Below are 57,272 nucleotides of genomic sequence, written 5' to 3' on the forward strand. Positions count from 1 at the left end.
AGCAGCTTGACGTACTTGTCGGTGAACTCGTTGGTGACGAAGTCCGCGAAGCCTGGACCGCCGGCCACCACCCGCACCACCGTCGGCGTCAGCCACTCGGTCCGCACCACGTGCAAGGTAGTGATGCGCCGCGCTCGAGACGCCGATCGACCGTTCTGTGCCATATGCGCCAGGCTACCCGCCCACCGCACCCGCACTCCTAAATGATCATGTGAAGTGGTTTTCTCGTGCCCTACCATGTCTGCAGACCTGTTGCGGCACGAGAAAACCCACTTCACATGATCATTTAGGGCTCGGTCTCGGAGAGGGTGAGGCGGAGGATGCGGTCGTCGCCCTCGCGGGGGTCTGTGCGGCCGTCGGTGTTGTTCGTCAGCACCCACAGCGTGCCGTCCGGTGCGACGGCGGCGTGGCGCAGCCGGCCGTAATCGTCCAGGTGCTCGGTCGGTTCGCCGGCTTCGCCACCGGGAATCGGAATCCGCCACAGCCGCTGCCCGCGCAGTGCCGCCATGAACAGGGTCTGCTCCACATACGCCAACCCGCTCGGCGACGCCTCCTCCACGGACCATTCGTGAACCGGGTCGATGTACTCGTCGCTGCCGCCGTCGTCGGGGATTCCCTCCACCTCCGGCCAACCGTAGTTGCCGCCCGCTTCGATCAGGTTCAGCTCGTCGGCGGTGGAGTCGCCGAACTCGCTCGCCCACAGCCGTCCCTCGTCGTCGAACGCGAGCCCTTCCACGTTCCGGTGCCCGTAGGAATAGACCGGCGAACCATCGAACGGGTTGTCGTCCGGGGCGTCGCCGTCGGGGGTGATGCGCAGGATCTTCCCGCCCAACGAGTCGCGGTCCTGCGAGTTCGACCCCTCGCCGGCGTCTCCGGTCGCGACGTAGAGCATGCCGTCCGGCCCGAACTCGATCCGTCCGCCGTCGTGCCGAGGGGAGGCCGGAATCCCGTCCAGGACCGTCTCGAACTCACCCAACTCGCCGTTCTCATACGACGTCCGCATCACCTGGTTCTCGTTCCCGGTGGTGGCGTAGACGTACAAGGTGTTCTCGGCGTTCGGATCGAGTGCGATGCCCAGCAGACCGCCTTCGGCCTCGCCTTCGACGCCTGGCACCTCGCCGACCTCGGTCACGTCGCCGGAATCGTCGACGCGCACGATCGTCTCCTCGTCCCGCTGCGACACCAGGGCCTCGCCGTCGGACAGGAACGCGATGTCCCACGGCGCATCCAGGCCGGTGACGATCTCCTCGACGTCGGTCGGCTCCACCGGTCCGGCTGTACCCTCTGTCGGCGTCTGTGGCGGTGATCCGGTTGTGCCGTTCTCGTCATCCGGTGGTTGCCCGCCGGTTGGAGAGCTGTCGGCTGGGGTGCCATCGGGGGAGGTCTCGGTGGGTGCCGGCGCGGGTGCGGAGTCGTCGTCATCTCCGCAGCCGGCGGCGATGAGCGCCACCGCGATCGCCGGTCCGAGCAGACGTGTCGCGTTCACCCCTCCCATCGTGCCACGCGGCCGCCGGATCTCGCTGGCGCCGAACGACGACGCGTGGCCGACCTGGCCATCCGGCGACCGGGCGACGTTGATCGATCCGGCATCGATAGGTTGGGACGGTGCGCACCGTCCTGATCCCGCCGCTGGCCGAGAACATGCCGTTGCCCGATGGCTTTGAGACCCACGTGTGGGACAGCGGGGATGAACTCCCGGCACCCGACGTGCTGGCCCGGGTCGACTGCTATGTGATGCCGTACGCGTTCGCGCCCGATACCGGGGACATCATCGGCCGGATGCCGAACCTGCAGGTGGTGCAGACGCTCACGGCCGGCTTCGAGCACGTCAAGCCCTACCTTCCGGACGGGATCACCCTGTGCAACGCACGTGGCGTGCACGACGCGAGCACGGCCGAGCTGGCGGTGGCGCTCACGTTGGCCTCGCTGCGCGGCATCCCCACGTTCGTCGAGGCGCGTTCGCGCGGCGAGTGGGCGTTCGGCTTCTATGAGGCGCTGGCCGACAAGACGGTGCTCATCGTCGGCTACGGTGCTATCGGCCAAGCGATCGAACGGCGGCTGCTGCCGTTCGAGTGCGACGTGCTCCGGGTCGCCCGTACCGCCCGCGACGGGGTCGCCGGGTTCGACGCGTTGCCCGAACTGCTGGGCCGCTGCGACGTGGTCATTCTCATCTGCCCGCTGACCGATGAGACCGCAGGCATGGTGGACGCCGCGTTCCTGGCCGCGATGCCCGACGGCGCGCTGCTGGTGAACGTCGCTCGTGGCGGCGTCGTGGACACCGACGCGCTGGTCGCCGAGCTGTCCAGCGGTCGTATCCGGGCGGCACTGGACGTGACCGATCCCGAGCCCCCGCCACCCGGGCATCCACTCTGGACCGTCCCGGGCCTGTTGCTCTCTCCGCACGTCGGCGGCTCGTCGTCGGCGTTCGAACCGCGTGCTCGCCGGCTCATCCACGCCCAGTTGCAGCGGTACGCCGCGGGCGAACCGCTGGCGAACGTGGTTGTCGGACCCGCCCGCTGACGGATGCGACGCTCCGGCCCGGGTCAGGTGTGCACGCGACCGAGAAAGTCACGGCAGAGGGCGACGACCTCGTCCAAGTTGGTCTCCAGCGCCCAGTGGCCGCCATTGAGCAGGCGAAGTTCGGCTTGGGGGAGGTCTCGGAGATAGGCGCGGGCGGACCCTTCGGGCATGTAACCATCGTGAGGCCCCCAGACGATCAGCGTCGGCGGCTGGTACTCGCGTAGGTAGGCCTGGTAAGACGGGAACCATTCAACGTTCTCCCGCAGACCCTCCATCAGCCCGACCATGACCTCTCGCCGGACCGGCGTGTCGAGCTGGGACCATGCCAGCTTCCACAAGTCCGGCGTGATGCGTTCGGCCAGGTGGTCGTCGACGTCGTTGAGGAACTCGTCCCGGAAACCCTCTTCGCTGACCGCCGCTTCGAGCGTCGCCCGACCGGAGGGTGAGGGCGTTGCCCAATACTCCTTCAGGCCGTCGTATTTCGGGCCGAGCTCGTCTTCGTAGATGTCGCCGTTCTGGATGATCAACGCGGCCACGTTCTCGGGTTGGCGCATGGCCAGGCGCAGGCCGATCTGTGACCCGTAATCGTGCAGATAGATCGCGTACCGGGACACTCCGAACTCGGCTAGCAGGCGCTGCAGAAAGTCCGCGTAACCGTCGAACGAGTAAGAGAACTCGGCCTGGTCCGGGGTGCCGCTGTAGCCGAAGCCGGGGAAGTCCGGGGCGATCAGCTGCCAGCGATCCGCGAGCATGGGAATGAGATTGCGGATTGGAACGATGAGCATGGGTAGCCGTGCGGCAGCAGCACCACCGGGGCGTACGCAGGTCCGGCGTGGCGATAGAAGACACGGGTGCCGTTCAAGTCGAGGTGGCGGTGCCGAACCATGAACCGTTCGGCCGTAGCTGGGTGGGGCATGTCGACTCTCCTGGGATTCCGGGACGCTATCGTGCGACTACCCAAAGGCGGACGGACGAAGTCATGTCGGCCCCGCTGGCACTCCTCGTGCCGGCGAGACGATGCGCGCGGCATACCTTCCGATGTGAGCTGGGCCACAGTACGATGCCTAGTCTGAGAGGGGCTTCGCGGCACGTCGCGGTCCTGAGGGGCAGCCGGGCGGCCGGCGTGGGGGTGGGACCACCACGTCAGCGGACGAGGATCGTTGCTCGAAGGTTCGCGATGATTCTCCGGTTCTGCGCTGGTCGATACAGACAGGACCAGGTCCGCGTGGGACAGCTGACGAGAGGAGTGGCGTGATGGCCAAGGGCGACGTCGTGGTGGCCGTGGGAACCCGCAAGGGACTGTGGCTGCTGCGTAGCGCGGATCGGCAGAGTTGGAGCGTGCACGGCCCGCACCTGCTGATGAAGTCGGTGGCCGCATGTGCCATTGACACCCGGGGTGGCCATACCCGGGTGCTGGCCGGTGCGAGCTACGACCACTGGGGACCCGCCGTCTCGTGGTCGGACGACCTCGGAGAGACGTGGCATGAGGCGCCTGACGGCAGCGGCGTGCGGTTCCCGTCGGACCTGGGCGCCTCGGTGGAGACGGTCTGGCAGATCCGCCCGGACACGGTCGATCGACCGGGTGTGGTCTGGGCCGGCACCGAGCCGACCGCGCTGTGGCGGTCGGAGGATGGCGGGGAGACCTTCTCACTCTGCGAAGGGCTCTGGAACCATCCGCACCGTCCGACCTGGGAGCCGGGTGGCGGTGGTCAGGCGCTGCACACGATCCTGCCGCATCCGACCGACGACAGCCGGATCATGGTCGCGATGTCCACCGGTGGCGTGTACGTCAGCGACGACGGCGGAGACACCTGGAACCCGTCGAACGGCGGCATCACGGCCGACTTCCTGCCGGGTGAACCTCCTGAATACGGGCAGTGTGTGCATAAGATCGCGCGCGACGCCGAGGAGCCCGAGCGGCTGTTCCTGCAGAACCACCCCGGCGTCTATCGCTCCGACGACGGCGGTGCGAGTTGGGTGCCGATCGCCGATGGGCTGCCGTCGAACTTCGGGTTCCCGGTCGTCGCGCATCCACATCGCGCGGACACGGCCTGGGTGGTGCCGCTGGTGGCCGACATGGAACGGCTGCCGCCGGAACGCACGCTCCAGGTCTGGCGGACCGACGATGCCGGGGGTACCTGGAAGAAGTCGGCGGTCAGCATGCCCGGCATGTTCTACGCCTCGGTGCTGCGCGACGCCTTCTGCTCCGACGACGTGCCGCCCGACGACGGCCTGGCCGGTCTGTATCTCGGCACTCGCGACGGCTCGGTGTTCGCCAGCGCCGATGAGGGCGCGACCTGGTCCGAGGTGTTGTCGCACCTGCCGGACGTGCTGTGCGTGCGCGCCGCCGTCTTGCCGAACTAGCGCCGCCCAATCTCCCATGATCATGAACAGTAACCGTTCGAATAGCACGGTTACTGTTCATGATCATGGGATGGCGGGCAGGATGGGGAGATGGCTGAGATGACGCTGGAGTCCATCGGCACCCACCAGCTGGACGCGGCCAAGAACTCGCCGAACGGCCGGGCGTCCAGAACGCTGCACAGCGGCGCCCGGCTGCGTCAGACGTTGATGGCGCTCACCGCCGGGACGCGCTGCGACGAGCACCAGAGCGAGGGCGACGCCACGGTGCAGTGTCTTCGCGGACGGGTGCGGCTCAACGCAGGCGAACGGAGCATCCTCGTCGAGGAGGGCACGCTGGTCGACGTGCCGCCGTGGCGCCACGACCTGGTCGCGGACGAGGACTCCCTGGTGATCCTGACCGTCGGCCTCGGCTGAGCCCCATGATCATGAACACTAACCGTGCTATGTGAACGGTTAGTGTTCATGATCAACGGCGCTGGGGGTGGGGTCGGGCGGCGCGTTCCCATGCGTCGAGCAGCCGATCCGCGGAGCCGCCGACCGGGCCGATCGCGTCGTACCGGACATCCTCGCCGGGCAGCTCGGCCGTGCCGACCGCGCCGACCGCGAGCGCGGCGTCGTCGATGGTGGACGAGCAGACGTCCAGCAGGTAGTCAGGGACGGTGAGGGCCGGGTCGACGCAGCCCACGACGGGCACACCGGCGGCGACGATCAGCGGGAAGACCGTTCCCGGGATCCCGATGGCCGCCTCAGCGCGCCCGGCGGCCTGCACGGAGGGGACGTCGCTGATCTCGTACCGGTCCCACAACGACGGATCCTCCCGCGGATGCATCCCGACGACGACGTGCGCGCCTGCCGCGGCCAGACGCTCGGCACAGGCCAGCAACAGCTCGGTGCCCGGAGCCGCGCCGCCGGTCTCGTCCGGGTAGGTGACGCTGGTCAGCACCAACACGGTATCCGGTTCGGGACGGTGTACCGGCAGGTGATCCGTCTGCGGCGAGCCGACGACGCGGACTCTGCGGTGCGAGCCCAGGTAGGAGGAGAACGCTCGGGCCTCGGCGGGCGACGACGAGGTGATCACCCGAAGCCGGCTCCTGAGCTCATGCGCTCGGGGTGCCTGTTGCGGATTCAGGTAGGCGAGTGAGCTCGCGGCGACGGGCAGTCGGCTCAGCCGCGCGGCGCAGTCCGCCGGCCAGTCCGCGGCACCGGTCACCACCAGCAGGTTCGCCGGAGGTGCGTCGTCGGGCGTGGCGGTCTCCACCGTATCGTCGGGATCGATCACCGAGGTGTCCGGCACGAGCTGGACGATCCGGATGCCGCGCCGCGCCGCCGCGTCCACAAGCGGCCGGACATGGTACGTGCCCCAAGGCTCGTTCGTCGCGATGAGGACGGTCGGTGAACCGGGCCTCGATCGGTGGCCGTGCGGGTGGGTGGCCCCGGGTGCGCTCGTCATCGGGGCATCCTGACGTGCGGTTCGCTGCGCAGCTCTCGCTGCTTGTGCGCCGTCCGGTCCGACGCCGGCCAGCCCGGCGCCGATCAGGCCGGCCCCGGCGAGCGTGCCGGTGAGCAGCGTCCGTCTGGAAACCATGTGGTGCTCCTTCTTTGTCGTCCGGCTCGGCACCCTAGCCGGGGGCGACGGCGACGCGGTGAACAGCACATGAACTCGTTGCCGGGACGAAGGGCACGGATCGCAGGCGGGCGCCTGCTCGGCCTCGATCGTGGCCGCAGTTCCTGCGTCCGGATCCCGGACCTGGCGTCTCGTGATGTATGCCGCGGGTTTAGCGTTGGGTCATGACCGTGACACCGTCGACGTCGACACCGAACAGTTCCTCCTCCGCGAGCGGCTCCGGAGCACCGGACATCAAGCCGCGTTCGCGTACGGTCACCGACGGAATGGAGCGCGCGGCCGCACGCGGCATGCTGCGCGCCGTCGGCATGACCGACGACGACTGGGAGAAGCCGCAGATCGGCGTAGGGTCGTCCTGGAACGAGATCACCCCCTGCAACCTGTCGCTCGACCGGCTGGCCAAGGCCGCCAAGGACGGGGTGCACGCGGCGAAGGGCTACCCGCTGGAGTTCGGCACCATCTCGGTCTCCGACGGCATCTCCATGGGGCACGAGGGCATGCACTACTCCCTCGTGTCGCGCGAGGTGATCGCCGACTCGGTGGAGACCGTCTTCGGTGCCGAGCGCCTGGACGGCGCGGTGCTGCTCGCCGGGTGCGACAAGTCCGAACCGGCGATGCTGATGGCCGCCGCCCGGCTCGACATCGCCGCCGTGTTCCTGTATGCGGGGTCGATCCTGCCGGGCAAGGTGGGCGACCGCGAGGTGACCATCATCGACGCGTTCGAGGCGGTCGGCGCCTGTGCCCGCGGGCTGATCACCCGCGAGGAGGTCGACGAGATCGAGCGGGCGATCTGCCCGGGCGAAGGCGCCTGCGGCGGCATGTTCACCGCGAACACCATGGCCAGCGCCGCCGAGGCGATGGGAATGTCGCTGCCCGGCAGCGCTGCTCCACCCGCGGTCGACCGCCGCCGGGACGGGCTGGCGCGCAAGTCCGGTGAAGCCGTCGTCGAACTGCTCCGGCGCGGCATCACCACCCGGGACATCATCACCTCCGAGTCGCTGGAGAACGCGATCGCTGTGGTCATGGCGCTCGGCGGCTCCACCAACGCGGTCTTGCACCTGATGGCGATCGCGCACGAGGCCAACGTCAAGCTGGAGCTGGACGATTTCAACCGGATCGGAGAGAAGGTGCCGCACCTGGCCGACGTCAAGCCGTTCGGCCGGTACGTGATGACCGACGTCGACCGGATCGGCGGCGTGCCGGTCGTCATGCGCGCTCTGCTGGACGCCGGGCTATTGCACGGAGATTGCCTGACCGTGACCGGCAAGACGGTGGCCGAGAATCTCGCTGAGATCTCGCCGCCGGACCCGGACGGGAAGATCATCCACGCCATGTCCGACCCGATCCACAAGAACGGTGGGTTGACCATCCTGCGCGGCTCGCTGGCGCCGGAGGGTGCGGTGGTGAAGTCCGCCGGCTTCGATGCGGATGTCTTCGACGGCACGGCGCGCGTCTTCGACGGCGAGCAGGCCGCGATGGACGCCGTGGAAGAGGGCGCCCTGCAGAAGAACGACGTGGTCATCATCCGCTACGAGGGGCCGAAGGGCGGCCCCGGCATGCGCGAGATGCTGGCCGTCACCGGCGCCATCAAGGGAGCCGGGCTGGGTAAGGACGTGCTGCTCATCACCGACGGCCGGTTCTCCGGCGGTACCACAGGGTTGTGCATCGGTCACGTCGCTCCGGAGGCGGTGGACGGCGGCCCGATCGCGTTCCTGCAGGACGGGGATCGTATCCGGGTGGACATCGCCAACCGCAGCATCGATGTGCTCGTCGACGAGGACGAGCTGGCCCGTCGCCGCGAAGGATGGCAGCCGCCGGCGCCCAAGCACGAGCGCGGGGTGCTGGCGAAATACGCCAAGCTGGTCGGTTCGGCCGCCAACGGCGCCGTCTGCGACTGACGACGCACGGCGAGAAGGCCACTGCCGATACTGATAAGGCGGCTGCCGACGGCGAGTTGACGACGCACGGCGAGAAGGCGACCGCCGAAGAACAAGCGACGGACGACGACACCGGGTCCGCATCAGCGCCGCTGCGACCTTCCGTAGGACGGCAAGGAGGTGCGTGCGTGGGCAAGGTGCACGACGGGATCAGTGGACGGCTGCGAGAGTTCATCGAGGCACAGAAGGTCTTCTTCGTGGCGACGGCGCCGTCCGGCTCAGACGGGCACGTGAACGTCTCGCCCAAGGGGATCAGCGGCTCGTTCGTCGTGCTCGACGAACACACGGTCGCCTACCTCGACTACACGGCCAGTGGCGCGGAGACGATCGCACACCTGCGGGACAATGGGCGGATCACCCTGATGTTCTGTGCGTTCTCCGGCCCGCCGAACGTGGTGCGGCTGCACGGAACCGGTCGCTTCGTCACCCTGTACGACGACGAGTTCGCCGGCTACATCGACATGTTTCCGGAGAAGCGAGGTGCGCGGGCCGTGATCGTGGTGGACGTGTACCGGATCTCCGACTCCTGCGGTTTCGGTGTACCGCTGATGGACTACGTGGGTGAACGCGACATGTTGCCGGCGCACATGGAGCGCAAGGGCGCCGACGGACAGGTCACCTACCGGGTGAAGAAGAACCGGGTCAGCCTGGACGGCCTGCCCGCTTTCGACTACGACCCCGTCTCAGAGCCTGAGCCCGATCCCATGTGAGCCGACCTCGCGGGTCTCGATGACCCCAGCCGTGACCGCCGCCCGGATCTGGATAATCCGGTCGTCGTACCTCGTGGAGGCTTGGTGTTGCTCGGGCGACTCCGTGGAGGCTTGGTGTCGCCGAGGTGAGGAGGCGGCGGCTGTCGGCGATTCGTCACCTCAGCGTGAGACGGTCTCGTCGACGGTTCTGACCAGCCGCTGCAGCGCAGGGACGGCCTGATTGCGCAGGTCGGTCTCAAGATCGGCGCTTCCGACGACGGATGCCCACACGGCACGTCCGGCCAAGAAGCCCGACGCGCCCGCGCGGCAAGCCAGCGCGACCGTCTCCGGGAACCGCTCGGCCGGCACACCCGAAGACAGGACGACCCAGTGCCCGTCGATCGCCTCGTCGAGCTCCTTGCACCTGGTGAAGATCTCGTCGTCGGTGCCGGCTCCGTGCGTCGGGACCTCTGACTTGTAGACGTCGGCGCCGAGACCGCCGAGTTCTCGGGCCGCGGCCACGATGCCGGCGTCGGCATCGAACGGGCCGCCGTCCGTCGGCTTGCGTGACACCGGCTCGACGATGCTGGCCAGGCCGTGCGCGCGGCATCGGTCGACGAAATCCGAGACCAGGGCGCGACGTGCATCGGGATCCCCGTCCGGCCTCCAGATCACCAGCAGTTTCAGGGCCGCCGCGCCCTGATCGCGGACGACGGCGGGGTCTATCGCCTCATCGATGACGGACTCGGCGATGAACTCGTCGGTTCCGGGCACGAAATGGTCAGCGGCCGCGATGAGCGCGCAGCCGGGGGAGACGGCGTTCTCCTGGATGATCGCGTCCCAGCCGAACTGTTTCTCGACGAGCAGAGCCGACGCGTGTGGAGTCAGGGCCCGAGCCGCGGCGACCTTGAATGCGGTGAGGTCGGCATCGGAGACGTCGTGGCCGGTCCGCTCGCGCATCATGACACGGAGCGCCTCACGCTGATCGAGTGCGAGCATCGTGAAGCCGCCCGATGGGCGGAGCAGGCGGTCGACGGGGTTTGCGGTCACGTTGCGTGTCCTCCGGTGAGTGAGTCGCGACAACAAAAGATGTTAGAAAGTTACCATCTTCTGGCGTATTTGCATACCGCAGGTAAGGTGAACCACGTGCAGGACGGCCCCGACCAGGCGCATTCCGCCGCAGCTTTGCGCTACGACGCCGCACCGCGCCGGCGCGCCGCGATCCTGAACCGGCTGCGTCGGGCCGGACACGTTTCCGTCTCCGATATCAGCAGGCAGCTGCAGGTTTCGGAGATGACCGTCCGGCGCGACCTGCGCCGCCTGGCCGACGAGGGCGACGCCGTCCTGGTCCACGGCGGTGCGAGTCTGCCGCCCGGCACCCGGGCGCATCCGGCCTTCCTGGCCCGCGCGCAGATCAAGGCCGATGCCAAGCGCCGGATCGGCAAGGTGGCGGCGGACCTCGTCTCGCCGGCGGACACGGTGGGGATCGACGCCGGAACGACCGCGCTCGAGGTGGCCAATGCGTTGCCGGGCGATTTCGCGGGATGCGTGGTCACGCACTCGGTGCCGGTGCTCACGGCGATGCTGACCAGGCCGTCGATCCGTTCGATCGTGGTCGGTGGGGAGCTGTCTCCGGAGAATCAGGCGCTGATCGGTCCGAGTGCCGCGCAGTTCGTGGCCAATCTGCGCCTAGATGTCCTGATGGTCGGAGCGACCTCGGTGGACGAGCGCGGTATCTACGTGTTGTCGGAGCTTGAACTCGGGGCGAAACGAGCGTTGGTCGACGCGGCGGATCACGTCGTCCTGGTGTGCGACACGTCGAAGGAGGCGGCACCCGGTCCGGTCCGCGTGTGCGGACTGGATCTGATCGACACGGTCGTCACCGACGGTGCGTTCGGCGAGCGTATGACGCAGCGGCTGCGTCAGAACGGCACGCGCGTCATCGTCGCCTGAGTTCCGGCCGGGCGACCGGGAAGACACGCGGGTCTTGACATCCGAGCCTTCGTCGCCAACACTGCATGCAATGTTTGTAAGCGAACAAACTCTCTCGCCCGTCTTCGACGACGGCCGCGACCACGGGACCGCCCACCTGCCGGACGGCCCGGAGCCGGCCATCGGCATCGATCTGGATCTGCCGGCCGAGACGGAGGAGAGACCTTGACCACCGCATCCGGAGGCCGTTGATGCGCCTGCTGCTTGCTCAGACCGGTGCCCCGACCGCGGTGGTGAATCGCAGCGTGGCCGGTTTCCTCCGGGGTGCGCACGACCACGACGTGTTGCTCGCGCGCGGTGGTCCGGACGCGTTGGTGGCTGGCAGATTCCACCGCCTGACCGGCGCCGGTCTCCCTGCCGGCGCCGAGGCCGCCGGCGGCTCGTGGCTGGGCGGCGGGCGCCGGACGACGACGCCGGCCGACGTCGACGCGATCGTCACCGCTCTCGCCGCGCAGGCCGTCGACGGCATCGCCGTGATCGGGGGCAACGGCACGATGGCGCTGCTCGCCGCGGTCGCCGACCGGGCGGGTGAGCGGGGCGTCCCGCTCCGGGTGGCCGGCATCCCCAAGACCATCGACAACGACCTCGACGGCGTCGACCACGCTCCCGGGTTCGCCTCGGCCGCGCATTTCCTGACCACGGTGCTGCCCGACATCGCCCGCGATCACCGCGCCATGACGTCGGTGGAACCTGTCCGCATCGTGGAGACGATGGGCCGTGGCACGGGCTGGCTGGCGCTCGCGGCGACGCTTCCGGTCGACCCCGAGCACCCTGTACACCGGGTCTATCCGCCGGAGCTGGCGTTCCACCGCGACACGTTCGTCACTGACGTCCGCGATCTGGTGGACCGGCACGGGCGGGCGCTGATCGTCGTCAGCGAGGGATTCGCGCCCGAGCTGACCGCCGCGCCGATCCACGCGGCCAACCACACCACGTTGATCGCGGGAGGCGTCGCACGGGTGCTCGCCCGGCTGGTCAGTGCCGAACTCGGCCTGCCCGCCCGGGGTGAGGTCCTCGGCGTCGCGCAGCGCTGCGTGTCGGCGCTCGTCAGCCCGGTCGACGCTGCCGAGGCCGAACGCGTCGGGTACGAGGCCGCACGCGCGCTCGCCATGTCACCGCCGATGACGACGGACGCCGCGACGGCGGGGTCCAGTGCCGCAGCGGCGGTGATGGTCGGCATCGAGCGGCATCCCGGTGCCGAGTACGCCGTCTCCTATCCGCTCGTCCCGTTGCGCGAGGTGGCCGGTCGCACCCGGATGGTGCCGGGCCATTGGCAGACGTCCGAGCCGCTCGATCTGGGCTCGTTCCATACCTGGCTGGCGCCGCTGGTGCGTTCAGCCCAACCTCTTCAGGCCGCGCCTCCGCGGCCTTTGGGGCTCCACACTCACCGTTCCAACGAAGGAAAGGTCGTAGATCATGAGTCCTCGCACTAAGGTCATCGCCGGTGCCGTCATGGCGGGCACGCTTGCCCTGCCGGCGTGCGGAAACCCGTCGGATGCCACCTCGGGTGGCGGCGAGTCGATCACCGTCGTGATGTCCAACCACCCGTTCCAGCGCGGCATCGAACCGCTGATCCCCGACTTCGAAGAGGAGACCGGCATCGAGGTGAACGTCGAGACGTTCGCCGAGCAGCAGGCGCGTGACAAGATCCAGCTCAACCTGCAGTCGAAGAGCGCCGCCATGGACGTCTACATGACATTGCCATCCCGCGAAGGCCCGCTGTTCGCCGACGCCGGCTACTACGAGCCGCTGGATGACTACCTCGCCGACGCCTCGGAGGACTACCGGCCCGATGATTTCAGCCGCGGCGCCATCGACGGCATGAAGGTCGACGAGGCTACCTACGCGGTGCCGATCAACGTCGAAGGACCGGTCCTGTACTACCGGACCGACCTGTTCGAGGAGTGGGGGCTGACCCCGCCGGCGACCGTGGAGGAGCTCATCGACACCGCCGCGGCGATCGCCGCCGAGGACCCGGGGATCACGCCGATCACCCTGCGGGGACAGGCGCCGGCGCTGCCGTTCACCTTCGGCCCGTTCGTGCACGGCAACGGTGTCGAATGGACCGACGACGAGGGCCGCCCGAACTTCGACGAGCCCGGCGCCGTCGAAGCGATCGAGGCGTACGCGACGCTGGCTCGCGAGTACGGGCCGCCAGGGGTGATCAACTACTCCTTCACCGAGTCCTCGACGCTGTTCGCCCAGGGCGAGGCGGCCATGATGCTGGAATCCAGCAACGAGCTGAACAGTGTGGTCGACCAGGCCAGCTCGACCGTCGGCGAGACCGTCGGTGTCGCGCCGGTGCCCGGCGGTTCGGCCGGGGCCGCACCCACCGTTCTCTCCTGGGGCCTGGCGATGTCGCCGCATTCGCAGAACAAGGACGACGCCTGGCGCTTCCTGGAATGGGCGTCCAGCCCGGAGACCCAGCTGGCGCTGACCGAGGCCGAGATCGCCCCGCCGCGGGCGTCCGTCGCGCAGGATTCGGAGTACACCGACGCGCTCGACACCCCCACGTTGCAGGCCTGGCATGACGCCGTGGTCGACCTGCAGGAGAACGGCCACGTCGAGGTGGGCCCGGTCGGTACCGAGGCGCCGACGATGCGGCAGGTGATCGGCGACGCCGTCGGCAAGGCGATCCTGGGCGACGCCACCGCCGAGGAGGCCGCCGCGGAGATCCAGGCCGGCCTCGAACCTCTGCTCGCTGAACGATGAGCACGTGAGAAGTCGGGCGCGACCGGAAAGATGAGCGGAGACGATGGCGACGATGACGGAAACCAGGCGCCGGAAGCACGACCGCGGCGCACCCCCGGGGCGGCGGCGCGGCGTCTCGAGGCGCGACTCGACGGGGGCGACGCCGGTCTCCCGAGGTGTGTGGCCGCTCATGCTCCCGGCGATCATCGTCACCGGTGCGCTGGTGCTCATGCCGGTGCTGTACACCGGGTGGCTGGCGCTGTCCGACCGCCGGCCGAACGGGGAGAACGCCGGGTTCGTCGGAACGTCGAACTTCTCCCAGATGTTCGACGACCCGCTGTTCTGGAATTCGGTACGCGTGACGTTGTTCCTGCTGGTGGTCTGCCTCACGGTGGAGACGCTGCTGGGACTGGCGCTGGGCTACCTGCTCAGCATCGACGTGCCCGGACGCCGGATCTTTCAGGGCCTGATGCTGATCCCGGCGATCACCGCCTCGGTGGCCGTCGCGCTGGTGTGGCTGCTGATCTACGATCCGACGCTGGGCGCGGCGAACCAGATCCTCGATGCTGTCGGAATCGACCCCGTCGTGTGGCTGGGAGATCCGGACATCGCCCCGTGGTCGATCGCGATCGTCGACATCTGGCAGTGGACGCCGCTGATGGCGCTGATCATCGCGGCCGGGATCCGCGCGTTGCCGAGCGAACCGTTCGAGGCGGCCGGGATCGACGGCGCGTCGAACTGGAAGAAGGCTCGGCACGTCGCGCTGCCGCTGCTCATGCCGGTGATCTCGGTAGCGGTCCTGTTGCGCACCGTGGACTTGGTGCGCTTCTTCGACACGGTCTACATCATGACCCAGGGCGGGCCGGTGAACTCGACGAACACCCTGAACGTGTACGGCTACCGCAGCGCCTTCATCGACCAGGAGGCCAGTTACGCGGCCGCGCTGCAGCTGAGTCTGCTGCTCTTGGTGGTGGCGATCGCTGGGGTGTTCACGTGGTGGCGGAGGAGGCAGATCGTTGAGTACTGACACCCCGAGCGCCCGCGTCACGAACCGGGCCGGCGATACGGGAGCGGCCCGCGGCGCGAGGCGTTCCAGGAGCTCGAGGCCCGCCGGAGCCTCCCTGGGCACGCGAAGGCGCGCGCCCGTCTATGCGGGCTATCTGGCGGCGGCGCTGGTCTTCTTCGGGCCGGTTCTGTTCATGGTGTGGTCCGCGTTCCGCCGCAACGTCGACATCACCGGGTCGATCTTCAACCTGACGTCGCCGTTGACCCTGGACAACTTCACCAACCTGTTCGAGCGGTTCGCGTTCTTCTACTACATCCGCAACAGCTTCATCATCGCGGGTCGATCGACACTGCTCGGCCTGCTGCTCGGTGTGCCCGCCGCGTACGTCATCGTCCGGCGACGGCTCGCGGCGGTGGGATTCATGACTCTGCTGGCCCGGATGGCGCCCGGCGTGATGTTCGTACTGCCGCTGTTCGTGCTGTCGGTGAACATCGGCGCGCCGTCGAACAACGGGTTGAACTTCCTGCTGCTGATCGCGGCGCACCTGATCATCACGCTGCCGCTGTGCGTATGGCTGCTGATCCCGTTCTTCGAGGACATCCCGGTGACGTTGGAGGAGGCGGCCATGCTGGACGGCTGCACCGTGGGGCAGCGGTTCCGGAACGTGGTGCTGCCGCTGGCCCTTCCCGGGCTGTCGGTCGCGGTCACGCTGAGTTTCATCTTCTCCTGGAACTTCTTCCTGTTCGCTCTGGCGCTGGCGAACTCTGACACGTTGCCGCTGCCGGTGATCGCGTTCAACTTCATCGGCCAGGGCTCCAGCGACTACGGCGGCCTGATGGCCGCCAGCACGCTGATCTCGATGCCCGCCTTCCTGCTGACCATCCTGGCGCAGCGCTGGCTGGTGCGCGGCCTGACCGGAGGAGCGGTGAAATGACGACGGGTGATGAGGAGAAGAGCGCCATGGCGACCGGTGACGTGGCGGCCGACAACACTGTGGCTCGGTTCTCCGGAAACGGCGTGATCGCGTTCGACAAGGTCGACTTGGGGCCCGTGCCACCCGGCGAGGTCCGCCTACGGGTGGAGGTCTGTGCGCTGTGCGGATCGGACAAGCGGCTGCTAGCCGCCGGCTCCCCGGTGGTGCCGGGCCACGAGATCGCCGGCGTCGTCGTGGACGTCGGCGACGCGGGAGGCCCCGCCGACGCCGCCGGGCATGCCGTGCGCGTGGGTACCCGCGGCATCGTCTATATCCCGGTGTACTGCGGTAGTTGTGCTCAATGCGCGAAGGGGCGGACGAATCGTTGCCTGCGTCTCGGGGAACTGATCGGTTGGCAGCGCGACGGCGGCTTCGCCGACTACGTCGATGTGCCGGCCCGGTGCGTCATCCCCGTGCCCGACGACATCGGGCTGGACGTGGCCGTACTGGGTCTGGACACCGTCGGCACGGCCGCGCACGGGCTGCGTATGGCGCTGGCCACGCAGCCCGATCCGCCGCAACGGCTGCTGGTCGTCGGGTGTGGCCCGCTCGGGCTGGGCGTCGTCGCGGTGGCGCAGCAGCTCGGCGTGCCGGAGGTGCACGCGTTCGATCCGAACGACGCCCGGCTCGCGCTCGCCCGGGCCGGCGGGGCCCGGCAGGCCACCGACGTGGACAGCGAGAACCAGTACGACATCGCTGTCGAGGTGAGTGGCGCCGAACCGGCCCGCGAACTCGCCCAGCGGGTGATCGTGCCCGGCGGTGCCGTGCTGGCACTCGGCGAGTCGAACTCGCCGTACACCATGCCTGCGACGCCGCGCTGGCGGCGGACCGACTGCTTCACCGTCCGCTCGTTCTACTTCCCGCTCGACGAGGTGGCGGACAATTGGGAGCTGCTCCGCCGCTGCGGGCCGACGCTGCGCGACCGGCTCGCGACCCCGCTGACGCTTCCCGACCTGCCGGAGGCGTTCGAGTCATTCGCTGCCGGTGATCAGCTCAAGCCGTTCATCGTCCACACGGCACACTGATGAATCGGCTCGAACCCGTCGTGGTGGCCGTCGGCCGGCGTCCGCCGGTGTGCCCGGTGGCCACCGGATCGTCGTGGCTGGACCAGGAGGTGGGCTTCAGGTGAATGAGGCGGTGAGTGAGCCGGTGCTGGACCCTGGGGTGCGGGTCGGGGAACGCGTGTATCGCGCGTTGCGGCACCGCATCGTCATGGGCGAGCTGGAACCGGGGGAGCGGTTGTCGGTGCCGGCGCTGGCCCGGGCGCTCGGGGTCAGCCGAAGCCCGGTGCGCGATGCCGTGCTTCAGCTCGTCCGCGAGGGACTAGCGGCGGAGACGCTGAACCGTGGTGCGATCGTCGCCAGCATCAGCCGCAACGACTTGGTGAGCCTGTACGAGGCTCGGGAGGCGCTGGAGGGGATGGCCGCCCGGCTCGCGACCCCGAACTTCACTCACGAGCTGCGCCGTCGGCTGCTGACGATCCTGACCGAGCACGACGAGGCGGTGGCCGGCGGGGACTTCGACCGCCACATCGAGGTCGATGCCGCGTTTCATTTCCAGATCCGCGCGGCGGCGGGTAGCCCGGTCATCGCCCGCATGCTCGACGAGATCCAGGGCAAGGTCATGATCGCCATGCGCTCGACCAGCGTCAGCGGCGGCATGGACCGCGCCGTGCAGGATCACCGGCGCATCTTCGAGGCGATCGCGGCCGGCGATCCCGACGCGAGCGAGGCCGCCGCACGCCGGCACATCGCGCGGCTCACCGAGCTGCTGAGAACCGATGGCTGAGCGGCGAGCCGGCCGGGCGGCGCAGACGACCGTGCGGTCACTGCGCTTCCGCGCGCCGGGCGGATTCGAGGTCGTGGACGAAACTGCCGCACGCCTGGGTCCCACGGATGTCCGGATCGCGCCGCTGGCGGTCGGTGTCTGCGGCACCGACGCCCATATCGTCGCCGGTGCGTTCGCCGCGGAGGACGGCGTGGTGCTCGGGCACGAGATCTGCGGCCGGGTGGTGCAGCGCGGCGCCGAGGTGACGAGCGTCGGCGTCGGCGATCTGGTCACGGTCGAGCCGCACCGGTACTGCACGGCCTGCCACTACTGCCGCGCCGGCCGGGAACACCTGTGCGGGGAGAAACGGGGCTACGGTGTTCGGCTGGACGGCGGCATGACCGAGCGCATGGTGCTGCCTGCCCGGATCGCGTACGGGCTGCCGGCAGGCACGCTGCCGTGGATCGGCGCCCTGTGCGAGCCGGTCGCGTGCTGTGTGCACGGTCTGGATCGGCTCGGGATCACCTCCGGTGAGGCGCTCCTGGTGCACGGGTGCGGGCCCGCGGGCGCGATCATGGTGGCGCTGGGCAGCCTGCTGGGTGCGGCCCCGATCGTGGTGATGGACCCTCGGGCGGAGCGGCGTGAACTGGCGAAACGGATGGGTGCCGATGCGGCCCTGAATCCGCGCGACACGTCCTCCTCGCAGGCTGCGGTGGCCTTGACTGGAGGGATCGGGTTCCCGGCCGTCGTGGATGCGGTCGGGAAGGCGGCGGTCCTGGAGTCATCGCTGCCGATGGCGGCGCGTGGCGGCCGCATCCTGGTGTTCGGTGTGGCCGAGCCCGGCGACGTCGCCGCCATCAGCCCGCACGAACTCTTCCAGCGGGAACTGACGTTGCTGGGCTCGGTGATCAACCCGTACACGCACCAGCGTGCGGTCGCGCTCCTACCCCGTTTGAACCTGGAGCGGCTCACGCCTGCATTCTTCGATCTCGACGAGTTCGGCGCTGCACTGGACGCGCAGCGCGCCGGCGTCGTCGACAAGGTCTTCGTCGCCCCGCAGGGTCAGGCCGCGGCGACGGGTGCCAGTGAAGGCAGCAGGCGGCCGTATCCCGACGCGGCGCGCCGGTGAGCTCACCGGCCTTTCGGCCGCGGTTCGCAGCCGGCTGGCGGCGACGATGGACCAACCCCCTTTGCAATGCACACCTATACGCATGCAGCACGCGTATGGGTGTGCATTGCAAAGGGTAGTGTGCCTCCGCCAGGCGCGGGCGACTGCGATGGGCCTGCTTGCATGCAGTGTCAGCGTACGTAGCGCCCTTCTTGGCCGAACTGCGGGACGTAGTCCCATCGAGTGCCCGTGCGCTGCATGGCGTTCTTGATGATCTCGCGCCGGCGGACGCTTTCCGCCGCGTCTCGGTCGATATGTTCGATGTCGAACTGTTTGACCAGCATGGAATGGAGCGACGTTTCCACATCGGTGGTCGCCGGCTGCCCGGCGAGGTTGTCCCGCTCGTCCGGGTCTGCGGCCACGTTGAACAGCTGCGCGTCGTGGCCGTGGATGTAGATGTACTTGTACGGGCCGTGCCGCACCATGAAGCACGCCGCCCGCACCTTCTCGACGTGATATTCGGAGAAGACCGCGCGGCCCGTGCCCGGCCCGGTGTCCGTGCCTGGAACGCCGTCCGAACCTGGTGCAGCATCCGTGTGTGGCGCGACGTCAGCCCGGGCGGTCGTGCCCGCGCCGGGCAGATTCGGGGTATGATGCGCGCCGTCGATGTAGGGGAGGAGGCTCTGTGCGTCCATCTCCAGCCGGTCGCCGTGTGCGACGCCGGCCAGATCCAGGATGGTAGCGGCCAGATCCATCGACGAGACCGGTTCGCTGACCCGTTGGCCGGCCCCTCGTCCATCGGGAAACGTCATGACCAGCGGCACCCGAGCGGACCACTCATAGAAACATCTCTTCTGCACCATGCCGCGTTCACCGAGCATGTCGCCGTGGTCGCTGGTGAAGATGATCACCGTGTGCTCGAGTTGTCCCGTGTCGTCGAGCGCGGCCAGTATCTCGCCGACCTTCCGGTCCACGTATGTCACCAGGCCGTAGTACGCTCGCCGCAACGCTCGCAGATTGTCCGGGTCGTCGAGCTCTACGCTGGCGGTGTCGTGTGCCTCGTCGAGCCAGTCGTCCATGATCGAACGCGGCAGGTCCGCACGGGACGCGGGCACGTCGATGGATGCGTCCTGATAGAGATCCCACAGCTCCTGTGTCACATGGAACGGGTCGTGCGGATGGTGATAGGACGCGAGCAGGAAGAACGGCTCGGTCTGCGGGCCACGGGCCCGTTCGCGGATGTATTCGACGGCTCGGTAGTTGGTCTCCTCGTCATAGGTGAGGAACTTCGTCCACGTGCGAACCCCCACCTCCGGCGGGACGTATTCGTGCGCATGTCCACCACGCGGAAATCGACCGTGCTCGTCTGTCGTCGGTACCCAGTCCACGCCGGCCGGAAAGATATCCGTGGTCAGGCGATGCTGGAAGCCATGCAGCTGATCCGGGCCGACGAAGTGCATCTTCCCGGTCAGTGCCGTCTCGTAACCGGCATTGGTGAGGTAGTGCGCGATGGTCGGCTGATCGGCAGGGAACACCGCCGCATTGTCATAACAGCCGATGGATGACGGATACCGGCCGGTCATCAGTGCGACGCGAGCCGGTGCACACAGCGGGTACGGCGTGTATGCCGCATCGAAGCGGACGCCGCGCGTGGCCAGTCGGTCGAGGTTCGGTGTCCGGACGACGGGGTGCCCGTATGCGCCGGTCAAGAAGGGCACGAGTTGGTCGGCCATGATCACGACGATGTTCGGCGACGTGGGCGCGGACACGTGGAACCCTTTCGTGTGGGAACGATTTCACACACCCAAGCACGTGTGTCGCGAGCTCGTCAACACCGCCCGACATCGATACGGCCCCACGTCCGAGGACGTGTGTGAGGGCTGGCGCAGCGATGCCGCGAGCCCGGAGCCGATAGGCCTCTGCATACGGAAGCTTGGTGCCCCCCCGCGAAGGGTCGCGTGGAAGCTTGGTGCTCTCGCGCGTGGGCCTCGTGGAGGCTCGCTGTCGCCAGCGCGGTCTCAAGGAAGCTTGGTGTGCTGGCGAGCGTGCTTCATGGAGGCTCGGTGCCGTTGCGCATGGCCCCGTGGAGCCTTGGTGCCGCGATTGGTGTCCTGGACGCAGTCTGGTGTCCGGGATGGCGAGTGTCAGGCGACACTGCTGAGGCCGGCGGTGACGGCGGCTTCGATCTCGGCGAGCACCGCCATCGGTTCTTCGCGTATGCGATGGGGGGAGATCGGCAACACCCGCCAGCCCAGACGTGCATAGAGCGCCCGGCGTCGCTCGGTCTGTTCGGCAGCCTCGCCGAAGCCGTGCCACTCGACGGAATCTACCTCGAGCGCCAAACGAGCCTCCTTGTAGTAAGCATCGGGCACCATCTCGGGTGCGTCCGGCAACGGCCCGTTCCAGCACGGCTCCGGAAGGACAAGGCTCTGGCGGATCAGATCGCGAAGATCGCATTCAGGCGCGGAACGGCAGCCCGCCGCGATGTCGTCGAACGCGACGCGGGCGAGGGTCAGGCCACGGCGATCGATCCGATCGTGCTCGGATACCAGGCGTTCGAGCGTGGTCAGTTTGCGCTGCACCACCTCGGACAAAGTGGCGCGGACGTCGCGGAGCCTCTGCTCACCGCGCACGGCGTCGAGCGCGGCGCGCTCGGGAGGCGCGCAGGCGATCCCACGGACCATTCGAGCGGCCGGCATCGACGTGACCCGGTGAATCATCGCGAAGGGAATCGGTGCGCGCCGCACATGCGGCGGTACGAGCAGCTCTAACGTCGCGGCCGACGGAAGGTACCGCATCCCATAAGCGCGGCAGGCCACGGCGCCGGTGACGACGGCAGCCGGGCCGGCGTACAGCAAGGCGGCGCGCACCCAATGCCGTTCCTGTAATGGTCCGGTGAAGGTCGCATAGATCCCTGGTGTCAGGCGCTGCCACTCGCCACCCGGCCGCAATGCGTGGCGGATCGCCGATTGGCTGACACCACACCCCAATGCCTGCTGCCGAGTGATCAGACCATCCTGTGCCGCGGCCAGCACGGCGAGTTCGGGCGGGGCTTTCATGAGCCGATCGTGGCACGGGAAATGAACCGCCCGGGGCGCATCGACCGCCGATGTGGATAAGTCGACAAGAGCGCGTCGGACAGGGCGTAGTTATCCCCAAGCTGACGACGGGGAGATCGCAGAGGCTTCCGCTGAGTGGAGGCTTGGTGCTGCTGGCACAGTCCCGAGGAAGCTTGGTGTCGTTGCGCGTGGGCTGCGTGGAGGCTTGGTGTCGTCGGCACAGTCCCGAGGAAGCTTGGTGTCGTTGCGCGTGGGCTGCGTGGAGGCTTGGTGTCGTCGGCACAGTCCCAAGGAAGCTTGATGTGCTTGGCGCCGGGTCAACAGCCCCCTGAGTGTGTATCGATGCGCCCGCCGTTTGGCTCCACCAGGTCCGGGTATCCGCAGTGACTGATGGCCATCGTGACGAGGGGAGACAGCCATGAACGCACAGGATAATCCAGCCAAGGTCTCGGCTCACGACGTTGCGGCACAGCTTCAACCGCTGCTTCCCGAGCTGATCGCGCTCGCGCTGAACGGCAAGCAGGCGCACTGGCATGTGTACGGCAAGCAGTTCAGCCCGCTGCACGAACGGCTCGACGCCGTCGTGTCGGAGGCCCGGACCTACGCCGACGAGATCGCCGAGCGTCTGGTGGCATTGGGCGTGTCCGTCGATGGGCGGCCGCAAGCGGTGGCCCAGTCCAGCCCGGACTTCCCGGAGGGATTCCTGCCGGACGACAAGGTGATCGCCCTTATCATCGAGCACCTTGACTCGGTGATCGAACGAGCCCGCGAAGCGCTTGAACCGCTGGAGTCCACTGACCTGGTCAGCCAGGACATCGTGCTGGAGATGCTACGCGTCCTGGAGAAGCGCCGGTGGATGTTCGCGGCCTACCGCGACTCGGAACGTTCGCACTGACATCTCGGAATCTCGTACCCACATGCAGAAGGAGCACGGATGGCACGCGTCGCTTTCATCGTTGATGACGTTTTCGAAGACTCGGAGTTTCAGGTTCCCTATGATCGCGTGCGCGACGCCGGCCACCAGGCGGTGATCGTCGGCGCCTCCGCCGGCAAGGAGATCACCGGCAAGAACGGCACCAAGCTGACCATCGAGAAGGGGTCGTCCGAGGTGAGCGCGGATGACTTCGACGCGGTGGTGCTGCCCGGCGGCTACTCGCCGGACAAGGTACGGCTGGACCAGGACGCCGTCTCCATGGTCCGCAGCTTCTACGACGACGGGAAGCCGGTGGCCGCGATCTGCCACGCACCGTGGATCCTGGCCGAAGCGGACGTGCTTCGCGGCAAGACCATCACGTCCTGGCCGTCATTGCGCACGGACATGGTCAACGCCGGCGCCACCTGGGTGGACGAAGAGCTGCAGAAGGACGGCAACCTGATCACTTCGCGCAAACCCGACGATCTACCCGCGTTCTGCGACGCGGTCCTATCCGAATTGTCGTAGCGGACGGCGTCCGTCCTGACCGGACTCTAGACTGGCGGCAGAGGATTCGGCGGCGGGGGCGGTCTCGCCGGCGCACGGGCGGGTGCAAGGACGGCGACGCCCCAGCCCGGCGAGCTGACCGGAGGCACCGGTGGCGGAGCGTACCAGGGCGATCGCGGGTGACCAGCGCGTCCGCTCTGCGCGACGAGACGTAGCGTCGAACGGCGCGAAATCCACTGCCGGCCGAGGCACGCCACGCTGGTACGCGAACCTCTGGCACGCGAACCTCTGGCACGCATACCCCTCCACCGGAATCGTGGGTGGGATCATCGGCTTCGGCGTCTCGCTCTTGCCGTCGTTGATCCCGCGGCCGTGGTTGGTGCAGGCCGCGTTCTCGGGCGTGACCGCCGCGCTCGCGTACGGAATCGGCGTTCTCCTCGGCTGGCTTGTTCGTCATGCCGGAGTCCACCCCGAGTGGTCCGAGCGGACCCGCCGGACCGGGCGGATCGTACTGGTGCTCAGCGGCGTCGCGACGGCGGTCACGCTCACGGCGCTCGGCGCGCATTGGCAGTCCGAGCTTCGCCGGCTGCTCGACATGCCCGGTGTGCGGCCCGGATTCGTACTGGTGCCGGTGGTGGCCGCCGTCGTCGCCGGCACGTTGATCCTGCTGGGCCGGTCGGCCCGAGCGCTGGCGCGTCTGCTGGCACGGGCACTGCGGCGGTGGGTGTCGCCGGTGCTGGTACGAGTCGGCAGCGGAGCGATGGTCGCCGTGCTCGTCGTTCTGATCTTCAACGGCACCTTCATGGCCTCGGTCGTGCAGGTCATCGACAGCGTCGCAGCCGGGATCGAAACCAGGGACAACGGCGTGGTGCAGCCGCAACGGCCAGAGCGGTCGGGATCCCCGGACTCGCTGGTCGCCTGGGAATCGCTCGGCGCCGAAGGCAAGGCGTTCGTGGCCGGCGGTCCGGCGCCGCAGCGGCTGGCCGAGTTCGCCCGGCGACGCGAACCGTCGGCGGAGGTAGAGGTCCAGGTACCGGTACGCATATACGCGGAGACCGAGGAGTTCGAGGATCGCGACACCGCGGCCCAGATGGTGATCGATGAGCTCGATCGGTCGCGGGCGTGGGAACGCGACGTGCTGGTCGTCGCCACCCCTGCCGGCAACGGCCAGGTCTCGGAGGCGGCGATCGAGGCGATCGAGCTGATGCACGCGGGTGACACGGCCACCGCCGCGCTCGGCTATACATCGATGGGCAGTTGGCTCAGCTTCCTGACCGATCGGCATTCGGCGCCCGATGCCGGACAGGCACTCTTCGAGGCGGTGTACGCGCACTGGTCTGAACTCCCGCGCGACGACCGGCCAGCGTTGCTGGTCTTCGGTGAATCCCTCGGTAGCTACGGAGGGCACGGCGCGTTCAGCGGCTTGCAGGACATGGTTGCGCGCACCGGCGGCGCGCTGTGGGTGGCGACCCCCAGGTTCACCGATATCTGGGATGAGCTCACGAGGGCGCGCGATGCGGGGTCGCCGGAGATTCACCCCATCTACGACGGCGGCCGCCAGGTGCGATGGGGGAGCGGCAACGGCGACGCGACAGATCTCTGGGATCTGGGCCCGGAGTGGGAGCAGCCGCGCGTGGTGTATCTCCAGCATGCCTCGGATGGCGTCGTGTGGTGGTCGTCCGACCTGCTGTGGCACGAGCCGGACTGGCTACGCGAGCCCTCGGGTGCGGACGTCCTGCCCGGGTTGCGCTGGTTCCCCGTCCTGACGTACTGGCTGACGACGATGGACACACTGGTGGCCGCCGACGTGCCGGTCGGCTATGGCCACGTATACCTCCAGGAGTACGCAGATGCGTGGGCGGCGATCGCCCCGCCCGCGGGATGGACGGACGACGACACCGACGCCCTGAAGGAGTGGCTGGTCGACGTGCACCGCCAACCCTGATCGCGCGAGGGTCGAGTGTTAATTACATATGCGTGGGTAGCTCCTCGAAGACCAAGATCGGTGAACACGAGGAGCGCACATGGACAACGACGTCGAACCGGCTCTCTCGACTGGACCGCTTCTATTGATCGCCGCTGCGTCGGTTGCGGTGTTGCTGTTCCTGATCATGCGAGTCAGGCTGCACGCGTTCCTCTCGCTGATCGTGGTCAGCCTGCTCACCGCGCTGGCCACCCGGATTCCGCTGCCCGACGTCGTCCCCACCATGGTGGACGGGATTGGCGGCACTCTTGGCGACGTGGCACTCCTGGTCGCCCTCGGGGCGATCCTGGGGCGGCTGCTTGAGATCAGCGGCGGGGCGCAGGTGCTGGCGGACGTACTCGTCGGCCGGACTCAGGGTAACCGGGCGGCGCTGGCCATCGGCGTCGCGGCGCTGCTGTTCGGTTTCCCGATCTTCTTCGACGCCGGACTCGTCGTCTTCTTGCCGATCCTGTTCACCGTCGCCCGTCGGATGGGTGGCTCACTGCTCACCTACGGGCTGCCCGTGGCCGGTGCGTTCGCGGTCATGCACGCCTTCGTTCCGCCGCATCCCGGCCCGGTGGCGGCCGCCGGCCTGATCGACGCCGAGGTCGGGCTCGTCCTCGTGTTCGGCCTCGCGATCGGCGTGCCCACCTGGTTCTTCGGCAGCTACCTGTTCGGCCTCTATGTAGGCCGGCGCGTTCACGTCGCGGTCCCGCAGGTGCTGGCCAGCCAGGAGGAAGTCGATCGGGAGACGGAGGAGCGGCCACCGCCCCGTTTCCTGTCTGTCCTCGGCATTCTCCTGCTGCCGCTCCTGCTCATCTTCGGCGAGACGGGTCTGGGCACGCTCGAGGAGCAGGGAACCGTCGACGGCGACAACACGCTGGTGCAAGCGGTGCGGATGGTGGGTCAGACGCCGGTCGCGCTGCTGATCGCGGTCCTGGTGGCGATCGTCGTCTGCGGGTTCGCCCAACGGCGGTCGGCCGAGGACGTCGAGAAGATCACCGATGGTGCGTTCGGGCCGGTCGCGTCGATCATCCTCATCACCGGCGCGGGCGGCATGTTCGGCGCGGTCCTGCAGGCCAGCGGGATCGGGCAGGCCCTCGCCGAGACGCTGGAGGATACCGGCATGCCGGTGATCGTCGCTGCGTTCGTGGTCGCGGCCGCACTCCGGGTCAGTCAGGGGTCGGCGACGGTGGCACTCATCACCGCGTCCAGCCTGATGGCGCCGGTGATCGGCGCGGGTGACTACAGCGAGGCCTACAAGGCGCTGACCGTCATCGCGATCGCCGGCGGTTCGACGGTGCTCAGCCATGTGAACGACTCCGGCTTCTGGCTGGTGGGACGGTTCTTCGAGATGGACGTACGGACCACGCTGAAGACGTGGACCGTGATGGTGACCTTGCTGGGCGGTATCGCGGCTCTGCTGGCCTTCGCCGCCAGCACGTTTGTCTGATGGCTGGCACATCTGCGCGATGAGCGGGACGTTTGTCTGATCGGTGGTGAATCACGAAGTGGAGGGCGAATTCGACCTCGCTGCGGTCGACATCGCGGTCGTCGCGGGGTACATCGTCGCGATCCTCGCGATCGGTTTCTGGGTCGGCAGGGGGAAGCAGAGCGCGGACAGCTATTTTCTCGCCGGCCGACGGGCGGTGTGGCCGCTCGTCGGCTTCGGGCTGATCGCGGTCAACCTCTCCGGGACGTCGTATGTGGGCTTGGCCGGCGCCGGCTACGAGGAAGGCATCGCGGTCTGGAACTACGAGTGGATGGCCGCGATCGTGCTGGCCTTCTTCGCGTTGTTCATCCTCCCGTTCTACCTGCAGACGAAGATCTCGACGGCCCCCGAATTCCTGGAGAAGCGTTACGACCACCGTTCCCGCAAGGTGTTCTCGGTCTTCACGATGTTCACCGCCATGTTCATCGATGCCGCGGGGGCGATGTTCGCCGGAGCCATCACACTGCAACTGCTCTTCCCGGGCGTGTCGTTGAGCGTGCTGGTGATCGGGATGGCCCTGCTCGGTGGCGTATACGTGATCATGGGTGGGCTACGAGCCGTCGAGATCACCGACACCGCGCAGGGCATCCTGCTGCTGGTGGCCGGTGGCGTGATCTTCGGCATGGTGTTCGACGAGATCGGCGCCTCCTGGTCGTCGGTCGAGGGCGCGGCGCCGGAGGGCGGCATGACGATCGCGCCGCCGGCGGACAACGAGTTCCTGCCGTGGCCGGGGATCTTCACCGGTGTGCTCTGGCTCGGCTTCTATTACTGGACCACCAATCACGTCGCCGTGCAGAAGGTGCTGTCGGCCCGTACGGTCAACCACGGCCGCTTCGGCGCGCTGTTCGCCGGCTTTCTGCAACTGCCGTTGCTGTTCCTGCTGATCCTGCCGGGCCTGATGGGCCGGGAGATCTACCCGGACATCGAGAACCCGGATCAGATCTGGCAGACGTTGGCCTTCGACTTCCTGCCGATCGGCATCCGTGGTCTGGTGCTGGCGGCGCTGGTGGCGGCGTTGATGTCCACGCTCGACTCGGTGCTCAACGGCGCGGCGTCGCTGGTGACCAACGACTTCGTGAAGGAACTCAGACCGCATTACTCGGACCGGAGGCTGCTGATCATCGGGCGGTCGATGGTCGGCGTGTTCATGGTGATCGCCGCGTTGTGGGCGCCGCAGATCGTCGAGTTCCCCACCATCGTCGAGTACTTCCAGTCCTTCCTCGGCGCGATCACGATGCCGGTGGTGGTGGTGTTCCTCGGCGGCATCTTCTGGCGGCGGGCCACGGCCCCGGCGTCGTTCCTCACGCTCGTCGTCGGCTGCCCGATCGGACTGGCAGCATTCGTGGCGAATGAGGTCCTCGGCTTGATCGATATTCAGTTCCTCTACCTCACCGGCATCATGCTCGCCTTCAGCGTGCTGCTCTTCGTCAGCGCGTCGCTGGCGACCACCGCGCCGGACCGCGCGGAGATCCGGAACGTCACCTGGAGCCGCGATCGGCTGCGCGATGACGCGGCGAGCCTTCGGGACACGCCACGGTGGAGGGACTACCGGGTCTACGCCGTTGCTCTTGTGGTCGTGACCCTCGTGGCGCTGGTCCCGTTCCTATGAAGCCACCGCCGCATTGCTTGATTTAGCAAATAACCGGCGCGTGTCACTCTGAGTCGATACGGTGAGTCATGTCACATCGTCACAGGATGACGACCCTGCACGGTGTGTCTCGCCGGTAGCGGACCGCCCAGCTACGGGGGCATGGGCGGTCCGCGATGCCGGCAGGCGCGACTGTGATGCACGGTGTGGCTCCGCTCGCCGCGCCGGGTGGCGAGCGGTCGGAGTGAAGGAGGGTGACCTCATGGGTGTAGAGGACAAGTTCCGGAACGCGGTTGAAGACCTCGAGGGCAAGGCCAAAGAGGCGCTGGGCAAGCTCACCGGTGACGACGAGCAAGAGGCCGAGGGTCAGGCGGATCAGGCTAAGTCCGACCTCAAGCAGGCCGGCGAGAACATCAAGGACGCGTTCGACCGCTGATCCCTGCGGCGATACGGGTTCTCGCTCCCGGATGGGTCGGGCGGAACGATCGCCGGCGTCGGTGCAGGCCGAGGGCCGTCGCCGGCGGTCGACTCACCCATCCGGGATGCGGACGCCAGGTCCGCATATTGAGAAGTTGCCCGAGTCGCTTGACGTGATCATGTGCCATGCGTGATGGTACTTGCGTGCGATTCGGCATTCTCGTAGTACTTCATTAGCGCGTTCGGCCACTGAGCCCAACGCGCTACCCCTCGTGAGCCTTCGGGCCGAGGGGTTTTTTGTTGCTAGGAGAGTTTCGACAGCCCAGATATCCGGTCGAGGACCGACGGAACGAACAGAAGAGGCCGACCATGGTGCAAGGACACAGCGACGACGCGGAGACGATGACGGGTGCGGCGAGCCTCATCCGTTCGCTTGAGCGGGCCGGCGTCGACACCGTATTCGGCATCCCGGGCGGCGCGATTCTTCCCGCCTACGATCCCATGTTCGACTCCGAGCAGATCCGGCACGTCCTGGTCCGGCACGAGCAGGGGGCAGGCCATGCCGCGGAGGGATACGCCCTGGCCACCGGCCGCGTCGGCGTCTGCATGGCCACGTCGGGCCCGGGCGCGACGAACCTCGTGACGCCGATCGCCGACGCGCACATGGACTCAGTGCCCATGGTCGCCGTCACCGGTCAGGTGGCGAGCGCCGCCATCGGCACCGACGCCTTCCAGGAGGCGGACATCCGTGGCATCACGATGCCGATCACCAAGCACAACTACCTGGTGACCGATCCGGCCGAGATCCCGCGCACCATCGCCGAGGCATTCCACATCGCCTCCACCGGCCGGCCCGGTCCGGTCCTGGTCGACGTGGCGAAGGACGCCATGCAGATGCAGACCACGTTCGCCTGGCCGGACGCGCTCGACCTGCCCGGCTACCATCCGACGACGAAGCCGCACGGCAAGCAGATCCGCGAGGCCGCGCGGTTGATCACCGCGTCGAGGCGCCCGGTGCTCTACGTCGGCGGCGGAGTGCTGCGCGCACGGGCGTGGACGGAACTGCGTCAGCTGGCCGAGCTGGCCGGAATACCGGTGGTGACGACGCTGACCGCCCGCGGAGCGTTCCCGGACAGCCATCCGCTGCACCTGGGCATGCCAGGCATGCACGGCACGGTGGCCGCGGTCACGTCGTTGCAGAAGTCTGACCTGATCATCGCGCTCGGTGCCCGGTTCGACGACCGGGTGACCGGCAAGCTCTCGTCGTTCGCACCAGGCGCGACGGTCATCCACGCCGACATCGACCCGGCCGAGATCTCCAAGAATCGCACCGCCGACGTGCCGATCGTCGGGGACTGCAAAGAGGTCATCTCGGAGCTGATCAGCGCGGTTCAAGCCGAGCACGCGGCCGGACGGCAGGGTGACTACGCCGGATGGTGGAGCCAGCTCAACCAGTGGCGAGACCGGTATCCACTCGGATACACCGCATCCGAAGGCGGCGAGCTGGCGCCGCAGTACGTGATCGAGCGGCTGGGCAAGATCGCCGGTCCGGAGGCGCTCTACGTCGCCGGTGTGGGACAGCACCAGATGTGGGCGTCCCAGTTCATCGGGTACGAGAACCCGGGCACCTGGCTGAACTCCGGTGGCCTCGGCACGATGGGGTTCGCCGTTCCCGCCGCCATGGGGGCTCAGGTCGGAAAGCCCGACTCGACGGTGTGGGCGATCGACGGCGACGGGTGTTTCCAGATGACCAACCAGGAGCTGGCGACATGTGCCATCGAGGGGATCCCGATCAAGGTCGCGGTGATCAACAACGCCAGCCTGGGCATGGTCCGGCAGTGGCAGACACTGTTCTACAACGAGCGGTACTCCAATACCGACCTGCATAGCCAGCGCATCCCCGACTTCGCCAAGCTGGCCGAGGCCTACGGCTGCGTCGGCCTGCGCTGTGACAAGGCCGACGACGTGGACGCCACCATTGAGAAGGCCATGAGTGTCGATGACCGGCCGGTTGTCGTCGATTTCGGCGTGCACCGGGACGCGATGGTGTGGCCGATGGTCGCCGCCGGCACCAGCAACGACGAGATCCAGATCGCCAAGGGAATGGCGCCGGACTGGGACCGGAGCGATGAGGCGTGAGCTGCGGTGCTGCGTGCGTCGTCGTTCGGATCGCCCTGTCACACAGTGAGGAATCGTAGATGAGTAAACACACATTGTCGGTGCTGGTGGAGAACAAACCGGGCGTCCTGGCGCGGATCGCGGCGCTGTTCTCGCGGCGCGGGTTCAACATCGACTCGCTCGCCGTCGGGCCGACCGAGTATCCGTCGGTGTCGCGGATGACCGTCGTCGTGGACGTCGAGGACTCGCCGCTGGAGCAGGTGACCAAGCAGCTGAACAAGCTGGTCAACGTCATCAAGATCGTCGAGCTGGAGCCGTCGGCGTCGGTGCAGCGGGAGCTGCTTCTGCTGAAGGTGCGTACGGACAACGAGACGCGACCGCATATCCTGCAGACTGTCGAGTTGTTCCGCGCCAAGGTGATCGACGTGGCTACAGACGCGGTGACCATCGAGGCGACCGGATCGACCGACAAGTTGGAGGCGCTGCTGCGGGTGCTCGAGCCTTACGGGATCCGTGAGCTCGTGCAGTCGGGGGTGGTGGCGGTCGGACGTGGTGCGAGGTCCATCACCGATCGCACGCTCCGCCCCCTCGAACGCCTCGACCGCACCGCCTAACCCAGCCCCCACCCTAAATGATCATGTGAAGTGGGTTTTCTCGTGCTCTACCATGCCTGCAGACCTGTTGCGGCACGAGAAAACCTACCAAACATGATCATTTAGCTATAGCACTGTCCGACTGAAGGAATGGAGAAGCCCCAAAGTGGCTGAGATGTTCTACGACAATGACGCCGACCTGTCCGTGATTCAGGGCCGGGTCGTCGCTGTCATCGGCTACGGAAGCCAGGGCCACGCGCACGCGCTCAGTCTGCGCGACTCCGGCGTCGACGTCCGCGTCGGCCTCAAGGAGGGCTCGAAGAGCCGGGCCAAGGCCGAGGAAGAGGGGCTGCGCGTCGTGACCCCGGCCGAGGCGGCGGCCGAGGCCGACCTCATCATGATCCTCGCGCCGGACCACGTGCAGCGGCATATCTACACCGAGGACGTGGAGCCGAACCTGCAGGACGGCGACGCCCTGTTCTTCGGCCACGGCTTCAACATCCGCTTCGGCTACATCAAGCCTCCGGCGGGCGTCGATGCCGCGATGGTCGCCCCGAAGGGCCCCGGGCACCTGGTGCGCCGCGAGTACGTCGACGGCCGCGGGGTGCCGGTGTTGGTGGCGGTCGAGCAGGACGCGACCGGTGGCGCGTGGCCGCTGGCGCTCGCTTACGCCAAGGGCATCGGCGGTCTGCGCGCCGGCGGCATCAAGACGACGTTCGCCGAGGAGACCGAGACCGACCTGTTCGGCGAGCAGACGGTGCTCTGCGGCGGCATGTCGCGGCTGGTGCAGAGCGGCTTCGAGGTGATGACCGAGGCCGGCTACCAGCCGGAGATCGCCTACTTCGAGGTGCTGCACGAGCTCAAGCTCATCGTCGACCTCATGTACGAGGGCGGCATCGCCAAGCAGCGCTGGTCCGTGTCGGACACGGCCGAGTACGGCGACTACACCACTGGCCCGAAGATCATTGACGAGTCGGTCAAGCAGCGCATGCGCGAGGCGCTCACCGCGATCCAGGACGGCTCGTGGGCCGCCGGTTTCATCGCCGACCAGGACGCCGGTGCGCCGGAGTTCAAGCGGCTGCGCGCCGAGGGTGAAGCGCACCCGATCGAGGAGACCGGCAAGAAGCTGCGAAGCCTGATGCCGTGGATCAACTCCGGCGACGACGACTACACCGAGGGCACGGCCACTCGCTGACCCCCGGATACCCCATGATCATGAACACTAAGCGTGCACATAGCACGCCTAGTGTTCATGATCATGGGCGTGCGCATCACTGGCTCCCAGGTGCCGAAGCAAGCCGCCATTGTCGGACGCGGTGCGTAACATGTCGGCATGAATGCAGGAGCCCAGCTGCAAGTCGACGCGATCTGGCCAAGGCCGAAGCTGGCGAAAGAACATGGCCCCGGCAGCATGCACCACGCGGGTGCAGAAGGCCAACCGGGGCTTTCGCTACAAAAGCTAGCACAGATGCGGCTTGTCCCGCCAATGCTCGATGCGACATCGAATCTTGCGGGTGTGCGGAGATCGCTGAGTGACGAGCGACTGGGGCCGTACGATCGTGCTGCCGACGGTGATCGTGCCGCGAGCTTGGAGCTCTACGAATGGAACCTGCTGGTCTCCGGAGCGTTCTTCGAGTCCCTGAGCGTGCTCGAGGTCGCGTTGCGCAATTCGTTCCACGAACAGCTGACGCGTCTACACGACACCCGCCGGCACCCCGGCCAGTGGTATGAGCATCCGGAGTATTTGCTCGGTCGCAAGGGGTGCGAGGAAGTCCGACACGCCCGTCGTCGATTGTGTGTGACCGGTAAGACTGAGACCGCCGGTCGTGTCGTGGCTGAACTCTCGTTCGGATTCTGGCGTTACCTCACGGCCAGCGGCTATGCGGACAAGCTCTGGCGGCCCGCGCTTCGCCGCGCGTTTTTGACGACGCGTCCTCTGCCGCGCCGAGAGATCGCCGACAGGCTCACGCGCCTGCACGACCTGCGCAATCGCATCGCTCACCATGAGCCGATCCACTTTCGCGATCTTGCCCGAGATTGGCAAGACATCCTCTACATAGCCGAAGCGCTTGGCCCGGATATCCGGAATTGGCTAGTCCGGACGACGCGAGTGCCGGCGATCCTGGCGGCGCGTCCGCACGGCAGTGGTAGGACGCCGGGCACACAGGGAGAGCGAGGAGTTCGCTAGACCGGAAGAGGGTCAGGCCGGTACGGGCACGGGACGAGTACGCAGGTCCGGGCGGGTCTGGAGTCGTTAGGAGCGCGAATCGGAGAGGGGGAGCATCAGACGGGTAGGGCCTGGGACCGATCGGGCCTCAGACGAATCGTGGTGGGTCGCCGTCGTCGACGCATAGGGTTGTTGACGTCATGGTGACCGTGATGCGCAGACCGTCGCCGGCGCTGCGACCCTTCGTCGAGCTCGTCTGGTACATGGACGAGCCGCTGCCGGCTGGGCTCGAGCGGGGAGTCCCCACCGGCACGATGCAACTCGTGGTCAACCTCGGAGCGGACGTCATCCGATGGTTCGATGGCGACGCGATGCAGACCGTTCACGCCACGAACGGCAGCGGCGTATGTGGTGCTGTCGCCCGACCCGTCGGCGTCGACGTCGCCGATCAGCGGCACTGCGTGGGAGCGGCGTTCCGTCCGGGCGGAGCCGCCCCGTTCTTCCATCCCCCGGCGGATGCGCTGGCCGAGCCCATCATCGGATTGGACTCGTTATGGGGACGCGACGGCGCCACGTTGCGAGAGCGGCTCCTGGAACAGCCGACGCCCGACGATACGCTGCGCACCCTGGAGGCAGCCCTGTTGGCACGGGTGGTCCGTATCGACGCACGGCCGGAAGGCGCACTTGAGCGTCCGCTCGACCACAGCCTGAACGATCCCATGGTGGGTGCTGCCGTGCATGATCTGTCGCGCGGGCGCGCCGTCGCGGATGTGGTCGAACGCCTGGGCACGTCCGCATCGACATTCAATCGGCGGTTCCGCGCCGCCGTCGGCCTGAACCCCAAGCCGTTCGCTCGTGTCCAGCGCCTGCAGCGGGTATTGACGGCGATCACCGCCGCCGGGCCCGCCGGGGCCGAGGCCTCAGCCGGCGGTCGTCACGGGCCCGGGGACGTCGACTGGGCGGCCGTGGCGGCCGAGCACGGGTATTGCGACCAGGCTCACCTCATCCATGAGTTCCGGGAGCTGACCGGCGTGACACCGACGACGTATCGGCCTCGTTCAGCTGGGGAACCGAACCACGTCCCGGTCACCAGGTGAGATCGTCACACATCGCCGACGCGTACAGAATCCTCCACCGTTGCGAACCAGCCGGTGACCTGACGGGCCGACGACGGTACCTGGTGACGGCGACGGCGACGGTGCGAGGACGGCGACAGCAGCGCAGGATGACGGAAATCTCCAATCCAGGCGGCGCCGTGCGCGCGACGATGGAGGCATGACTGACATCACGATTGTTCCCAAGCTGGTGGCCGCGGGAGCGGACCGCGCCATCGACTTCTACCAGAAGGCCCTGAACGCGGAGCTCATCGCCCGGTATACCGCGCCGGACGGATCGGTGGTCTACTCCGAGCTGACCGTCGGCAGCTCCCGGATCAGCGTCAAAGACGAGGACGGCACCGACCGGGCCGCGCCCACCGTCGGCGGCTCGCCGGTGATCCTGACGCTCGAGGTCGACGACGCCGACGCGGTGGCGAACCGGATGCTCGACGCCGGCGCGTCGACGATCTTCCCGGTCGACGATCGTGGCTACGGGTACCGGCAAGGCAGAGTCGAGGATCCCTTCGGTTACCAGTGGATCATCTCCCAGCGCACCGAGGACCTGGACACGTCCGAGGTGCAGCAGCGGCTCGACTCGGCCGCACCATGATCATGAGCACTTTCCGTGCTATATGAACGGAACGTGCTCATGATCATGGGTGGGTGGTCACATGCCGAGCATGCTGCGCAACTCGCGGGCCTTGCGCCGGGACACCTCGATCCGGGTGCGTTGATGGTCGCCCATGACCAGCACCAGCGCGCCCTTGAAATCGGGGATCAGCTCGCGCACATGGTCCAGGTTCACCAGATGCGATCGGTGCACCCGGAAGAAGTGTCCGGCCAAGCGGCGCTCCAGGTCGTTGAGGGTGAAGCTGACCAGCACGCGTTCGCCGGCCAGCTGCAGGTAGGAGTACCCGCGTGCCGCGGTCGCATAGATGACGGCGGAGTCATCCACCAGGACAGTCCGGTCGCCCTGCTGGACCGGTATCCGGCCGAGCGGCTCGGGCGGGCGGTGCGTCGCTCCGTGCGTCGGGCGATGCATCGAACGGTGCGACGAGCGTTCCGCCGGCGCCTCGGCGTCGTCGTCCGCGCCGGCGGACAACGCTCGTGCCAGTGCCCGGCCGAGCCGGTCCTCGTCGAACGGCTTGACCAGGTAGTCGGCGGCCTCCAGGTCGAACGCCTCGACGGCATAGTCCGGGTAGGCGGTGGTGAAGATGACCCGTGGTGGCTTCGCCGACGTGCGCAACTCCGACGCCACCTCCAACCCGGTGCCGCCGGGCATCCGGACATCGAGCAGCACGATGTCGTAGTCGAGAGAGCGCAGCAGCGTCAGCGCTTCCTCCCCGTTGGTCGCCTCACCGACCACCTGCACGTGATCGAATTGGCTCAGCAGGTAACGCAGCTCGGCACGGGCGGGTGCCTCATCGTCCACGATCAAGCAACGGGCTCGCATGCGACCACTCACCATCACCCTAACGGGATCCGCAGGTCGACGACGGTGCCGTCGCCCTGCTGCGATCGGATGTCGAGACGATAGCGATCTCCGTACAGCGCTGCCAACCGCTCGGAGATGTTCGGCAGGCCGATACCGCCTTGCGCAGCGCACGCACCCGAGGTGATCTCCTCCAACCGGTCCGGACCGATGCCGAGTCCGTCGTCCGCGACGCGGATCGTGGTCGTCCTGGTCAGGGGGTCCACACGTGCCTTGAGCGTCACGGTGCCACCGTCCACCTTGTCCGCCAGGCCGTGCTTGACGGCGTTCTCCACCAGCGGCTGGATGATCAACACCGGGACGTGTGCGGTCAGGACCTGTGGGTCGACGTCGTAGCGCACCCGGAGCCGATCGCCGTACCGGGCCTGCTCCAGGGACAGGTAGGTGCGGACGAAGAAGTACTCCTGGCTGAACTCGGCGAAATGCCCGTCCTGGCGGACCGCGTACCGGAAGAAGTCGGACAGCCGCACCAGCAGCTGACGGGCTTCTTCCGGGTCCGTGCGGGCCTTCGAGGTGATCGTGTTCAACGTGTTGAACAAGAAGTGCGGATTGATCTGCGCGCGCAGCGCGTCGAGTTTGGCGTCGACGGCGAGCTTGCGTTCCCGGTCGAATTCGGCCAGCTCCAGATGGAGCGACAGGATGCCGGCGATCCCCTCGACCAGCCCACGGTTCGGTGGCTCCGGGTGCAGCCGGTACACCTTGAGAATGCCGACGACGCGCTTGCCGTTGGTCAACGGGGCGACGACGGCGCTCTGCAGCGGGCAGCCCGGATGCGGACAGCCAAGTTTCTCGCGCCGTCGCACCACGACGGTCTTGCCGCTGGCCAGCACCCGCGCCGACGACTCGGTCTGCGGCGCATCGCCGACGGTGTGGTGATCGGAGCCGGGACCGACGAAGGCCAGTACTTGGTCGCGGTCGGTGATGGCCACCGAGTCGCTGCCGAGCAACGGGTGCAGTAGCTGCGCTGTGCGGCGGGCCGCCTCCGCGGTCAACCCCGAACGCAACGGGATGGACCGGCCGACGGCGGCGATGGTGCGCCCGTGCCCGTGCCGGCCGTTGCCCGGCCGTCCGTTGACCTGCCCTCCGGTCCCGAGCCGCGCGGAGACGGACGGCAGAGCGGACTGGCCGGACGACCACCCCGGCCGGGTGCTGCGCAGGCCGCGCAGTGCTGATGGATAGCCGATGGTCAACGCGAGGGTGAGCCCCACACCCAGCAGCAGCGTCGGTCCCACCCCGAGCGGAGGGGCGACGATCACCTGTGTGGCCAGGTAGACGATGCCCCACGTCAGCGTGGTGGCCGCAGCGAGCGGCAGGCTACCGTTACTCATCGTCGTCCTTGTCCACGCCGGCCGAGGACACCGGGCCCGGCGACGGTCAGCCGCGCGAGCCGCTCGGCCCGCCGGTCCGCTGCGGTGCCGTGCAATTGCACCCATAGCCGGTCGAGGTCGGCCGGCGTCCGGGTCCACCGGGACACCAGGACCGTGACCACCGCGGCCAGGGGCGCCGCGACGATGGTCGGCGTCAGCATCATCTCGCTCATGCCGCGTCCGCCGATGACGGTGCCGGTTCCGAACAGCAGCATCGCGGCGACGGCACCGGTGACCATACCGGCCACCGCACCCGCTGCGGTGGTCCGCCGCCACCAGATGGCGAGCACGAAGACCGGCGTCAATGCCGAGCCGGCGAGAGCGAAGGCCCAGGTCACCATCGTCGCGACCACGGAGGGGAAGAGCGCCGTCATGGAATCCGGCCGCAGTCCGAGCGCAAGTACTGCGGACAGCAGTGCGACGACGAGTACCGCCGACCGGCCGGCCCACACCGCCTGCCGCTGGGTGGCGCCCGGATTGATGTGCCGCTCATACACGTCATGTCCCCACGACGCGGCGGCGGCCAGCAGCAGCCCTGCGATGGTGGACAACACGGCGATCAACGCACCCGTGGCGATGAAACCGAGTCCTGCTTCGTCGCCGTGGAGGCGGCCGAGTACCAGCAGTGCGTGCTCGGGGATGCGCAGTACACCGTCGATGGTCAGCTCGGACAGCCACGGCTCCTCGGCCGCGGCCTCGCTGATCAGCGCCCGGGCGGCGGTGCCGAGCAGGACGGCCAGCGTGTAGAACAGTCCGGCCAGGCCCAGCACCCACACCGTGGTCATCCGTGCGGCTGTGCCGGTCGGGCTGGTGAAGTAGCGGTTCATGATGTGCGGCAGCCCGGCGGTGCCCATGACCAGCGTCATGATCAAAGCGAACTGGCCGAGGTGGCCGTAGCGCCCGCCGGGCAGGCCGAAGATGGTCGGCTGGTCCTCCTGCAGCCGGTTCGCCTCGGTGGTCAGCTCCCAGCCGCCATCGGAATGTTCGGGATTGGTAAGCGGCTCTCGGCTCAGCTCGGCCACCGCGTCCGGGTAGTTGAAGCCGGAGCCGAGCAGGACGATGGCCAGCCACACGAAGGCGGACAACAGTAACAAGAACTGCACCGCCTGGGTCCACGTCGTCCCGCGCATCCCACCTAACGTCACGAGCACCGTGATCAGCGTGGTGGACAGCAGTACGCCGGTGGCGTACGGGGACAGCCCGGCGATGCTGCGGTCCACCAGCAGTTCCCAGGTGATGCCGCTGCCCACCGCCTGCGGTACCAGGTAGGACAGGATGATGAGCTGGACGACGACCACGGCGACCAGCCGCACGTGTTCCGAACGCAGCCGCCGGGCCAGGAAGTCAGGGATGGAGAACTCTCCGAACCGGCGCAGCGGGGCGGCGACGAACAGCAGCACCGGAACGAATCCCGCGGCGAAACCGGTCGCGTACCAGACACCGTCCAGGCCGGACACGTAGACGGCCGCCGCGACACCCAGGAACGACGCCGCGGAGAAGTAGTCACCGCAGATGGCGCAGGCGTTCGTCACCACGCCGACACGCTGGCCGGCCAGGTAGAAGTCGACGGTGGACGCCCGCCGGGGCCGGATGATCAGCGCCAGCGTTCCGACCGTGAGGAGCAGCACGCCGAGTACCGCGACGCTGACGGTGTTCATCCCGGCCCGCCGTCGTCGACGCTATTCGGTCCTGTTCCGAGTCCGGGCCGCTGGTGGTGGTCGAGCCGGTCGTCGTGGCCGAGTCGGTGATCGTGGTCGAGCCGGTGATCGTGGTCGAGCGGGTCGTCGTGGTGGAGGAGCCTGTCGTCGTGGCCGAGCATCCGGTTCTCGACCGCATTGGACAGCCTGGCCGCCGCGACCGAGATCGCGAAGAAGAAGACATACAACCCGACCGCCGCCATCGCGAAGTTCGGGCTGATCCCGCCGACGAGCCGGCCCCGCGACCACCAGTCGAGGGCGACGGTGAGCAGCGGCACGAGCAGGACCACGCCCAGGAAGACGGCGAAATGCCAGATGGCCACCCGTCGCAGTGTGCGCATGGTGGCATCGACCTCGGCCGGTGTGTCGTGTTCCTCCAGCGAGTCGAGCACCCACGCGTCGGGGTCACCGGGGGGCTCGGGGACACGCGCGTCTGCTCGGCGCCGGTCGGCCCGCCGCAGGCGGGCTCGCCACGCGGAGGGGTCATTCCAGGCAGCCACTCCGGCGCCCTTCGCCGCGCTCAGGGCGTGTGGCGTAGCCGTACGGCGACGCGGATCAACACGACGGAGCCACCGGCGGCCATGACCAGACCGATACCCGGCAGGAGCTTGCCCCAGCTGTCGGTCATGGCGCTCAGCTGAGCCAGCCGGGCGAGCTGCCAGACCACGATCGCCGCGACGGCGAAGCCGGGCACCGCGGCATGGACCAAGGCGATCCTGCGCCGCGGGATCAGCGCTCCGGCGATGGCCATCACCCCGGCGCAGAGTGTCCACAGGCCGGCGCCGGCGGTACCGGACAGACTGCCGGCCGGTGTCGCGACCCAGGGCAGCACGGAACCGACGGCGGTGAGCAGGCCACCGAGCAGCATGCCGGCGCTTCCTGAGTGGACGATCTGGGCGGAGCGGCGACCCGTGGCTGCCGAGGTGGGTCGGCTGCCGGCGGTTGGCTGGCGTGTGGTGGTCATCGCGGGCCTCCAGGCGTCGGCGTCGTCGCCCCCATCAAGACCGCCGACTCCGGCGGTGTGTTTCGGAGTTTAGGCAGGTGGCAGCGTGGACGGCAGGGCCAGCTTGGCGAACGGTCGCAGGTCCCGCCGAGCGGGCCGTTCACACCTCCGAGCGGTCCGGCATACCCGTGAGCGCCGTACGGGCCGCTATCTCAACCGCTGGGGTGCCCACATCCGCCGCCCGTCCGGCTGGGTCTTGCGCGTCGCGCGGATGACCAGTTCCTTGGTCGGCACCACACGTGCATGCCGCCCTGTCACGGCTGCCCGCCCGGGATCCGGGCGGCATGCGCTCACTGTCCGCGGCTGCCGGCCGCGGACAGTGCAGACCCTTCGACTCCGGCGCCGCAGCGAGAAGGGAGTTCGTTCATGTCCCGACCCGATCCGATGAGGCAGGGCGGCCCACCCGCCCAAGAGACGACCGAGGGCGGTCCACCGCCCACGCACGATTGGAGACGCGAGTACTGGCGGCGGAACCTGCGGCTGATGGCCGTGCTGCTGGTCATCTGGTTCGCGGTCTCGTTCGGTTGCGGGATCCTCTTCGTCGAGCAGCTCAACGAGATCTCGTTCTTCGACTACCCGCTCGGGTTCTGGTTCGCCCAGCAGGGTTCCATCTACACCTTCGTCCTGTTGATCCTCGTCTACGCCGTGCGGATGGACCGGTTGGACAAGGAGTTCGGCGTCGACGAGAACGGCGATGACGACGAGGCGGAGACCGGCAGGGGAGGCGAACAGTGAGCAACATCCAGGCCTGGACCACGGTCTTCATCGTTCTCTCCTTCGGCACCTACATCTTCATCGCCTGGCGCAGCCGGGTGAAGGAGACCGAGGGCTTCTACGTCGCCGGACACGGCGTCCCCACCGTCGCCAACGGGGCGGCGATCGCCGCGGACTGGATGTCCGCCGCGTCGTTCATCTCGATGGCCGGGCTGATCGCGTTCCTCGGGTCGGACGGGTCGATCTACCTGATGGGGTGGACCGGCGGCTACGTGCTGCTCGCCGTCCTCCTGGCCCCGTACCTGCGCAAATGGGGCAAGTACACGGTGCCGGAGTTCGTCGGCGACCGGTACTCGGAGTTGGTGCGGACCATCGCGGCCGGGGCGGCGATCATCATCTCCTTCACCTACGTCGTGGGACAGATGGCCGGTGGCGGCATCGTGTTCAGCCGGTTCCTCGACATCGACCTCAACGGCGGCATCATGATCGCCGCCGCCATCATCTTCCTCTACGCGGTGCTCGGCGGGATGAAGGGCATCACCTGGACCCAGGTGGCGCAGTACACGGTCCTGATCACCGCGTACCTGATCCCTGCGGTGGCGGTGGCCCAGCGGATGACCGGGGTGCCGATCCCGCAGGTGTCGTTCGGCGAGATCCTGGCCGAGCTGAACTCGCTCGGCACCGAGCTGGGGCTGAACGAGTACACCCAGGCGTTCACCGAGCGACCGCAGGTCGACATCTTTCTGGTGACGATGGCGCTGATGGTCGGCACGGCAGGGCTGCCGCACGTGATCATCCGCTTCTACACGACCAAGACGGTCCGCGGTTCGCGCTACTCCGCCTTCTGGGCGCTGTTGTTCATCGCCCTGCTGTACACGACGGCTCCCGCGGTCGGCGCGTTCACCAAGTTCAACCTCCTGGAAGGGGTCCAGGGCACGTCCGTGTCCGAGCTCCCGGCCTGGGTGGAGAACTGGATGGGGACCGGGCTGGTGACGATCGGTGAGGACGTGGAGACGATCCAGTCGGTGGGCAACAACCCCGCGTCCGGCGCCGATCTGATCGTCAACAACGACATCCTGGTGCTCGCCTCACCGGAGATCGCCGGGCTGCCGGCGCCGATCGTCGGGCTGGTGGCGGCCGGTGGTATGGCCGCGGCGATGTCGACGGCCGCCGGGCTGCTGCTGGTGATCTCGTCGTCGGTCTCGCACGACTTCTATTTCCGGCGGATCCGGAAGGAGGCCCCCGACCGCGAGCGGTTGCTGGTCGGCCGGATCGCGATGGCGGGCGCGGTGGTCGTCGCGGTGATCGCGGGGATGAACCCGCCCGCCTTCGTCGCCCAGGTGGTCGCGTTCGCCTTCGGCATGGCGGCGTCGAGCTTCTTCCCGGCGCTGGTGCTGGGCATCTTCTGGAAGAGGTGCAATGCGGCCGGTGCCGCCGCCGGGATGATCGCCGGGTTGGTGTTCACCATCAGCTACATGGTCTACACCCTCGAGGTGTTCGGCACGTCGGCGAACGACCACATCCTCGATATCAGCCCGGAGGGTATCGGGACGATCGGTGCGCTGGTCAACTTCGCCGTGGCGATCGTCGTGTCGAAGCTGACACCGCCGCCGTCGAGGGAACTGGCCGAGATGGTGGAAGGCATCCGTTACCCGGCGCGCCGGCGTACGGTGCCGGCGTCGGCTCAGACGGGTCCGTCGTCGAGCGGGGAACCGGAGGCCGGACCGGCGACCGGGCCCACGGCCGGGCAGAGCTGAGCTGCTGCGGCGTCGCCCCCGGCGCAATGAGTCACCTTACTGTCGCTCTGACGGCAGTGAGGTGACTCATTGCAGGCCGGCGTGGGCGAGCGCGTTGACCTCAGCGGGGGAGAGCGCATGATCGATCACCATGACGGCGGCCCCGATGATGCCGGCCCGTTCGCCGGTGCGCGACTGCACGATCCGCAGGTGCTGAGTGGCCAGCGGCAGCGAACGCTGGTAGACCACCTCGCGCACACCGGCGAGGAGATGCTCGCCGGCTTGCGACAGCGCCCCGCCGATCACGATCACCGACGGATTGAACAGGCTGACCGCGGCGGCCAGCACGTCGCCGATGTCCCGGCCCGCCTGGCGCAGTAGCTGGAGCGCTTCGAGCGCCCCGCCGCGTGCCAGCGCGACGACATCGCCGCTGTTCTCGGCCGTCAGCCCGCGCCGGCGCAGTGCGGCGGCGATGGCGGCGCCGCTGGCCACGGCCTCCAGACAGCCGACGTTCCCGCACCGGCACAGCGCCTCGGCCGCGATCGCCGCACTCGCCGGGTCGGCGGCGCTCCGGGGCACCTGGACGTGCCCGAGGTCCCCGGCGGCGCCCTGGGCTCCGCGGTGCAGCCGGCCGTCGGTGATCAGTCCGCAGCCGATGCCGGTGGCCACCTTCACGAACATCAGCTGGGAGGCATCCGGCCAGTTGGTGAAGTGCTCGCCGAGCGCCATGATGTTGACGTCGTTGTCCACCAGCACGACGGTGCCCAGCCGCTCGGTCAGGTACCCGGTGACGTCGAAGCCGTCCCATCCGGGCATGATCGGCGGGCTGATCGGCCGGCCGGTGGAATGTTCGACCGGTCCGGGCAGACCCACGCCGACGCCGACCAGATCGGCTGGCCTTCTTCCGGCTTCCCGGATCAGCTCGGTGGCGTGTTCGGCGACCCAACCGAGTACACGTTCCGGGCCGGCCGAGACGGGCAGCTCCTCGCCTGTCTCCGCGACCAGCTCGCCGGCCAGATCGGTGACGGCCAGCCGGACGTGCGAGGCACCGACATCGGCCGCGAGAACCGCCCGAGCGCTCGGGTTGAACGCGAACCGCGTGGGCGGCCGGCCACCGCTGGAGGCCGCCTTGTCGGCGGCGCCGATCAGGCCGGTGGCGAGCAGTGCGTCGACGCGCTGGGCGATGGTGGAGCGGGCGAGGCCGGTCTCGCCGGCGAGCTCGGCGCGGGTCCGCGGCCGACCGTCGCGCAGCAGCTGGAACAGCGCGCCCACGCCGAACCGCGTGTCGGCGGGCTGCTCGCGGGGACCGGCGCTGCGTACCTGGGTGTCGCGGTCCGCGCCGTCCTTGGCGTGCGAGGTGAACCCATCGAGCATCCTCACAGTGAAACATGCTCCTCTCGCCGTGCTGGCCTCGCCGCGTCGAAGCCTAAATGATCATGTGAAGTAGGTTTTCTCGTGCCGTGACAGGTCTGCAGACATGGTGGTGCACGAGAAAACCTACTTCACATGATCATTCGGATCTCGATATTTCGATTGTATGAGGACTTTTGCTTGACCTTCATGCAGAAGTCTGGATAGCGTGGCGCGCAGAGCGGCACCGGGGCGTTCAAGAGCATCAGGAGGTGAAGCGGCGTGCCACACGACGCAGCCGTCCGTCGGCGAGCAGTCGCGATCATCGGGACCGGATTCATGGGCCGAGTCCATTCCCGAGCGGCGGAGGTCGCCGGAGGGCGAGTGGTGGGCGTCGTCGGCTCGAGCCTGGAGCGCGCCGAAGCCGCCCGGCCGGACCTGCGAGCGGAGAAAGCGTTTCCCACCGTCACGGACCTCCTCGATGCGGTCGACGTCGACGTGGTGCACGTGTGCACGCCGAACGACCTGCACGCCGAGATGACTCACGCGGCGATCGCCGCCGGCGCCCACGTGGTCTGCGAGAAGCCGTTGAGCACCGACGCGGAGACCGCCGGCGCCATGGCCGCGGCCGCGGATGCCGCCGGAGTGGTCGCCGGCGTGCCGTTCGTCTACCGGTTCCATCCGATGGTGCGGGAGGCGCGCGAGCGTGTCCGCCGTGGTGAGATCGGCACCGTCGTGCTTGCACATGGCAGTTACCTGCAGGACTGGATGCTGCTGCCCAGCGACGACAACTGGCGGGTGGACGCCGAGCGCGGCGGGCCGACGCGGGCGTTCGGCGACATCGGATCGCACTGGTGCGACCTGCTCGAATTCGTCACCGGCGACCGGATCACGAAGGTGTCCGCGCAATCCAGCACCATCCACCCGAGCCGCGGGAGCACCCTGGAGGGGCCGGTCGACACCGAGGACGCGGTGGTCCTGCAGTTCGCTACCCACGCCGGTGCAATCGGCTCCGCGGTGATCAGTCAGGTCTCCGCCGGACGGAAGAACCGGCTGCTGCTGGAGGTGTCCGGTACCGCGGGGACGTTCAGCTTCGATCAGGAGAATCCGGAGCTGCTCTGGTACGGCGGACGCGAGCGCAGCAGTGTGCTCGTCCGGGACCCGGACACCCTGACCCCGGAGGCCGCTCGGTTCGCCCGTGTTCCGGCCGGACACCCGCAGGGTTACCAGGACTGCTTCGATCACTTCGTCGCCGACACCTATGCGGCGATCGACGACGGCACGGTGCCGGACGGTCTGCCGACGTTCGCCGACGGGGCCCGGGCCGCCCGGATCGCGGACGCGGTGGTTACTTCGGCGGCGAAACAGGTTTGGATCGACGTCGTACCGTGAAGACGAGGAACATCGGTTGCGGCCGGCACGGTGAGCGCTGGAGCTCTCGCTCGGCCGGACGTAGCAGGTCAGACACCGAGGTTTGACGAGGGAGCGAACATGAGCCGACCGATCACGTTGTTCACCGGGCAATGGGCGGACCTTCCCTTCGAAGAGGTCGCCCGGCTGGCTTCGGAGTGGGGGTTCGACGGCCTGGAGATCGCCTGCTGGGGCGACCATCTGGACGTCTGGCGAGCCGTGGAGGACGACGCGTACGTCCAGTCCCGCCTGGATATTCTGGACAAGTACGGCCTGAAGGTCTGGGCCATCTCGAACCATCTCAAGGGCCAGGCGGTCTGTGACGACCCGATCGACATCCGGCACCGCGGTATCCTCCCGGATCGGATCTGGGGCGACGGTGAGCCGGAAGGGGTCCGCCAGCGTGCCGCGGAGGAGATGAAGCACACCGCGCGGGCGGCGGCCAAGCTGGGCGTGAACACCGTCATCGGTTTCACCGGATCCGCGATCTGGAAGTACGTCGCGATGTTCCCGCCGGTCTCTCAGGACGTGATCGATGCCGGCTACCAGGACTTCGCCGACCGCTGGAACCCGATTCTCGACGTTTTCGACGAGGTGGGCGTCCGGTTCGCGCACGAAGTGCATCCGTCGGAGATCGCCTACGACTACTGGACCACGGTGCGTACCCTGGAAGCCATCGGGCACCGGGAGGCGTTCGGCCTCAACTGGGACCCCAGCCACATGGTGTGGCAGGACCTCGATCCGGTGAGTTTCCTGTGGGACTTCCAGGACCGGATCTACCACGTCGACTGCAAGGACACCAAGCTCCAGGTCGGCAACGGGCGCAACGGCCGGCTCGGGTCGCATCTGGCGTGGGCGGACCCGCGGCGCGGTTGGGACTTCGTCTCGACCGGTCACGGCGACGTCCCGTGGGAGGCGGCGTTCCGGATGCTGAACCGGATCGGCTACGACGGACCGATCTCGATCGAATGGGAGGATGCCGGCATGGACCGGCTCCGCGGTGCTTCCGAAGCCGTGCAGTACATCCGCACCCAGCTCTTCGACCCGCCGTCCGAGGCGTTCGACGCCGCGTTCTCGTCGGATTAGGGCGACTCTTCGACGCCGGGTGGCTGGAGTCCTCGTCCCTTTCCAAAGGAGTAGCACCGCATGAGTAAGCCGTTGGCCGTCCAGCTGTACTCGGCCAGGGATCAGATCGCCGAGGACCGGGACGCGGTACTGCGGCGCCTTGCCGGCATCGGCTTCGGCGCCGTCGAGCCGTTCCAGCCGTTGAACGACCCGGCAGGCTTCCGGAAGGTCGCGGATGATCTCGGACTGACCGTGTGCGCCGCGCACGCCGCCGACTTGGTGCAGGGTGTCGAACCGGCGAAGGTGTTCGACGCGCTCGGCACGCTCGGAACCGACCAGGCCATCGTGCCCGGCGGGATCCCTCGTGCCGAGTTCGCCACCGCGGACGGGGTGAAACGCGTGGCCGACCGGCTCAACGGGCTGGCCGAGCAGGCCCGGGCACGCGGCATCAGCCTCGGCTACCACAACCACGAGCACGAGCTGGAGTACCTGATCGACGGCAGGCACGCCCTGGACGTGCTGGCGGATGCTCTGGCGCCCGAGGTGTTCCTGGAGGTGGACACGTACTGGGCGGCCGTCGGCGGTGCGGACGTGCCGGCGCTGTTGCGGCGGCACGCGGACCGGGTGCGTCTGCTGCACGTCAAAGACGGCCCGGCCGTCGTCGGCGAGCACAACGTGGTGGTGGGGAGCGGGTCGGTGCCGGTTCCGGAGTACCTGGCGGCGGCGCCGGACGCGTGGCGGGTGATCGAGTTCGACCGCTGTGCCACCGACGTCCTGGATGCGCTGGAGGCCAGCTACCGGTATGTGGCGTCGCTGCCGCGGTGATCGGCGTCGGAACGCCGGGATGAATACGACTTCTGGGCGTCAGCGCGCCCCATTCTCGTATTCATCCCGGGTTGCGGGGTTGCGGCAAGGCAACGCAGGAACAGCCATGCGTGGAGGAGTAAGCAGAAGATGAGCAGTGGACCGGTGGGTGTGGCCGTGGTGGGCGCCGGTGTCATCAGCAAGCAATACCTGACCAACCTGGCCGGCTGCCCGGACGTCCGGGTCGTGGCGGTGGCCGACCTGGACGTGGAGAGGGCCCGGACGGTCGCCGGAGAGCACGACGTGCCGCACGCGGGTGACGTGCGCACCGTGATCGCGCGGGACGATGTGGAGCTCGTGCTCAACCTGACCGTTCCGGCGGCGCACGGCGAGGTGGCGCGGTCGGCACTGGCCGCCGGCAAGCACGTCTTCGGCGAGAAGCCGCTCGTGGTGGAGGTCGAGGACGGCGAGAAGCTGCTGGCCGAGGCGGCCGAGGCCGGGCTGCGTATCGGGTGTGCGCCGGACACGATCCTGGGCGCCGGCATCCAATCGGCGGTCCGCGCCATCGACAAGGGTGTCATCGGCACGCCGGTGGCGGCGACGACGGCGCTGCTCTCGCACGGCCCGGAGGGCTGGCATCCCAGCCCCGAGTTCCTCTACCAGCGCGGGGCCGGCCCCCTGTTCGACATGGGCCCGTACTACTTGAGCGCCCTGGTCTCGCTGTTCGGGCCGGCGCGCAGGGTGGCGGCGACCGGTCGCCAGGGACGGGCGGAGCGGGTGATCGGCTCCGGGCCCAAGGCCGGCACTCGGTTCGCCGTCGAAGTGCCGACGCACGTGAACGCGCTTGTGGATTTCGCGGACGGGCCGAGCGCATCGTCGACATTCAGCTTCGACTCGGCGGTGCACAGAAGGATGATCGAGATCGCCGGTACCGAGGGGACGCTGAGCGTTCCGGATCCGAACAACTTCGACGGCACGTTGTCCCTGCTCGCCACGGGTGCGGACGAATGGCAGCAGCTGCCGGTGGAGGGCACCGCCCTGGGCCGCGGCATCGGTGTGGTCGACATGGCGCGCGCTATTCGTACCGGCGAGCCGCATCGGGCGTCCGGCGAGCTGGCGCAGCACGTGCTGGAGATGATGGCCGCGATCTCCACGTCGGCGGAGGCGGGCCGGTTCATCGACATCCGCTCCGACGTGGCTCGCCCCGAGCCTCTGCCGCCGGCCTGGGATCCGCAGGAATCCACCCTGGCCTGATGAGCCAAACGCCCGGTGAGACGGCTTCGCAGCCGTCCCGGCGTGTTCTTAACACGAACTGCGGTAAGAGATTCGGCATCGCCTAGGTGAACATCCACTGCATGGCCGGTAGCTGACTTATTCCTGAACGTGCAGGTGAATACCGCTGGGCGAACGGTGCTTGACGCATCGGTTCGCTCTCTGCGACGCCGTCTCGCCGATGTCAAGGCTTGACTTCGAGCTCGAGCCATGGTCGTCTTAACGGACAAGGCAGTAGTTTTAACACTCTTACTGAGATGTCGCCGATGGCGGCGACGCGAGAAGGGGTTGCGATGGCTGACAGGTCCGTTACCACCGGCGCCCGGGATGAGAACTCCGCCGCGGCGCGAGGGCTGACCCGGCGACACCTCATGAGAATCGGCGGAGCGGCCGCCGGCGTGGCGGCAGCGGCGGTGGCCACCGGGACGGCGAGCGCCGCGTTCGGCTCCGCGGCCACGGCAGGCCGGTCACCCGGAGCCGCTCCGGCGGCCGGACGTGCGCTGCCACCGTCGGGTGCGTTCGACCTTGACGTGCCGGGCACGGCGCTCTTCGTCAACCGGGAGCTGCACGACCAGCGCACCATCATGCAGTCGTTCGCGGTGGACAGCGTCGGCGGTCATGTCTACGTGGTGCAGATCACCCAGGCCGGCACATCGCTCCCCGGCGACGAGCCGGGCGACGAGCAGTACGCGCGCCGGGCCGCCCGCGGCGATCTGACCATGACCAAGCTTGATCTCGCCGGGAACCGGCTCGGGCACATGTATCTCAAGCGGTTCGGCCACGGAGTGGCGATCGGGGTGGAGCGCGTGGGCGACTCGGTGCATCTGTGGACCGAGGTGGACGCCGTGACGGAGGGGAGCAGTGGCTGGGGCACCCGGTTGCTGCGGTTCCCGTTCTCCGACGGCACCGTGATCGACGCGGAGCGGACACCCGGACTGCAGCGGCGCGAGTTGCTCCCCGGCGTCGACCGCACCACCTGCAACGTGGATCCGGCCCATCACACGCTGGTCATGCGCTATCGCCGGGACGGCGGCTTCCGTTATGCCCTCTTCGAGCTGCATCACGTCCGTCAGGAGCGGCCGGAGTACGTGCCGATCGCCGACGTCGCCCAACCCGGCGTGCTCGCCGGAACCACGTTCCAGGGCTACGCCAGCTACGGCCGGTATCTGTATCTGCTCGACGGGCAGATCTACAGCGACGCGAACCCGCCCGAGAGCAAGGGCAACACGCATCTGACCCGTGTCGATTGGCGAACCGGCGAGGTGGAGCAGCGGGTGCACGTGACGGACTATCACGAGCTGCATCGCCGGGAACCGGAAGGCATGGGGGTGTGGCTGGCGCAACCGGGTCGCCGCGACAGCGCCCGGCTGGGCTTCGCGTTCGGTACCAGCGTCACCGCAGACAGCGCCGACGACCGGCTATGCAGCATCATCTACAAGGACTCGTTCGTCCACTGATCCGAGGTCCGCGCGTATATGGCACATACCGGCGACGCAGCCCTCGTCCGATGCCGGCCGCCGGCTCTCAGGGTGTCGGCAACCGGCCGAGTACGTAGTTCTGGATGGCGATGACGGCGGCGCCCCGGGCCCACTCGAAGAAGTCGAACGCCTGGATATCCAGGTTCACCGGGGTGGCGCGCGGGGCGCGGTCCCGCAGCAGTTGCTCCTGCATGGCGTCGTAGCCGATGTGGGCCAGCCGTACGCCATCGCCGGCCAGGATCACCTTGTGCGGCATGGTCAGGTTGGCCACCAATGCGATCAACCGGCCCAGGGCGCGCCCGGCGTCGTCGACGATACGCCGGGCGGCCGGGTGGCCGGCGACGGCCAGGTCGAGGCACTCGTCGTAGCCGACATCCCGCCCGAGTGCTACCGAGATCGACGCGCAGATGCCCGGGATCGACAGCATCGCGTGTGCGCACCCGCGGTGACCGAGCGGGCAGCGCGGCCCGGCGTCATCGAGCGGGAGGTGACCGATGATGCCGATGGCCGCGTCCGGATTGGCGACGAACTCGTTGTGCACCACGAGGCCATAGCCGGTTCCCACCCCGATGGTGATCACGGCGAATCGTTCGCACTGCCGTCCGGCGCCGAACCAGTGCTCGGCCTCGGTGACGGCGACCACGTCGTTCTCCAGCACCACGGGCAAGCCGGTCTCCTCGGACAGCAACGCGGCCAGCGGCACGTCGGTCCAGCCCAGGTACGGTGCCTCGGCGACCACCAGATTGTCCGTGGAGACGCCGCCGAAACTCACGCCCAGGGCGGCCACATCGTCGACCCGGCGGCCGAGGTTGGTGATGAGCGTGCGCATCGTGGTGACCACGGTGGCCGGATCAAGGCTGGTGAGCTGGGTACGTTCCCGGGCCACCACCTGCGCGCGCAGGGTGGTCAGCACCGCGTGCGCCTCGTCGCCGGTGAGTTTGATGCCGAGGAAATGGCGGGAGGTCGGGACGACGTCGAGCAACACGGCGGGCCGGCCGATGCGGTTCTCCGGCTGGATGCCGATCTCGGTCAGCACGCCGATGTCGATCAGCGGCTTGGAGAGCCTGGTCAGGCTACCCGGGGACAGCGTCAGCCGGCGTGCGAGCTCGGCACGGGAGAGCGGGCCGTGGTACAGCACCTCCAGTGCGACCGAACGCGCGGTGTCGGTCAGCCCGTTCCACAGCGGCGGCGCGACGTGCATACGGGCGTGCCTCCCGGTGGTCGTGGGCCCCTAGTGTAGCGGGCGAGTTATCTTCTGCGACCATAAATATATGATGCGAAGGGTGCGGTTCGCCGTGAGAATGCTGCAGGTAATCGGGGTCGGCTGGCGCCCATAAATTCTAAGCCAAAAGTTACGACCCTACACGGACCGCCCACCCGCCGTTTCCGAACGTACGCCGGAGCCGCTCATGTCGAAGCCATCCACGCCGCGCCTCATCCACTGCCGGGCCGCAGGTGTCAGCCTACTCGTGGCGTATGCCGACGCGCGCCTGCCTGAGGTGTTGCATTGGGGGCGAGACCTCGGCGCGCTCACCGAGGACGAGTTATCGGCCGTGGCGCAGGCCGCACAGCCGCAGCGGGTGTCCAACAGCATCGACGCGGCCGTTCCGGTGTCAGTGCTGCCCGAGCCCGCGGCCGGCTGGATGGGCGTTCCCGGCCTGACCGGGCATCGCGACGGCCGCTCCTTCTCCGCCTTGTTCACCGTGGACGCGGTCAGCGGGCCGGAGCACGCCGGACCCGACGAGGATCAGCAGATCACCGTGGTCGCGACCGATCCGGCCGCCGGGCTCCACCTCACACTGGAGCTCAGCCTGACGGCGGACGGCCTGGTGCGGCAGCGGGTGACGGTCCGCAACACCGATGCGTCGACCTACACCGTCGACGGCGTCACGCTCGCCCTGCCGGTGTCGCCGGTGGCCACCGAGCTGCTCGACATGACCGGCCGGCATCTGCGCGAACGCAGCCCGCAGCGGTCGGCGTTCACCGTCGGTACTCATCTGCGGGAGAACCGCCGTGGCCGCACCGGACTCGATGCCACGCTGCTGCTCGCTGCCGGCGAAGCGGGGTTCGGTTTCCGCAGCGGCGAGGTCTGGGCGATGCACGTCGGCTGGAGCGGCAACCACCGCGTGCTCGCCGAACGGAACTCGCGCGGCGAGTCGGTCTTGGCCGGCGGGGAACTGCTGCTCCCGGGAGAGGTGAGGCTGGAGCCGGGTGAGGAGTACACCTCGCCCTGGATCTACGGATCCTACGGGGAGGGCTTGGACGAGGTCTCGCGCCGGTTCCATCGATACCTGCGCGGCCGTGCCCAGCACCCGGCGTCGCCGCGGCCGGTGACCATGAACACGTGGGAGGCGGTCTACTTCGACCACGACCTGGACCGGCTCACACAGCTCGCGGAGCACGCCGCGGCCACCGGGGCGGAACGCTACGTCCTCGACGACGGTTGGTTCCGCGGCCGGCGCGGGGATCACGCCGGTCTGGGCGACTGGTACGTGGACGAGACCGTCTGGCCGGACGGCCTGCACCCGCTCGTCGACCATGTGGAGAAGCTGGGCATGCAGTTCGGGCTCTGGGTGGAGCCGGAGATGGTCAACCCCGACTCCGATGTGGCCCGGAACCATCCAGACTGGATCCTGGCCGCCGGAGACCGCATGCCGCCCGAGGCCCGGCGCCAGCAGGTGCTGAATCTCGGCCATCCGGAGGCGTACGCCTACATCCTCGACCGTCTGGACGCGCTGCTCTCCGAGTACCGCATCGGCTACCTGAAGTGGGATCACAACCGTGACCTGGTGGATGCCGGGCATGCCCCGCACGGCGAGGCGGGTGTCCACCGCCAGACGCTCGCGGTCTACCGGCTGATCGACGAGTTGCGCAGCCGGCACCCGGACGTGGAGATCGAGTCCTGCTCCTCCGGCGGCGGACGGGTGGATCTCGGAATCCTGCTGCGCACGGACCGGGTGTGGACGTCCGACTGCATCGACGCGCTGGAACGGCAGCAGATCCAGCGCTGGACCGGCCTGCTGGTGCCGCTGGAGATGATGGGCGCGCACGTGGGTGCGACCAAGTCCCACACCACCGGTCGGATCCACCCGCTCGCCTTCCGCGCCGGCACGGCATTGTTCGGGCATTTCGGCATCGAGTGGGATCTCACCGCGGCGTCGCCGGACGAACGCGCCGAGCTGGCCGAATGGGTCGCCCTCTACAAAGACGTCCGTGACCTGATGCACAGTGGCGACGTCGTCCGCGCCGACCACCACGACCCGGCGACCCTGGTACACGGCGTGGTCGCCGCCGACCGGTCGCGGGCGATCTACGCGATCGTCCAGCTGGCCACCAGCGTGCAGTCGCCGACGGGCCCGGTCCGGCTACCCGGGCTGGACCCGGACGCACGGTACCGGCTCGCCCCGCTTGCTCCAGGCGACATCCCGGAAGGCCCCGCACGCTCGCCGCTGCCGTGGTGGGAGCATGGGGTGACCCTGCCCGGACGGGTCCTCGCCGACCTGGGCGTGCAGGCGCCGACGCTGCACCCGGAACGGCTGGTCTTGGTCGAGGCGGTCCGTGTCGACGGCTGACGAGTTCAGGGTGCGACGAGCCGCCCGTCGGTCAGCCGGTAGCCGTGATCGAACATCAGCGGCGGGTAGTCGGTGGTGAATCCGTCCACGCCCAGCGCGGCGGCATCACGCAATTGATCCGGCGTGTTCACCGGCCAGACGTTGTAGTGCAGGCCGCGTTCCTGAGCCCGCGTCACCAGCGCCTGGTCGGTGCCGGACCAGCCGAGCAGCACCCGGCGGGCGCCCAGCTCAGCCGCCTGGGTCACGGTCTCCGGAGTGCCCGCCCTGCCGATCAGTCCGACGACGCAGCCGGGCAGCCGCGTCGCCAGGGCGGCGATCGTGTCCGCGGCGAAACACGTCGGCGATATCCGATCCACCTCGTCCGGCCGGGACCTGAGCAGCTCGACGAGCGGATCGACGACGTCCGGATCTTTGATCTCTACCTGGAGCCTGGTGTCGGTGCCGGCCAGCACTTCGTCGAAGGACGGGATCTGCTGGCCGTCGCCGGCGTCCAGCGCACGCAGCTCGTCGTAGGTCATGTCGCTGACCGCGCCGCTGCCGTCGGTGGTGCGGTCGACGGTGGCGTCGTGGATGACCACCAGCACGCCGTCCTTCGACAGCCTCAGATCCAGTTCCAGCTCGTTGGCCCCCTGTGCGGCGGCGAGCTGGAACGACGCCATCGTGTTCTCCGGCGACACGCTCATGGCGCCGCGATGGCCGCAGTTGATGAACTCCATGCACTCTCCAAGATCGAACCTTGCCCGTGATCATCGACGGTTGAGCCGGTGATAGTCGGTCTAACCGTCGATGATCATGGGACGGGTCGGGGGATCAGGCGCCGAAGTAGCGCTCGTAGTCGTCGGCGATGTCCTCGGCACCCTGCCGCAGCTCCTCCGCGACGTCGCTGAAGACGCTCTGCACGTCCGCGCTCCCGCTGCTGTAGATCTGCTGGATGCCGGCGATGATCAGATCGGTCCCGTTCGGCAGGTAGGAGCGGATCGCGTCGCTCGGCTGCGCGTCCGGCAGCTGCTCCACCGCGACGCTGAAGTTCGGGTCCTCGTCCAGCTTCTTGGCCAGCTCCGGCTCGTCGGCCGCGCCCTGCACGATCGGCAGGTAGCCGGTGGCCAGCGTCCACTTGGCCGAATTCTCCGGGCGGCTGAGGAACTTCAACAGCTCGAACGCGGCGTCCTTGCGCTCCTGCGCCGCACCCTTGAGGATGGAGAACCCGTTGCCGCCCGTCGGCACGCCCTGCGCCACCTCGCGTGGCAGGAAGGCGGTGCCGACGTCGAACTTCGCCGCCTCGTACACGCCGCCGAGCGCCCCCGTCGATCCGATGAACGTGGCGACCACGCCCGCGCTGAAGTCCTCGCCGGGGCTCTGCGAGAGGTAGGCCATGTCGTCTTCGAAGATGAAGCGCTGGTGCCACTCGGCGGCGTCGACCGCGCCGCCGCTATCGATCGTCACCTCCAGGCCGTCGGAGAGCGTCCCACCGAACTGCCAGGTCGCCGCCATGAACTGCCAGTCGTCACCACCGGTGAAGGCGTGCGCCTTCAGCGACTTGCCCTGAACCTGCAGCTGGGTCAGCTCGGCGCCCCACTCCCGCAGCTCGGTCCAGGTCTCCGGGCCACGATCCGGAAGTCCGGCCTCGGCGAACAGTTCCTTGTTGTAGTAGAACAGCGGCGTGCTGCGGCCGAACGACAACCAGTACAGGTCCTCGCCGACCAGCCCTTCGTCGTAGAGCACGTCGATGTAGTTGTCCCGGTTGAGTTCGTCGTCGAGATAGTCGGTCAGCGGTTCGAGGACGTCATTGAGGAGATAACGTCCCCAGAACGTGTCCGCCAGCATCATGACGTCCGGGATCTCGCCGGCCTGCAGCGCCGCGGTCAGCTTCGACGACGACTCGTGGTAGTCGCCCTGGAACTGGACCTCGGCGTAGATGTCCTCCTGGGACTCGTTGAACTCCTCGACGAGCGCATCCAGCGTCTCACCGCCGACGCCGCCCATCGCGCTCCACATCACGATGTTGATGTCGCGCCCGCTGAACTTGCCGGGCGGGCTGATGTCCACCTGGCCCATCCCGCCGCCGGAGTCGTCGTCGTCCTCGCTGACGCCGCCGGCGCAGGAGCTGAGGATCGGTATGCCGGCCCCGGCGGCGGCCGCCATACCGAGGAAGTGACGCCGGCTCGGCTGGATGAGAGTGCTGCGACGCCGGATCAGGTCGCGTCGACTGGCCTGCTGTGCTCGATTGCGGTACCGCATCTTCCCGGCACGTCCTTTCGTTCGCCTCGGTCATGTGATGGGTTTCGTGCGTTCGGTGGTGTGGACTGTCGGTGGTGGCACCGGTCCGGTGGCGGACGGATACGCCCGGCGCGCCTCAGCCCTTGACCGCGCCGCCGGTCAAGCCCCGGGCGATCTGTCGCTGGGCGAAGAGGAAGAGGATCAGCATCGGCAGCGCCACCATGACGGTGCCGGCCATGATCCCGCCCCAGTTCTCGTAGCCGTCCGTCGTCCTGAGGTAGAGCAGGCCGATGGGCAGCGTGCGCATCTCGACCGTGTTGGTGACGATCAACGGCCAGATGAAGTCGTTCCACATATCCACGACGGCGATGATCCCGACGGTCACCAGCATCGGCTTGCACATCGGCAGGATGACCTGCCACATCGTGCGCATGTGTCCCGCGCCGTCCACCCGGGCGGCCTCGACGATTTCGCGCGGCAACGTCATCATGTACTGCCGCAGCAGGAACATGCCGAAGATCGAGCCGGCACTGGGGATGATGAGCCCCAGGTAGGTATTGACCCAGCCGAGGTTCGACACGGTGATGTAGTTGACGATCAGGGTGACGTTGTTCGGCACCATCAGTGCCCCGAGCATCACCAGGAAGATGACGTTCTTGAACGGGAACCGGAGGAATACGAACGCGTACGCGGTGAGCGTGGCGTTCACCAGCTTGATGGCCGCGCCGCCCGCGGTGACGATCATCGAGTTGATGAAGAAGTCACCGAAGGGTGCCGCGTTCCACGCTCCGGAGAAGTTCTCCCAGTGCGCGCTACTGGGAATCCAGTCCGGCGGAAAGCTGTAGATCTCGCCCGGCTCCTTCAACGCCGACGAGAACAGCCAATACAGCGGACCGACGAAGAGTAGGGCAGCGAACGCGAGCGCCACGTAGAGCAGGACGCGCTGCATCGTCGAGCCGTCGCGGGCTGGGCGCGTGCGAGGGTTCGCCGGCCGCGCTCCCTGTCCACGGGGCGTGTCCATGGTCACGCCGCTCGCGTCTCCTGGTCGCGTTCCGCTCATCGGTAGTGCACCCTTCGCTGGACGAACTTGGTCTGCAGCCCGGTGACGATGAGCAGGATGACGAAGAGGATCATGGCTCCGGCGGCGCCGCGGCCGGCATTGGAGGCCTGGAAACCTTGCTCGTAGATGTACCAGGACAGCGTCGTTGTGGCGTTGCCGGGACCGCCGCCGGTCATCACCGCGATCATGTCGTAGGCCTGGAACGTTCCGATGATGGTGATCACCATGACAAAGAACGTGACCGGCGACAGCAGGGGGAGAGTGATGCGGCGGAAGGTCGTCCAGGAACCGGCGCCGTCGATCTTGGCGGCCTCGTAGACATCCTCCGGCATGCTCTGCAGACCCGCGAGGTAGACGATCGCGATGAACCCGACGCCCTTCCACAGGTAGACGATGATGAGGCTGACCAGCGCCCAATCACTGTCGGTCACCCAGCGCGGCGATGCGACG

At 68.1% G+C, this 57,272-nt stretch carries 51 protein-coding genes and 1 pseudogene (2 of these 52 cut by a window edge); 34 read left to right on the forward strand and 18 right to left on the reverse strand.

Annotated features, from left to right (window positions below):
* Nucleotides 1-164 carry the 5' portion of a siderophore-interacting protein gene (locus tag G1H10_RS10980; protein ID WP_163736815.1) on the reverse strand. Its footprint begins 745 nt before the window's first position, so 164 of the gene's 909 nt are visible here — the first part of the coding sequence; its start codon is at nucleotides 162-164; the stop codon falls past the left edge of the window.
* A 122-nt stretch (nucleotides 165-286) separates the two neighbouring features.
* Nucleotides 287-1,495, reverse strand: a complete 1,209-nt coding sequence (locus G1H10_RS10985; RefSeq protein ID WP_163736819.1) for a PQQ-dependent sugar dehydrogenase — start codon at nucleotides 1,493-1,495, stop codon at nucleotides 287-289.
* 146 nt (nucleotides 1,496-1,641) lie between these two features.
* On the opposite strand from G1H10_RS10985, the gene G1H10_RS10990 reads away from it, so the two are divergent.
* The gene (locus G1H10_RS10990; protein WP_163737159.1) at nucleotides 1,642-2,520 is read left to right on the forward strand and encodes a 2-hydroxyacid dehydrogenase; all 879 of its coding nucleotides are present in this window, start codon (nucleotides 1,642-1,644) and stop codon (nucleotides 2,518-2,520) included.
* A gap of 23 nt (nucleotides 2,521-2,543) precedes the next feature.
* Here the strand turns inward: G1H10_RS10990 and G1H10_RS10995 are convergent.
* Nucleotides 2,544-3,436, reverse strand: a pseudogene (locus tag G1H10_RS10995) (alpha/beta fold hydrolase).
* 335 nt (nucleotides 3,437-3,771) lie between these two features.
* Between G1H10_RS10995 and G1H10_RS11000 the strand changes: the two are divergent.
* Nucleotides 3,772-4,884 (forward strand): WD40/YVTN/BNR-like repeat-containing protein, encoded by a 1,113-nt coding sequence (locus G1H10_RS11000; protein ID WP_376778597.1) that lies wholly within the window; start codon nucleotides 3,772-3,774, stop codon nucleotides 4,882-4,884.
* A gap of 90 nt (nucleotides 4,885-4,974) precedes the next feature.
* Nucleotides 4,975-5,298, forward strand: coding sequence for a cupin domain-containing protein (locus tag G1H10_RS11005; RefSeq protein ID WP_163736825.1), 324 nt, complete (start codon nucleotides 4,975-4,977; stop codon nucleotides 5,296-5,298).
* Nucleotides 5,299-5,350: 52 nt separating this feature from the next.
* On the opposite strand, the gene G1H10_RS11010 is transcribed toward G1H10_RS11005, so the two are convergent.
* Nucleotides 5,351-6,469, reverse strand: coding sequence for a hypothetical protein (locus G1H10_RS11010; RefSeq protein WP_174264248.1), 1,119 nt, complete (start codon nucleotides 6,467-6,469; stop codon nucleotides 5,351-5,353).
* Nucleotides 6,470-6,672: 203 nt separating this feature from the next.
* Here G1H10_RS11010 and ilvD point away from each other — a divergent pair, with 203 nt between their 5' ends.
* Together ilvD and G1H10_RS11020 are read left to right on the forward strand one after the other, a co-directional pair.
* Complete coding sequence (gene ilvD / locus G1H10_RS11015) at nucleotides 6,673-8,406, forward strand: dihydroxy-acid dehydratase (protein ID WP_163736827.1); 1,734 nt, start codon at nucleotides 6,673-6,675, stop codon at nucleotides 8,404-8,406.
* A 167-nt stretch (nucleotides 8,407-8,573) separates the two neighbouring features.
* The gene (locus G1H10_RS11020) at nucleotides 8,574-9,155 is read left to right on the forward strand and encodes a pyridoxamine 5'-phosphate oxidase family protein (protein ID WP_163736830.1); all 582 of its coding nucleotides are present in this window, start codon (nucleotides 8,574-8,576) and stop codon (nucleotides 9,153-9,155) included.
* 159 nt (nucleotides 9,156-9,314) lie between these two features.
* Here the strand turns inward: G1H10_RS11020 and G1H10_RS11025 are convergent, their stop codons facing one another.
* The gene (locus G1H10_RS11025; RefSeq protein WP_216853145.1) at nucleotides 9,315-10,184 is read right to left on the reverse strand and encodes a hypothetical protein; all 870 of its coding nucleotides are present in this window, start codon (nucleotides 10,182-10,184) and stop codon (nucleotides 9,315-9,317) included.
* Between the two features lie 15 nt (nucleotides 10,185-10,199).
* Between G1H10_RS11025 and G1H10_RS11030 the strand changes: the two genes are divergently transcribed.
* From G1H10_RS11030 to G1H10_RS11070, 9 genes are all read left to right on the forward strand, one after another.
* A complete protein-coding gene (locus tag G1H10_RS11030; protein WP_163736833.1) occupies nucleotides 10,200-11,087 on the forward strand; it encodes a DeoR/GlpR family DNA-binding transcription regulator in 888 nt (295 codons plus the stop codon).
* Nucleotides 11,088-11,157: 70 nt separating this feature from the next.
* Nucleotides 11,158-11,295, forward strand: a complete 138-nt coding sequence (locus tag G1H10_RS11035) for a hypothetical protein (protein WP_163736836.1) — start codon at nucleotides 11,158-11,160, stop codon at nucleotides 11,293-11,295.
* Between the two features lie 22 nt (nucleotides 11,296-11,317).
* Entirely contained in the window at nucleotides 11,318-12,559 is a 1,242-nt protein-coding gene (locus tag G1H10_RS11040) for a 6-phosphofructokinase (protein WP_163736839.1), read from the forward strand.
* Entirely contained in the window at nucleotides 12,543-13,838 is a 1,296-nt protein-coding gene (locus G1H10_RS11045) for an ABC transporter substrate-binding protein (RefSeq protein ID WP_163736841.1), read from the forward strand. The genes G1H10_RS11040 and G1H10_RS11045 overlap by 17 nt, the downstream gene beginning before the upstream one ends.
* Before the next feature lie 52 nt (nucleotides 13,839-13,890).
* On the forward strand, nucleotides 13,891-14,844 hold the full coding sequence (locus G1H10_RS11050; protein ID WP_163736844.1) for a carbohydrate ABC transporter permease: 954 nt from the start codon (nucleotides 13,891-13,893) through the stop codon (nucleotides 14,842-14,844).
* Entirely contained in the window at nucleotides 14,834-15,757 is a 924-nt protein-coding gene (locus tag G1H10_RS11055) for a carbohydrate ABC transporter permease (RefSeq protein ID WP_163736847.1), read from the forward strand. The genes G1H10_RS11050 and G1H10_RS11055 overlap by 11 nt, the downstream gene beginning before the upstream one ends.
* Nucleotides 15,754-16,821 (forward strand): alcohol dehydrogenase catalytic domain-containing protein, encoded by a 1,068-nt coding sequence (locus G1H10_RS11060; protein WP_163736850.1) that lies wholly within the window; start codon nucleotides 15,754-15,756, stop codon nucleotides 16,819-16,821. Before G1H10_RS11055 ends, G1H10_RS11060 begins: the two co-directional genes overlap by 4 nt.
* Before the next feature lie 100 nt (nucleotides 16,822-16,921).
* Nucleotides 16,922-17,584 (forward strand): GntR family transcriptional regulator, encoded by a 663-nt coding sequence (locus G1H10_RS11065; protein WP_163736854.1) that lies wholly within the window; start codon nucleotides 16,922-16,924, stop codon nucleotides 17,582-17,584.
* Complete coding sequence (locus tag G1H10_RS11070; RefSeq protein WP_163736857.1) at nucleotides 17,577-18,692, forward strand: alcohol dehydrogenase catalytic domain-containing protein; 1,116 nt, start codon at nucleotides 17,577-17,579, stop codon at nucleotides 18,690-18,692. The genes G1H10_RS11065 and G1H10_RS11070 overlap by 8 nt, the downstream gene beginning before the upstream one ends.
* A gap of 170 nt (nucleotides 18,693-18,862) precedes the next feature.
* Here G1H10_RS11070 and G1H10_RS11075 read toward each other — a convergent pair whose 3' ends face one another.
* On the reverse strand, nucleotides 18,863-20,440 hold the full coding sequence (locus G1H10_RS11075; RefSeq protein ID WP_312856567.1) for a sulfatase-like hydrolase/transferase: 1,578 nt from the start codon (nucleotides 20,438-20,440) through the stop codon (nucleotides 18,863-18,865).
* Between the two features lie 375 nt (nucleotides 20,441-20,815).
* Nucleotides 20,816-21,730 (reverse strand): type IV toxin-antitoxin system AbiEi family antitoxin domain-containing protein, encoded by a 915-nt coding sequence (locus tag G1H10_RS11080; RefSeq protein ID WP_163736863.1) that lies wholly within the window; start codon nucleotides 21,728-21,730, stop codon nucleotides 20,816-20,818.
* A 418-nt stretch (nucleotides 21,731-22,148) separates the two neighbouring features.
* Here G1H10_RS11080 and G1H10_RS11085 point away from each other — a divergent pair, with 418 nt between their 5' ends.
* The 12 genes from G1H10_RS11085 to G1H10_RS11140 all read left to right on the forward strand — a co-directional run bounded on the left by G1H10_RS11085 (nucleotide 22,149) and on the right by G1H10_RS11140 (nucleotide 35,195).
* A complete protein-coding gene (locus G1H10_RS11085) occupies nucleotides 22,149-22,625 on the forward strand; it encodes a Dps family protein (RefSeq protein ID WP_163736865.1) in 477 nt (158 codons plus the stop codon).
* 39 nt (nucleotides 22,626-22,664) lie between these two features.
* Nucleotides 22,665-23,171 carry a type 1 glutamine amidotransferase domain-containing protein gene (locus G1H10_RS11090; RefSeq protein WP_163736868.1) on the forward strand — a complete coding sequence of 169 codons (507 nt, stop codon included), beginning with the start codon at nucleotides 22,665-22,667 and terminating at the stop codon, nucleotides 23,169-23,171.
* Between the two features lie 130 nt (nucleotides 23,172-23,301).
* Entirely contained in the window at nucleotides 23,302-25,095 is a 1,794-nt protein-coding gene (locus G1H10_RS11095; protein ID WP_163736871.1) for an alpha/beta hydrolase, read from the forward strand.
* Nucleotides 25,096-25,174: 79 nt separating this feature from the next.
* Entirely contained in the window at nucleotides 25,175-26,566 is a 1,392-nt protein-coding gene (locus G1H10_RS11100) for a GntP family permease (RefSeq protein WP_163736874.1), read from the forward strand.
* A gap of 46 nt (nucleotides 26,567-26,612) precedes the next feature.
* Nucleotides 26,613-28,214, forward strand: a complete 1,602-nt coding sequence (locus tag G1H10_RS11105) for a sodium:solute symporter family transporter (RefSeq protein WP_216853146.1) — start codon at nucleotides 26,613-26,615, stop codon at nucleotides 28,212-28,214.
* 241 nt (nucleotides 28,215-28,455) lie between these two features.
* Entirely contained in the window at nucleotides 28,456-28,629 is a 174-nt protein-coding gene (locus tag G1H10_RS11110) for a CsbD family protein (RefSeq protein ID WP_163736876.1), read from the forward strand.
* A 281-nt stretch (nucleotides 28,630-28,910) separates the two neighbouring features.
* Nucleotides 28,911-30,749, forward strand: coding sequence for an acetolactate synthase large subunit (locus G1H10_RS11115; protein ID WP_281354199.1), 1,839 nt, complete (start codon nucleotides 28,911-28,913; stop codon nucleotides 30,747-30,749).
* A gap of 59 nt (nucleotides 30,750-30,808) precedes the next feature.
* On the forward strand, nucleotides 30,809-31,342 hold the full coding sequence (ilvN, locus tag G1H10_RS11120; protein WP_163736882.1) for an acetolactate synthase small subunit: 534 nt from the start codon (nucleotides 30,809-30,811) through the stop codon (nucleotides 31,340-31,342).
* A 145-nt stretch (nucleotides 31,343-31,487) separates the two neighbouring features.
* Entirely contained in the window at nucleotides 31,488-32,516 is a 1,029-nt protein-coding gene (gene ilvC, locus G1H10_RS11125) for a ketol-acid reductoisomerase (protein WP_512700311.1), read from the forward strand.
* Between the two features lie 138 nt (nucleotides 32,517-32,654).
* On the forward strand, nucleotides 32,655-33,509 hold the full coding sequence (locus G1H10_RS11130) for a hypothetical protein (protein WP_163736886.1): 855 nt from the start codon (nucleotides 32,655-32,657) through the stop codon (nucleotides 33,507-33,509).
* Between the two features lie 191 nt (nucleotides 33,510-33,700).
* Nucleotides 33,701-34,585, forward strand: a complete 885-nt coding sequence (locus tag G1H10_RS11135; protein ID WP_163736888.1) for a helix-turn-helix domain-containing protein — start codon at nucleotides 33,701-33,703, stop codon at nucleotides 34,583-34,585.
* A 178-nt stretch (nucleotides 34,586-34,763) separates the two neighbouring features.
* A complete protein-coding gene (locus G1H10_RS11140) occupies nucleotides 34,764-35,195 on the forward strand; it encodes a VOC family protein (protein WP_163736892.1) in 432 nt (143 codons plus the stop codon).
* Nucleotides 35,196-35,252: 57 nt separating this feature from the next.
* Here the strand turns inward: G1H10_RS11140 and G1H10_RS11145 are convergent, their stop codons facing one another.
* Genes G1H10_RS11145 through G1H10_RS11165 form a run of 5 tightly spaced genes read right to left on the reverse strand, consistent with a single transcriptional unit; the run spans nucleotide 35,253 to nucleotide 40,105 of the window.
* Nucleotides 35,253-36,038 carry a LytR/AlgR family response regulator transcription factor gene (locus G1H10_RS11145; protein ID WP_163736894.1) on the reverse strand — a complete coding sequence of 262 codons (786 nt, stop codon included), beginning with the start codon at nucleotides 36,036-36,038 and terminating at the stop codon, nucleotides 35,253-35,255.
* A 14-nt stretch (nucleotides 36,039-36,052) separates the two neighbouring features.
* On the reverse strand, nucleotides 36,053-37,405 hold the full coding sequence (locus G1H10_RS11150) for a histidine kinase (protein WP_163736897.1): 1,353 nt from the start codon (nucleotides 37,403-37,405) through the stop codon (nucleotides 36,053-36,055).
* Nucleotides 37,402-39,102, reverse strand: coding sequence for a solute symporter family protein (locus G1H10_RS11155; RefSeq protein ID WP_163736901.1), 1,701 nt, complete (start codon nucleotides 39,100-39,102; stop codon nucleotides 37,402-37,404). Before G1H10_RS11155 ends, G1H10_RS11150 begins: the two co-directional genes overlap by 4 nt.
* A complete protein-coding gene (locus G1H10_RS32355; protein ID WP_216853147.1) occupies nucleotides 39,099-39,641 on the reverse strand; it encodes a hypothetical protein in 543 nt (180 codons plus the stop codon). Before G1H10_RS32355 ends, G1H10_RS11155 begins: the two co-directional genes overlap by 4 nt.
* Nucleotides 39,642-39,661: 20 nt before the next feature.
* Nucleotides 39,662-40,105: a hypothetical protein gene (locus tag G1H10_RS11165; RefSeq protein WP_216853148.1), complete on the reverse strand. Its 444-nt coding sequence runs from the start codon at nucleotides 40,103-40,105 to the stop codon at nucleotides 39,662-39,664.
* Nucleotides 40,106-40,528: 423 nt separating this feature from the next.
* Between G1H10_RS11165 and G1H10_RS11170 the strand changes: the two genes are divergently transcribed.
* Both G1H10_RS11170 and G1H10_RS11175 read left to right on the forward strand, forming a co-directional pair.
* Entirely contained in the window at nucleotides 40,529-40,879 is a 351-nt protein-coding gene (locus G1H10_RS11170; RefSeq protein ID WP_163737176.1) for a DUF4212 domain-containing protein, read from the forward strand.
* Nucleotides 40,876-42,615, forward strand: a complete 1,740-nt coding sequence (locus tag G1H10_RS11175; RefSeq protein ID WP_163736905.1) for a sodium:solute symporter family protein — start codon at nucleotides 40,876-40,878, stop codon at nucleotides 42,613-42,615. Before G1H10_RS11170 ends, G1H10_RS11175 begins: the two co-directional genes overlap by 4 nt.
* A 66-nt stretch (nucleotides 42,616-42,681) precedes the next feature.
* On the opposite strand, the gene G1H10_RS11180 is transcribed toward G1H10_RS11175, so the two are convergent.
* A complete protein-coding gene (locus G1H10_RS11180) occupies nucleotides 42,682-43,968 on the reverse strand; it encodes an ROK family transcriptional regulator (protein ID WP_163737179.1) in 1,287 nt (428 codons plus the stop codon).
* A 258-nt stretch (nucleotides 43,969-44,226) separates the two neighbouring features.
* On the opposite strand from G1H10_RS11180, the gene G1H10_RS34500 reads away from it, so the two are divergent.
* The 5 genes from G1H10_RS34500 to G1H10_RS11205 all read left to right on the forward strand — a co-directional run bounded on the left by G1H10_RS34500 (nucleotide 44,227) and on the right by G1H10_RS11205 (nucleotide 49,952).
* Nucleotides 44,227-45,336 (forward strand): Gfo/Idh/MocA family protein, encoded by a 1,110-nt coding sequence (locus G1H10_RS34500; RefSeq protein ID WP_216853150.1) that lies wholly within the window; start codon nucleotides 44,227-44,229, stop codon nucleotides 45,334-45,336.
* A 99-nt stretch (nucleotides 45,337-45,435) separates the two neighbouring features.
* A complete protein-coding gene (locus G1H10_RS11190) occupies nucleotides 45,436-46,440 on the forward strand; it encodes a sugar phosphate isomerase/epimerase family protein (protein ID WP_163736906.1) in 1,005 nt (334 codons plus the stop codon).
* Between the two features lie 60 nt (nucleotides 46,441-46,500).
* Nucleotides 46,501-47,244, forward strand: a complete 744-nt coding sequence (locus G1H10_RS11195; RefSeq protein WP_163736909.1) for a sugar phosphate isomerase/epimerase family protein — start codon at nucleotides 46,501-46,503, stop codon at nucleotides 47,242-47,244.
* Nucleotides 47,245-47,373: 129 nt separating this feature from the next.
* A complete protein-coding gene (locus tag G1H10_RS11200; protein ID WP_163736912.1) occupies nucleotides 47,374-48,477 on the forward strand; it encodes a Gfo/Idh/MocA family protein in 1,104 nt (367 codons plus the stop codon).
* Between the two features lie 311 nt (nucleotides 48,478-48,788).
* Nucleotides 48,789-49,952 (forward strand): phage baseplate protein, encoded by a 1,164-nt coding sequence (locus tag G1H10_RS11205; RefSeq protein ID WP_163736914.1) that lies wholly within the window; start codon nucleotides 48,789-48,791, stop codon nucleotides 49,950-49,952.
* 67 nt (nucleotides 49,953-50,019) lie between these two features.
* Here G1H10_RS11205 and G1H10_RS11210 read toward each other — a convergent pair whose 3' ends face one another.
* Nucleotides 50,020-51,174, reverse strand: a complete 1,155-nt coding sequence (locus G1H10_RS11210; protein WP_163736917.1) for an ROK family transcriptional regulator — start codon at nucleotides 51,172-51,174, stop codon at nucleotides 50,020-50,022.
* A 208-nt stretch (nucleotides 51,175-51,382) separates the two neighbouring features.
* On the opposite strand from G1H10_RS11210, the gene G1H10_RS11215 reads away from it, so the two are divergent.
* On the forward strand, nucleotides 51,383-53,545 hold the full coding sequence (locus tag G1H10_RS11215) for an alpha-galactosidase (RefSeq protein WP_163736920.1): 2,163 nt from the start codon (nucleotides 51,383-51,385) through the stop codon (nucleotides 53,543-53,545).
* A 5-nt stretch (nucleotides 53,546-53,550) separates the two neighbouring features.
* Here G1H10_RS11215 and G1H10_RS11220 read toward each other — a convergent pair whose 3' ends face one another.
* From G1H10_RS11220 to G1H10_RS11235, 4 genes are all read right to left on the reverse strand, one after another.
* Nucleotides 53,551-54,261 carry a glycerophosphodiester phosphodiesterase gene (locus G1H10_RS11220; protein WP_163736923.1) on the reverse strand — a complete coding sequence of 237 codons (711 nt, stop codon included), beginning with the start codon at nucleotides 54,259-54,261 and terminating at the stop codon, nucleotides 53,551-53,553.
* A gap of 94 nt (nucleotides 54,262-54,355) precedes the next feature.
* Nucleotides 54,356-55,783, reverse strand: a complete 1,428-nt coding sequence (locus tag G1H10_RS11225; protein ID WP_163736926.1) for an ABC transporter substrate-binding protein — start codon at nucleotides 55,781-55,783, stop codon at nucleotides 54,356-54,358.
* Nucleotides 55,784-55,898: 115 nt separating this feature from the next.
* Nucleotides 55,899-56,822, reverse strand: a complete 924-nt coding sequence (locus G1H10_RS11230; RefSeq protein ID WP_216853151.1) for a carbohydrate ABC transporter permease — start codon at nucleotides 56,820-56,822, stop codon at nucleotides 55,899-55,901.
* Nucleotides 56,819-57,272, reverse strand: the final stretch of a protein-coding gene (locus G1H10_RS11235) for a carbohydrate ABC transporter permease (protein WP_216853152.1). The gene runs 545 nt beyond the window's last position; 454 of the gene's 999 nt are visible here — the last part of the coding sequence; its start codon lies beyond the right edge, outside the window; its stop codon occupies nucleotides 56,819-56,821. Before G1H10_RS11235 ends, G1H10_RS11230 begins: the two co-directional genes overlap by 4 nt.

The organism is Phytoactinopolyspora halotolerans (assembly GCF_010550675.1).
Taxonomy (GTDB): domain Bacteria; phylum Actinomycetota; class Actinomycetes; order Jiangellales; family Jiangellaceae; genus Phytoactinopolyspora; species Phytoactinopolyspora halotolerans.

What these genes read in the sequence shown, in the direction of transcription:
- G1H10_RS10985 (WP_163736819.1), bottom strand. Translation starts at nt 1,495, where the DNA reads ATGGGAGGGGTGAACGCGACACGTCTGCTCGGACCGGCGATCGCGGTG.
- G1H10_RS10990 (WP_163737159.1), top strand. Translation starts at nt 1,642, where the DNA reads ATGCCGTTGCCCGATGGCTTTGAGACCCACGTGTGGGACAGCGGGGAT.
- G1H10_RS11005 (WP_163736825.1), top strand. Translation starts at nt 4,975, where the DNA reads ATGGCTGAGATGACGCTGGAGTCCATCGGCACCCACCAGCTGGACGCG.
- G1H10_RS11010 (WP_174264248.1), bottom strand. Translation starts at nt 6,469, where the DNA reads ATGGTTTCCAGACGGACGCTGCTCACCGGCACGCTCGCCGGGGCCGGC.
- ilvD (WP_163736827.1), top strand. Translation starts at nt 6,673, where the DNA reads ATGACCGTGACACCGTCGACGTCGACACCGAACAGTTCCTCCTCCGCG.
- G1H10_RS11035 (WP_163736836.1), top strand. Translation starts at nt 11,158, where the DNA reads ATGTTTGTAAGCGAACAAACTCTCTCGCCCGTCTTCGACGACGGCCGC.
- G1H10_RS11040 (WP_163736839.1), top strand. Translation starts at nt 11,318, where the DNA reads ATGCGCCTGCTGCTTGCTCAGACCGGTGCCCCGACCGCGGTGGTGAAT.
- G1H10_RS11045 (WP_163736841.1), top strand. Translation starts at nt 12,543, where the DNA reads ATGAGTCCTCGCACTAAGGTCATCGCCGGTGCCGTCATGGCGGGCACG.
- G1H10_RS11050 (WP_163736844.1), top strand. Translation starts at nt 13,891, where the DNA reads ATGACGGAAACCAGGCGCCGGAAGCACGACCGCGGCGCACCCCCGGGG.
- G1H10_RS11060 (WP_163736850.1), top strand. Translation starts at nt 15,754, where the DNA reads ATGACGACGGGTGATGAGGAGAAGAGCGCCATGGCGACCGGTGACGTG.
- G1H10_RS11070 (WP_163736857.1), top strand. Translation starts at nt 17,577, where the DNA reads ATGGCTGAGCGGCGAGCCGGCCGGGCGGCGCAGACGACCGTGCGGTCA.
- G1H10_RS11080 (WP_163736863.1), bottom strand. Translation starts at nt 21,730, where the DNA reads ATGAAAGCCCCGCCCGAACTCGCCGTGCTGGCCGCGGCACAGGATGGT.
- G1H10_RS11085 (WP_163736865.1), top strand. Translation starts at nt 22,149, where the DNA reads ATGAACGCACAGGATAATCCAGCCAAGGTCTCGGCTCACGACGTTGCG.
- G1H10_RS11090 (WP_163736868.1), top strand. Translation starts at nt 22,665, where the DNA reads ATGGCACGCGTCGCTTTCATCGTTGATGACGTTTTCGAAGACTCGGAG.
- G1H10_RS11100 (WP_163736874.1), top strand. Translation starts at nt 25,175, where the DNA reads ATGGACAACGACGTCGAACCGGCTCTCTCGACTGGACCGCTTCTATTG.
- G1H10_RS11110 (WP_163736876.1), top strand. Translation starts at nt 28,456, where the DNA reads ATGGGTGTAGAGGACAAGTTCCGGAACGCGGTTGAAGACCTCGAGGGC.
- ilvN (WP_163736882.1), top strand. Translation starts at nt 30,809, where the DNA reads ATGAGTAAACACACATTGTCGGTGCTGGTGGAGAACAAACCGGGCGTC.
- G1H10_RS11130 (WP_163736886.1), top strand. Translation starts at nt 32,655, where the DNA reads ATGAATGCAGGAGCCCAGCTGCAAGTCGACGCGATCTGGCCAAGGCCG.
- G1H10_RS11135 (WP_163736888.1), top strand. Translation starts at nt 33,701, where the DNA reads ATGCGCAGACCGTCGCCGGCGCTGCGACCCTTCGTCGAGCTCGTCTGG.
- G1H10_RS11140 (WP_163736892.1), top strand. Translation starts at nt 34,764, where the DNA reads ATGACTGACATCACGATTGTTCCCAAGCTGGTGGCCGCGGGAGCGGAC.
- G1H10_RS11145 (WP_163736894.1), bottom strand. Translation starts at nt 36,038, where the DNA reads ATGCGAGCCCGTTGCTTGATCGTGGACGATGAGGCACCCGCCCGTGCC.
- G1H10_RS11150 (WP_163736897.1), bottom strand. Translation starts at nt 37,405, where the DNA reads ATGAGTAACGGTAGCCTGCCGCTCGCTGCGGCCACCACGCTGACGTGG.
- G1H10_RS11155 (WP_163736901.1), bottom strand. Translation starts at nt 39,102, where the DNA reads ATGAACACCGTCAGCGTCGCGGTACTCGGCGTGCTGCTCCTCACGGTC.
- G1H10_RS11165 (WP_216853148.1), bottom strand. Translation starts at nt 40,105, where the DNA reads ATGACCACCACACGCCAGCCAACCGCCGGCAGCCGACCCACCTCGGCA.
- G1H10_RS11170 (WP_163737176.1), top strand. Translation starts at nt 40,529, where the DNA reads ATGAGGCAGGGCGGCCCACCCGCCCAAGAGACGACCGAGGGCGGTCCA.
- G1H10_RS11180 (WP_163737179.1), bottom strand. Translation starts at nt 43,968, where the DNA reads ATGCTCGATGGGTTCACCTCGCACGCCAAGGACGGCGCGGACCGCGAC.
- G1H10_RS11190 (WP_163736906.1), top strand. Translation starts at nt 45,436, where the DNA reads ATGAGCCGACCGATCACGTTGTTCACCGGGCAATGGGCGGACCTTCCC.
- G1H10_RS11195 (WP_163736909.1), top strand. Translation starts at nt 46,501, where the DNA reads ATGAGTAAGCCGTTGGCCGTCCAGCTGTACTCGGCCAGGGATCAGATC.
- G1H10_RS11200 (WP_163736912.1), top strand. Translation starts at nt 47,374, where the DNA reads ATGAGCAGTGGACCGGTGGGTGTGGCCGTGGTGGGCGCCGGTGTCATC.
- G1H10_RS11205 (WP_163736914.1), top strand. Translation starts at nt 48,789, where the DNA reads ATGGCTGACAGGTCCGTTACCACCGGCGCCCGGGATGAGAACTCCGCC.
- G1H10_RS11210 (WP_163736917.1), bottom strand. Translation starts at nt 51,174, where the DNA reads ATGCACGTCGCGCCGCCGCTGTGGAACGGGCTGACCGACACCGCGCGT.
- G1H10_RS11215 (WP_163736920.1), top strand. Translation starts at nt 51,383, where the DNA reads ATGTCGAAGCCATCCACGCCGCGCCTCATCCACTGCCGGGCCGCAGGT.
- G1H10_RS11220 (WP_163736923.1), bottom strand. Translation starts at nt 54,261, where the DNA reads ATGGAGTTCATCAACTGCGGCCATCGCGGCGCCATGAGCGTGTCGCCG.
- G1H10_RS11225 (WP_163736926.1), bottom strand. Translation starts at nt 55,783, where the DNA reads ATGCGGTACCGCAATCGAGCACAGCAGGCCAGTCGACGCGACCTGATC.
- G1H10_RS11230 (WP_216853151.1), bottom strand. Translation starts at nt 56,822, where the DNA reads ATGAGCGGAACGCGACCAGGAGACGCGAGCGGCGTGACCATGGACACG.